Origin of the sequence: Pedobacter cryoconitis, assembly GCF_003259615.1 — a bacterium.
Classification (GTDB): domain Bacteria; phylum Bacteroidota; class Bacteroidia; order Sphingobacteriales; family Sphingobacteriaceae; genus Pedobacter; species Pedobacter cryoconitis.
The window spans coordinates 1-50,442 of the sequence record NZ_QLLR01000038.1 but is presented as its reverse complement, the minus strand read 5'-3'; the positions used below and the strand labels follow the sequence as shown (position 1 = coordinate 50,442).

The following is a 50,442-nucleotide window of genomic DNA, read 5'->3' as shown; positions in this document are numbered from 1 at the left end:
AATGTTTTGTCTAATCTTGCGGACCGGACGGGACTCGAACCCGCGACCTCCGCCGTGACAGGGCGGCATTCTAACCAGCTGAACTACCGGTCCGTCTTTCCCTTTCGGGATTGCAAATATAGGAACTATAATTACAATTCAAAATTAATATTTCAATTATTTTTGAATAAAAACCTAACTCATTAAGCTACAGAGCCCTCTTTCATCTTTTCTGCATTCTCAGCGAACTGTAACGCATCAATAAGCTCTTGTACCCCGCCGTCCATCACACCGTTCAGGTTATATAACGTCAAACCAATACGGTGATCTGTTACTCTTCCCTGTGGATAATTGTACGTTCTGATCTTAGCTGAACGGTCACCAGTAGATACCATAGTCTTACGTCTTGAAGCAATATCACCATTACGTTTCTGCAATTCAATATCATATAGCTTACTACGTAACATTTCCATCGCGATCTCTCTGTTCCCTAACTGTGAACGTTCCTGCTGACAAACTACAACCATACCCGATGGTCTGTGCGTCAGCTGTACCTTAGTCTCTACCTTATTTACGTTCTGTCCACCTGCACCACCTGAGCGCGAAGTTTGCAGATCAATATCAGCAGGATTTAAATAGAAGTCGATTTCCTCAGCCTCAGGCAACACCGCTACCGAAGCAGCCGAAGTATGTACCCTACCCTGTGTTTCAGTGTCAGGCACACGCTGTACGCGGTGTACACCAGACTCATATTTCAATTGTCCGTATACATCTTCTCCGCTCACTTTCATGATCACCTCTTTGTATCCGCCGGCTGTACCTTCAGTAACATCCACAACTTCAACTTTCCAGCGTTTCTGCTCGAAGAAACGGGTATACATACGGAATAAATCACCAGCAAATAAAGCTGCTTCATCACCACCAGTACCACCTCTGATCTCGAATACTGCATTTTTAGAATCCTCAGGATCTACAGGGATCAGCATCAGGCGAACCTTTTCCTCAATCTCTTCCTGTTGTTTCAACAGTAAATCCAGTTCCTCTTTAGCCATTTCACGCATTTCTGCATCCTTCTCAGTAAGCAGGATCTCTTTGTTTGCGTCAATGTTGCTCATTACATTTTTGTAAATCAGATATTCATTTACAATCTTGCTTAAATCTTTATATTCTTTATTTAACTGGGCAAAACGTTTCATATCCTGCATAGTATCAGGATTCGTCAATTGCTCTTCTACATCTTCCCAGCGAATTTTTATAGCTTCTAATTTCTCTAACATAATCTTTTTATTCAGCAAATAAATAGCTGCCCAGTCCTTTTCAACAATGTTTAAACCGTTAATCTCCAACTCATCCTGCTGGAAATTACCGGATCAGAAAGGTATACTGAAGCACTTGGTATTTATAGGATTACAAAAATAAGGAATTTCGGTGAAATATATTATTGTTTTTCAAGGACGATCAGGCTGCGCAACTAATAATTGATCAGCGTATTAGTATAGATTTTACTCCCCTGCCTTCTCAAAATACTTTAAACTCAACTCTTCGCCGTCAAAAACAGCATAAGAATTAAATCCGAACCACTCCCCGATATTGTAATATTTACTTCCTTTACCCAGGTCCACGATCATCGGTAAATGGCGGTGCCCGTAAATGAAATAATCATAATGTTGTTTTTCCAGTACTTCTCTCGAATATACAGCAAGCCACTCTTTATCCTCCCCCAGAAAAACTTCTTCTGTAGCCGTATTCACAATCCGGCTGTGACCAGACCAGCCCGTAGCGATCCCTAAACCAATTCTCGGTGGAAGGACAGAAAACAGCCACCTGCAAACCGGATTCCGGAAAAACTTCCGCAGCACCCGGTAACCCGCATCCCCAGGTCCCAGACCATCCCCGTGATGCAGGTAAAAACTCTTTCCTCCGCGATGGATAACCAGCTCATCACTAACGATCTGTATACCCATTTCTTTGGTAAAATAATCATCCACCCACATGTCATGGTTTCCTTTAAAAAAGTAGATTTTAACACCGGCATCAGACATCGAGGCCAGCTTTCCGAGTAAACGGATATATCCTTTAGGTACAACGGTTTTATACTCAAACCAAAAATCAAAAATATCTCCCATCAGAAATAACTCCGCACAAGTCGGTTCAATGGAATTAAGCCAGCGTACAATACGGTCTTCGCGAACGCGGCTTGCAGTATGATTTGGTGACCCTAAATGAAAATCAGAGGCAAAATATATGTTCTTTTTCATCAATATTCAAAGATAGTCAACCATTTTATCAATCATGTTCAAAAATAATTTTTACAGACAATCGCCCTTAACTCTATGATTAAATGAATACTTAACCCATTAGATCAGTCAACTTTGTCAAATCAGCCTCAATTTTGAATCAAATGCAGACAATCGAGAATCATTACAAACAAATTTCGTAAATTCGCAACAAATTTAAATACATGATTTCTACAGATATAGCCATCATTGGCGCCGGACCCGTAGGTTTGTTTGCTATTTTCGAAGCAGGTTTGCTTAAAATGCGTTGTCATTTAATTGATTACTTACCTCAGGTTGGAGGTCAGCTTTCCGAAATTTATCCTAAAAAACCTATATATGACATCCCTGGTTATCCGAGCGTATTAGCTCAGGAACTAGTTGATAACCTGGTAGAACAAGCTAAACCATTTCATCCTGGTTATACTTTGGGCGAACGTATCGAAGGCCTGGAGAAACGTGGTGAAGGTGATTTCGTCCTGACAACCAACATGGGTACGATCATAGAAGCTAAAGTTGTAGTTATTGCTGGCGGATTAGGTTGTTTTGAACCTCGTAAACCTGTAGTATCCGGACTGGAGCAGTTTGAAAACGGACGTGGCGTAAATTACATGATCCTTGATCCTGAGCAGTACCGCGGACAGAAAATGGTTATTGCGGGTGGTGGTGATTCTGCACTGGACTGGACTATATTCCTGGCTGATATTGTAGAAGAATTAACACTTGTACACCGCAGCGAAAGCTTCCGTGGCGCACCAGACTCTGTAGCTAAAGTAATGCAGCTGGCAGAAAGCGGGAAAATAAATCTTGTACTCAACAGTAACCTGGGTGCCGTAACAGGAACAGGCAAACTGGAAAATGTAGAGATTGTACATAACAAAACGCTTGAAAAAACAATCATTGATGCTGACCATTTAATTCCTCTTTTCGGATTAAGCCCTAAATTAGGCCCGATTGAGCAATGGAACCTGAATATTCATAAAAGTGCAATCGAAGTTAACACTGATGATTACTCAACAAATATCCCGGGTATTTATGCAATCGGTGACATCAATACTTATACAAACAAGTTAAAACTAATCCTTTGCGGATTCCACGAAGCTGCATTAATGAGTCACAGTGCTTACCAGTACATGAACCCTGGTGTTAAATACACTATGAAATATACTACAGTTAACGGAGTAGCAGAATTTTAAATAATGGAAGAAAATAATATTACCGTACACGTTCAAAACCCTGATGGCACTTTAACTTCACTGGAAGCTCCTGTTGACATGGGATTAAGCTTAATGGAATACCTTAAAGCTTGTGAATATGATATTTTAGCTACCTGCGGTGGTATGGCTTTATGCGCAACCTGCTGTGTGGATGTTTTGGAAGGTGAAGACAAGTTAAAGGAAATGACAGATGACGAATATGCCATGCTGGATACTTTACCCGATCTTTTACCAAATTCAAGATTAGCCTGTCAGCTGCAGTTAAGCCATGAAATGGACGGATTGGTTGTGAAACTACACGGGACTGATTAATTACTATCTGCAGGAGCTGCAATCACTTTTGCAGGATCACCTATAGTTTTATAAGTACCCTCACCTTTTAATATTGCAAGCATTTTAGTGGAATTGCCGAGCACTGATTTTGCGGCTTCCAGTTCCTTATCATACTGGAATGCTTGCACTATTTTACCTTTCTCAAAATAATACCTGCTTACAATCTGTGTTTCAAGTATTCTTTTGATTTCCGCTTTATGCGTGAATACCTCTGTTTTCTTAGCCACCAGCATCTTATCCTTCAGGTCTTCCAGATCTTTCTTAACCAATCCCAGCTTTTGTTCTTTCTCTGCTTCAGTTTTCAACTCTGAGAGCAATCTTTCCGTTGTAGAAGTATAAGCATAGTCTTTACCATCCAAAGAACTGGCAAAAGCAGCATAATCCTCATCTGACAGCTGAAACTCTGTAGCCGGGCTGATCGTTGCATGGCTCTTTTTATAGCTGTTAGCAAAATCAAAGAACATGCTCTTACTAATTAAAGAGATCGTTATAGGACTCAATTTGATAGTTCCGACTTCTACATCCGGGTAAACACCGCTGCCGTTATAAACAATCCGCCCTGTTTTAGTATTGTATTTCGCAATCAGGGAGTCTGCAAACTTTATATTCTTCCCGTCTTTATTTTTATGCGCATAATCTACGGCCTGGATACATCTTCCCGAAGGCGTAAAATATTTCGCTACCGTAACCTTAACCAAGCTGTTATAAGGCAGGTTGAAAGTTTGCTGAACCAGGCCCTTACCGTAGCTTCTTTGTCCGATAACTACACCTCTGTCCAGATCCTGCAACGCTCCCGCAACTATTTCTGAAGCCGAGGCAGAAGAGCCATTGATTAATACCACCAACGGAAGATCTGGCAACAACGGCAGGTTACTTGTTTTATAATTGATTGTTTTTTCAGGATTGCGCCCTTTTTGAGTCACCACAACCAGGTCTTTATTGACAAATAGATTGACAATTTTTACAGCTTCCTGCAAAATCCCTCCTCCATTATATCTTAAATCCAGGATCATCCCTTTTGGATGCTGTTTATTTAACTCAATTGCAGCATCCTGTACTTCCTGCGCAGAATTCTCCAGAAACTTATCCAGCCTGATATAAGCAAGGTCGCCGATCATTCCTGAATAGGAAACATTAAGTTGCTTGATTTCGTCTCTGACTAACTGTTTTTGAATCACTGTTCCCTCTCTGATCAGGAGCAGATCTACAGCAGAACCACGCGGACCACGAAGTAAACGGCTAACTTCAGCACGTTCCTTTCCTTTGACTTCAATGCCATTGATCTTTACGATCTGGTCGCCCGGCTGAATGCCTAGCTTAAATGCAGGATAACCTGCGCTCACTTCATTTACAAAAAGCTTTCCTTCGATAAAAACAGTACTCGCACCGATTCCGCCAAACTGTGTGCTCACATATTTCAGCTTATAATCTTCTACTTCAGACTCAGGAATATAGGTAGTATAGGGGTCCAGCGTATCCAGCATCGCATCGATTCCACTTTTCATTAAATCTCCGGCATTGGTTTCATCAACATAATTGATGTTGATCTCCTTGTATAAGGAAGCGAAAATGTCCAGATTTTTAGATACCAGGAATAAATCCTCTTTAAAAGACCAGGTAAAAGACGCAAATGCAATAAGAGCAAATAGAAGTGCAAACTTGTTTCTTTTCATGGGCATGCGAATGAGTTAAACAGGGGGCTTACCTATTGCTTATAACCTGTTTCCATTAGGATCGGCAAGCGCTTTATTGATGGTAAATTCAACATATCTGACATCCCTTTTCAATAAAGCAGTCAATTGATTAACCAGCTGATCTTCCTGACCAGGCGCAAATATTAAATTCTCTTTAGCCAAATCTCTGTATTTTCTAAGGACTTTGATTTTAACTCTTTCTGCGGATTCAGGAGTGAACGTAAAGCTTGCCATAATATATTCTTTCCCGCAAAAATATGAAAAAAAAACAGCAATAACTCAACAAAGCACCTTCTATATAGCAGATCTCGTGGTGACTTGCTTTCGAGCGAAATTCTGGTGTACGATGGATTTAATTTTTATATATATTTACGATTATGTACGCAACATTTTTAGCACATCAGTGGATGGGTTTTTGGAGATCCAAAGGCAAGGGCGGTACAATTGCAACCCAGCTGATTATGGGTTTCATTGTGCTTTACCTGGCGGCCGTTTCCATTTTCATTGGATATAATATGGAGCATATTATTATGGAAATGCTACCCGGCAAAGACGTGATACTGGTTTTCAACGGCATGATCCTTTACTATTTCACGATAGAGTTCCTGATGCGTTTACAGCTGCAAGAACTGCCTGCAATGGCCGTACAACCTTACCTGCATCTGAATATCCCTAAAAAGAAACTCGTCTCTTTCTTAAATATCACCGCACTTTTTTCAGTTTTCAACCTGCTGCCGCTCCTGCTCTTTTTTCCCTTTGCTATTTTAAAGATCAATAGTGATTTCGGCCCGTTCGCCTGTACTATGTATTTACTGGCCATTATCTCTTTAATGGTTTTCAATAATTATGCTGCCCTTTATTTCAAGAGGCTGACGATAGGGAATCTTAAAGCAGGAATTCTGGGTTCCATCTTTTTAGTGGCTGTTGGTCTGCTGGAATATTTCAAAATCTTTTCTATCGCATCGCTTTCAAACCTCGTTTTCCATACCATAACCATTACACCGCTCCTTGCATTAATCTTTCCTGTTGCAGCTGTTGTTATGCTCACGATCAACACCCGTTTTTTAAGAAGCAATCTTTATCTCGAAGAATTACAGTCCGCAAAACAGAAAAAATCAAGTACAGATTACCCCATTCTCGATCGGTTTGGCGAAGTGGGGGTCTACCTTGCGCTGGAGATCAAATTAATCCTGCGTAACAAGAGGTCGCGTTCCACACTGACTAAGGGGCTGCTTTTCATCTTCTATGGTCTTCTTTTCTATAAACAGGACAAGTTAGCTGCCGACAAGTTCTGGACACTGATTTTCCCCGCAGCTTTTATGACCGGGAACATGATTATGCTTTACGGGCAATTTATGTTTGGCTGGCAAAGCGCAGAATTTGACGGGCTTCTAACCAGCAAACTGAATATGCGCACTTTTTTTAAAGCAAAGTTCCTCCTGTTCACCATCGGATCAACACTGCTGACTGCCGCAGTAAGCCTTTACGGATTAATCAGCTGGAAAATCCTGATCCTGCAATTTGCTGTCTATTTCTATAATATCGGGGTCACATCCGTGATCACCTTATACTTTGCGACTAAAAACTACAAAGCACTCGACTTAAGTAAAGGATCTTCCATGAACTGGCAGGGAATTACCGCCTCTACGATGTTGCAAACCATTCCCCTGATGCTGAGCCCCTATTTAATTTATTTACCCATATCCCTGATCTTAAATCCCTACTGGGGAATTGCAGCAATAGCGATCACGGGCCTTGCAGGTTTATCGACCAGGAACTTCTGGATAAACTTTCTTACCAAAGAGTTTCAAAAAAGAAAATACAAAATTGCAGAAGGCTTTAGACAAAAATAAGATGCTGGAAATTAAAGAATTAAAGAAAGAATACGCTGGTACTACCGTTGTAGATATTGATCACCTCATTATTAATGCCGGGGAAACTGTTGGAATTGTTGGTAATAACGGTGCTGGCAAAACAACCCTGTTCAGGATGCTCCTGGATCTGATCCGTCCGTTTTCCGGAGAGATACTTTCCAAAGGAAAAAATGTAGCCCACAACGACCAATGGAAAAACTATACCGCGTCCTTTCTTGACGAAGGCTTTCTGATCAATTACCTCACCCCAGAAGAATATTTCCTTTTTGTCGGTTCCCTGCAACAGTACAGCCCTTCGGAAGTCATGAACTACTTAACTCCCTATACAGAACTCTTCAACGGAGAAATTATGAACAGCGGCAAATACATCCGCGACTTCTCCATGGGTAATCAAAACAAGATAGGTATCGTGGCAGCACTGCTTCAAAACCCCGAACTGCTGATTCTTGACGAACCCTTTGCTAACCTCGATCCCACCACACAAATCAGGCTTAAAGACCATTTAAAAACTTTAAAAGCAAAACAACTCACTACACTGATTTCCAGTCACGACCTTAACCACGTTACAGATGTCTGTGAACGTATTATCCTATTTGAAAAAGGTAAAATCATCAAAGATATGTACACCGATGAAAATACGCTGAAAGAGCTCGAAGCCTATTTCTCCTTAAGGACTTTTTAATTGAATCCCTTTTTATCAAGCTCTTTCCAATCCGATTTTTCTAATCAAATTCTTTGTAATTGAGTTCTTTCTAATCAGGTTCTTTACAATTAAGGTCTTTGTAATCGGATTCTTTGTGATTGGGTTTTTCTAATCCGGTTTTTTACAATTAAGGTCTTTGTAATCGGGTTCTTTGTGATTGGGTTTTTCTAATTCGGTTCTTTATAATTAAGGTCTTTGTAATCAGGTTCTTTGTGATTGGGTTTTTTCTAATTCGGTTCTTTACAATTAAGTCTTTTTTAAGCTTCCCAACTATCCTTCTGCAAATTAAACCCTTTCAAATCCCCCCACCCCAACCCACCCATAAGCTGAGATAAAAAAGGGGTATAGTATTTTTTTGACATGCAGTCATTCTTCATGAGTGCCGAAAAAAAACACTATACCCCTTTTTTATCGAAGACTCAAAAACTTTTTTATATTTACGTCTTCCTTAAATCCTCAAAACACCATAATTACAATGGCAAGATTAAATCTTTTGGAAGAAACACGTTTCGAAAAACTCCCTGTTTCAGTATTTGATAACCCAGCAGCAGCATCCATTAACGTTGCCCAGCGTATCGCTAACCTCATCAGAGACAAACAAGAAAAGAAGCAAAAGGCAGTTCTAGGCCTTGCAACCGGGGTTACACCAGTTGCAGTATACGCAGAGCTTGTACGTTTACACAAAGAGGAGAATCTTAGCTTTAGTAACGTCATCACCTTCAACCTGGACGAGTACTACCCGATGCAGCCCAACGCTGCCCAGAGTTATGTGACCTTTATGAATGAGAATTTATTCGATCACATTGATATTCCTAAAGAAAATATCAATATTCCTGACGGTACGCTCGAACTCGAAGCCATTCCTGCATTCTGTCTGGATTACGAACGCAAAATCGGAGAATTGGGTGGTCTGGACATTCAAATCCTTGGAATTGGGCGTACAGGGCACATTGGATTTAACGAACCGGGTTCTGCTCCCAATTCAGGAACCCGCCTGGTTACTCTGGATGACCTGACCAGAAGAGATGCAGCAAGAGACTTCGGAGGAAAATCCTTCGTCCCTTCCAAAGCAATCACGATGGGGATCGGAACTATTTTCAAAGCCCGTGAAATCATTCTGATGGCATGGAACCAGAAAAAAGCTTCCATTATAAAAAAAGCAGTAGAAGGAGAAATTTCGAGTGAAGTGCCCGCTACTTACCTGCAACTATCTGACCATGTCGAATTTATACTCGATAAAGACGCAGCTACCCTATTAACCCGATTTGACACCCCATGGCTTGTTAAAGACTGTGTATGGGAAGATAAATTAATCAGAAAAGCAGTAATCTGGTTAGCAAACACTCTGAAAAAGCCAATTTTGAAACTTACCGAGGATGATTTCAACAATCATGGTATGGCACAATTAGCCATCGAAAGAGGCCCCGTTTACAACATTAACATTCATATTTTTAATAAATTACAACATACCATCACCGGATGGCCGGGAGGAAAACCGAATGCGGACGACTCTCAGCGTCCTGAAAGAGCAGCGCCAGCTAAAAAAAGAGTTGTGATCTTCTCTCCGCATCCGGACGACGATGTAATCTCTATGGGTGGTACTTTTATCCGTCTCGTAGATCAGCAGCACGATGTCCATGTCGCATACCAGACTTCAGGAAATACAGCAGTATGGGATGATGATGCCCTGAGATTTGTAGAATTCAGCATTGACTTCGCAGAAAAAATGGGACTGGATCAAAAAGAACTGAAAGGCATTTATGACAACATGCGCACTTTTATCGCAGATAAAAAACCTAACCAGGTAGATACACCAGAAATTCAATCCGTAAAAGGACTGATCAGAAAAGGAGAAGCGATAGCAGGAGCACGTTACTGCGGACTGGAAGATGACCGTATCCATTTTATGGCCCTTCCTTTTTATGAAAGCGGGAAAAACAAGAAAAACCCGGTCACCAATCTGGATGTGGAACTGACCATAGAACTGCTTCAGAAAGTTAAACCTGAGCAGATTTTTGCTGCAGGTGACTTTGAAGATCCGCACGGCACACACCTGGTTTGCTTTAATATCATTATTGAAGCTATGAACCGCCTTCGCAAAACAGAAGCATGGGCAAAAGATTGCTGGCTATGGATGTACCGTGGCGCATGGCAGGAATTTGATACCCATGAAATTGAAATGGCAGTTCCATTAAGCCCTCAGGAACTGCTGAAAAAGAAATATGCAATTTTCAAACACCAGTCACAAAAAGACAGAGCAGTATTTCCTGGTGATGACTCCAGAGAATTCTGGGAGCGTGCCGAAGACAGAAACAGAGATACGGCAAGAGCTTATGATGACTTAGGCTTAGCGGAATACGAAGCTATGGAAGCTTTCGTCCGCTGGAAATTCTAAGCACTATTCCAGTAAAATCTTAGCGCCTGTTTAAGAAGTCGTCCAAAACTATATCAAAACAGAGTTTTAGACCGTTTCTTAAACAGGCGCTTAAATTAAACCCATATGTATAAAAAGATATTCCCGATTATCGGATTAGCTGTGCTTGCAGCAATTAATAATCCCGTATCAGGACAACAAAAGACTACAAAACATCAGCCAGCTGCTCAGCATACCACACGCACTGGAAAATTAATCCCCAATGATCCTGCCGTTAAAATCGGCAGATTGCCCAATGGCCTGACCTATTATATCCGTAAAAATGTGGAGCCCAAAAACAGGGCAGAACTTTACCTGGCCAACCGCATCGGCTCTTTAATGGAAAATGACGATCAGCTGGGCCTTGCACATTTTACCGAACACATGGCTTTTAACGGCACAAAAGATTTCCCTAAAAATGAGATCATCAATTATCTGCAAAAAGCAGGTGTACGGTTTGGTGCTGATCTAAATGCTTACACCTCATTTGATCAGACTGTTTATCAATTGCCGATTCCAACTGATAGTACTGAGCTCTTCCATACTGGTTTTAAGATTCTGGCCAACTGGGCAGGAAAAATCTCTATGGATGGAGACGAAATAGATAGAGAAAGGGGTGTCATCATTGAAGAGGACCGCCAAAGCGGAAAAAACTCCGGAGAACGGATCAGAAAACAACTGCTGCCGGTCATGCTGAAAGACTCCCGCTATGAAAACAGGCTTCCTATCGGAAAAATCGACCTGTTAAAAACTTTCACACACGATAAGATCAGAAATTTTTATGCAGATTGGTACAGACCAGATCTGCAAGCAGTGATTGCTGTCGGAGATTTTGATGTCAATGAAGTGGAAAAGCTGATTATTGCCAACTTCTCCGGTTTAAAAAATCCTGCTAAAGAAAAGGAAAGATTAAGTTATGACCTTCCGGATAATAAAGCACCGCTGGTTAAAATTATCACGGATGCAGAACAACAATACAATGTGGCTTCAGTAACCTGGAAACAACGTGGAAATATCACAAAAACAATCGCAGATCAAAGAAAAAACACTGTTTATGGGATGATTAACTCGATGTTGTCTGCACGTTATCAGGAAATCCTGGAAAAAGACAATGCGCCATACCTATTTGCACAAGGCTCTTTTGGCGGTTACCAGGGAGGATTAGTTCCCGGGATCAATGCTTTCCAAACTTCTGCAGGGGCAAAGTCGGGCAAGGACCTCCTATCTGCTTTTTCCGCAGCAGTTGCTGAAAGTGAAAGAGCCGTCAAATTTGGCTTCCTGCAATCGGAACTTGATGTGGTTAAAAAGAATATTGAGGCCGGAAATGAGATCCTGCTGAAAGAGAAAGACAAAACTTCTTCCGCTGCTTTTGTAGGAGAATACCTGAGCCATTTCTTAACCGGATCTGCAATTGGGTCCATCGAATTCAATTATACAGACACGAAAGAAAACCTGAAAACGATTACCCTGGCCGAAGTCAATGCACTGGCAAAAACATTGACGACCAAAGAAAATCAAATTATTATTGTAACAGCTCCTGAAAAGGAAAAAGCGAATCTTCCAACCGCAGCCCAGTTGCTTGCTGCCTTAGCCAATGCAGGAAAAAACCTGAAACCTTATGTGGATAACGCTGTTAACAAACCTCTTTTAGCCCAAAAACCAATAGCCGGGAAAGTTATTTCAGAAAAGAAATTTGAAGACATCGGCGTTACACAGTGGACACTGAGCAATGGGATTAAGGTTTTCTTGAAACCAACGGACTTCAAAAATGATCAGATTCTTTTCAGCTCCTTTTCTAAAGGAGGGACTTCATTAGCAGACGCAAATGATTATCAATCTGCCGATAACGCAGGCATCATTTCTCAAAGTGGTTTAGGAGACTTTAATCCTTCACAACTGAACAGGCTTTTAGCCGGAAATACAGGTAGCGCAGGAGCTTATGTAAGCGAATTGTACCAGGGCTTTAGCGGAAGTGCTGCGCCTAAGGATCTGGAAAATGCACTGCAGATGGTTACTGCTTCTGCATTGACACCGCGTAAAGACATAGAAATTTTCAACAAGTCCATCAGCGATGCTAAAGTGAGTTTGGAGAATAAGGATGCAGACCCTGAAAGCGTTTTTGCAGACACTGTGCAGGCTGTTCTCTCCTCTTACAATAAAAGGAATATGCCTTATACACTGGCAGACATTGATAAGATCTCGCTGGACAAGGCTTTCTCTTTCTATAAGGAGCGTTTTGCAGACCTTGGAGAACAAAGCTTTGTGTTTGTGGGTAACTTTGACCTGAATACAATTAAGCCGCTTATAGAGACTTATATTGCCAGTTTACCAACTTTACATCAAAAGACCAATTATGCAGACCTTGGCTCACGTACACCAAATGGGGTTGTCAGCAAAACAGTTTATAAAGGTCTGGAAGAAAAAGCCAGCGTTCAGCTTTATATTCACGGTGACTATGACTATACCACGGCGAATAATGTACAGCTTGATGCTTTAAGCAGTGCTTTGGAAATTAAAATCCTGGAAAGGCTGCGTGAAAAAGAAAGTGGTGTTTATTCTCCGAACGTTTCACTCAGCGTGAATAAATACCCAAAAGCGCATTACTATTTCACGATCTCTTTCAGCTGCGCACCAGCGAATGTAGAAAAGTTAATTGCTGCCGCACTGGACGAAGTAAAAACGATAAGAACCAATGGAGCAACCGCTCAGGATCTGGCGAAATTCAAATCTGAGGTACAGCGTCAGCAGGAATTAAACCTGCGCAACAACGGATACTGGCTTGGTTATCTGACCACCAGGCTTAAATATGAAGATGACCTGAATCAATTACTGACTGCAAAAGAAAGACTTAACGAAGTGACTACGGAGTCTTCCAAAACAAATGCACAGAAGTATTTAAAACAGGATAATTATATCCGGCTGGTCTTAATGCCGCAGCAATAACAAATAAGGCTTAAAGCAAAAAGCTTACATGAATCAAATCTGATGTGACCCCAAAAGTTTTTGTCCAACTTTTGGGGTTCACTTCATTCATGTCCGCTTTTTTTTATTTAGCCTCGACCCCTACCGGGCCGCTGGCATCGCTCTCATTCTTTAGCCTGTCGAGCGCAGTAACGAGATAAGTATATCTTTTTCCTTTAATAGTATTGGTATCTAAAAAGGATGGAGTATCATTAAAACTGATTTTGATAATATTTTTAGGATTGACCACACTAATCCTTTCTCCTTCATCAAAACGGTAAATCACATATCCGGAAGCCGTTTCTCCGTCTTCTGCTTTTAAAGGTGCTGACCATTTAAGTTGTACGCCTACGCCTACAGCCTCAGCACTTAAACCTTGCGGCATGTTTGGTACAATCTCATCCAGCCATGGCATTTGCGGAGGAAGTGCCGGGTATTTATATAAATCATTCCTCAGAGAATCTGCCGTTGCTCTTGCCACAGTAGAAAATGACTTGGAACTAAAAAATACACTTCCCTGCACGCGGTTATTCTCGCGCATATACCTGATCTGATCTGGAATCTGATTTGGGTCCCGCCATGCAGCTTCCATACGCTGATTCATTAAATAAGCAGCTTGCCCGATATAAAGATGTCTGCCATAAGTATTGTTACTCCACCAGTCTACTAAAGTATCAAATGGGGCGGCCTTCCTGGTAAAACTGAAATAGACCTGCGGATTGATATAATCCACCCAGCCTTCTTTAATCCATTTCCTGGAATCGGCGTACAATTCTGTAAAGTTAGAAAGACCGTTTGTCTCAGACCCCTGTGGATCTTCTTTTCTGTTTTTCCAGATCCCAAAAGGGCTGATCCCGAATTTCACGTATTTTTTATAATGGTGAATACTGTCATCCAGCTGCTTAATCAACAGGTCAACATTGTTTCTTCTCCAATCGTTCAGATTCGTAAACCCATTGGAGTATTTGCTAAAAGTAGCGCCGTCATTGATGCGCTGTCCTGCAATAGGATAAGGATAGAAGTAATCATCAAAGTGAATCCCATCTACATCGTAACCTTTCACTACGTCCAGAATAACCTGTACAATATATTCTCTGACCTCAGGTAATCCCGGATCAAATTGTTTCTTTCCACCGTAGGTAAAAAACATATCCGGCCTTTTTTTGGTCATATGGTCTTCGCTGAAGACTGTATTTGCGCTCATACTTGCCCGATATGGGTTAAACCAGGCATGTAATTCCATACCACGCGAGTGCGCTTCTGTAATCGCAAACTCTAAAGGATCATATCCCGGACTTGGCGCAACACCTTGTCTCCCCATCAGCCACTGGCTCCAGGGCTCTCTTGATTTACGGTAAAAAGCATCAGCTGCCGGCCTTACCTGCAGCATAATAGCATTCATTCCATTTCTTTTATGCTGATCAAGCAGTGCAATCAGCTCCTGCTTTTGTTCATCTACACTCAGGCCTGGTCTGGAAGGCCAGTCAATATTCGTAACAGTTGCAACCCAAACCCCTCTGAACTCCCTTTTTGGAGCAATTTTTGCTGCTGTTTGTGCATAGATAAAAATTGGGGTAATTAAAGTTGTTAGAATTGCAAAAACAATCTTTTTCAGCATTATTGGTTCTTTTGGTAGTTTAAATTTAAAATAAATGTGGGGATGTAATACTCAAATTTGAGCCCCAACGTTAGCAATTAAACGATTTTTTTTTAGCTCTCATACAATTTGAGTCATTTTTTTTACCACAAATTATATTATTTATCCTATGTTCGTTTTTTTTATCAATAAGTACTGTAAACAATTCGACAACGAAACTTCAATTTTTGATTTCAAATGTTAGACCGTAAAGATCCCGTAAATAAAGGAGACCGTAATAAAATATATTTTCTAATTGTAGTAATAGTGGCCTTGTTAGGTACAAATGCCTTTTTATATTTCAAGGATAAATATGAAAAAGAACGCTTTGTTACTACCAATACCGAGAAAGAAAGACTAAAACTGGAAGTAGAAAAGATAGAGGTTGAATTTGACAAGGTGAATACCATGAATGTTGCCCTGACTGAAAAACTTCAGAATGAGCAGAAACTGGCCAGGGTAAAAATTTCGGCACTTAAACAATCCTTACAGAAAGGGCAGGTCACCCAGGCAGAACTATCCGCAGCTCAGACTGAACTTAAAAAATTAAGAACATTTTTAACAGAATATAAAGACGAGTTTTCCCGCCTGGAGAAAGAGAATTCATTTCTTAAAGCTGAGAGAGATAGCTTAGTTAAGTCTGTAACTACGGTATCTGCCAAAGCAAATGCACTGGAAAAGAAAAATACAGAACTCAATGCCAAGGTAAAAAGCGGAGCAGCCTTAAAAGCTTTCAATGTAGCTCTTGCAGCATTTAAAGTAAAAAATAGTGGTAAAAATGTAGAAGTGACCAAAGCATCCACCGCTAAAAAACTGATTACTTACTTTAATATCATTCCTAATCAACTGGCAACAAAAGACTATCATAAAATCTATATCCGCGTTTTTGACCCTTCAGGAAACCTGATTGCCGATGAGCAGAACATGTTTGAAGCAGAAGGCCAGGAAATGCAGTATAGTGATATGATTACTATTTCTTATAACAATGATGAAACGGCTTATACTATTGAATGGGTAAATCCAAGACCTTTTGTCAAAGGGACTTATGCGATTCTGCTTTATGCAAATGGCTTTACCATGGGGAAAGCAGCGATTACGTTAAAATAATTGAAACCTGTTTCCTGATCAAACTTAAGCCTGCCCCTGAACAAGCGGGAAGCTCAGGTAAAAGGTAGTTCCGGTATCGGCTACCGATTTGAAGTCTATAGTACCGCCTGCATTTTCTACGGCCTGTTTCACAAAGGCTAAACCCAAACCTGTTCCAGAAGATTTAGTGGTAAAATTAGGGACAAATATTTTCGGCTGAAGGTCAAGGTCGATCCCTTTTCCATTATCTTCTACCTCTACCCATACATAGTGCTGATCATTGGTAATCTTGATAAAGATCATGCACTTATCCTTCATGTTTGCAGCTTCTATCGCATTCTTCATCAGGTTATTGAACGAACGCAGCATCTGGTCTTTGTCACCTTGTATCAGCACCTCTTTATTGGTCAGGTTAGAAATATAGATCTCTACATTTTTAGTGTTTACAAAAACATCCCTTGTTTGTTCAATAATAGGAATAAGCCTCAAACTTTCCAGTTTGGTATCCGGCATTTTGGCAAAATTGGAGAACTCTGAGGCAATAGTTGCCAGGCTATCAATCTGCTCTACAAAAGAGGTATAAAAACGCTCAAATTTCTTTTCAAAATTAGGATCTTTCTCTTTCCATGATTTCTCCAGTAATTGTACCCCCAGTTTTAAAGGAGTCAGCGGATTTTTGATCTCATGGGCAACCTGTTTGGCCATTTCACGCCATGCACTCTCCCTTTCAGATTTGGCCAGTTTAACCGCACTTTCTTCCAGCGCAGCAATCATTTTATTATATTCTTTAATCAATGACCCGATCTCATCATGACGTGACCAGATAATGGGTTGATTTTTCTGTCCGAGTTTAGTCTTTTTGATACTTTCCTGGATAAAAGTTAACGGACTCGTAATCTGGTTGGCCAGGAATACCGCCAAAATACCGATGGCCACAAAAACGAGTGCGTAAATATTAATCAGCGTATTGATGAACAATCCAATTTTTGCCTGGTAGTCGGCTTCATTCCCATAATAGGGCAGACCAATATAAGCGACAGTCTGATTTTGTGCATTCCTGATCGGCGCATAAGCAGAAGAATATTTGAACTCTCCGATAGTTTCCTGTGGATTGGAATATTCCGACCTTTGAACCTGCTTCAGATAGATATAAGCTTTAGGCTCCATCTTAGTCCCTATAATCCCGTAATCATACATCTTGGGCAGCGAAGTGAACAACAGGTTCCCATCAGTATCAAACAGATTTAAATAGGCAGAATTAATATCAGCAAACTGGTTGAAATTGATCACAGCCATATCGGTAGCTTCCGGTATGCCGGTGCTGAATATTTGCTTCTCATAAGACAGCTGCACTTTCCGGATCTTTTCCCTGATAAAGTCTTCTTGTTGTTTCCTGTACTCATCACGTATATAAAAGAAAGTAGACCAGCCAACAATCAACAAAGTGGCTACCACTGAAAGTACAATGGAAAGCTGTATCCGGGTCTTGTATAAAATCTTATTCGCATTGATCATTAAAGAGCGGTTGATATTAAACCACCCTCCCCAGCTCTTATCAATATTCTTCAACAGCCAGATGAGCATATACAAAGCCGCAGAAAAGATAATAAACATCAAAAAGAAGAATGATAATGCCGCAAGGCGGACAATATAGTTTACCTTCTCTTTACTGATCACAATAATTTTGGAGTTACTGGCAGAATAAATTAAGTGGCTATATCCCAGCTTAGACTCATTCACAATTACAGGCTCCCCGTAAACACCTTTAAACTCTGTATTGGCTATTTTATAAGTATATTTTCCGGCCTGTTTAATCAGCTTGTTGTTGTTATAAAAAGCAAAAGAATAGTTACTGTAATCTTCATCATTTTTCAATTTACCATCAATCAGGATCTCAGGAAACTGGCTGTTATAGTTATATTGTTGTGACTTCAATTCAATGACCAGCGTACCCAGAATATGGTTATCGTCAAAGATTGGAATGATACCGAAGTAGTTTTGATAACCGAAAGTATCATTAAGGCGATAAAAGAAGTTCGAAATCTTTACAGAACCTGATTTGACCAGGTTTTGATAGTGTTGCAACGACCGGTCCTCTCTTACAGCCAATGTCGAATCGGTTGCATTAAACTCATAAAAGTTATGTTCAAATGGGGACAGATACCCATCTAAGAAGGTTTTGATGATATAATTTTGCAGCGCAAGATGCCGGTTTGATCCCGGGCTTTTAAAATAATCCGTAATGAATAAATCATTGGAGATTCCATTTCCAAGGCTTTCAATAGAATTGATGACTTTAGGATCATCTGATGACTGCAGCTTTTGTGCGATTACATACCGGTTGCTCCGCTCCTTAATATCATTGAATTTCAAATACTTAATAGAAGAAATAAAAGCAAGACAGAAAAAGACAGCCGCAAAAGTACCTATGGAAAACTTATTCTTCTGAATATAGCCATTGTAGGAAATGATAAACAGGAATAAGGCGTATGCGATGAAGAAGGCTGTAAAGTCTATGCAAAGCATATAAATGAAATACAAAACAAACAGCGTCAGGAACAAAATTAACCGCTCTTTATTGCTCACATTTAACTGCCTGGTTAGTTCTATACAGATATTGGCCAGCAGATAAATATTAAACCAGACCAGACAAAGAATGATAATACAAACCCAGCTTAACCAGCTCAGATTGATAATATTGGTAATATCAAAGTTGATCTTGGAGTTATAAATAAGACCAAAAAATACCTCATTCATTAAAAAAGCAATACCAGAAAATAGCAATAACAGGAATAAATGGAAGAACAGACCTGCCACTTTACCCTTGACTATCCATTTCGGAAGCCGGTAATGATCTTTATAGGTGAACATGAAAAGTACAACCCAGGTAATGGAGAGCACATTGAGCAGGAAGTCTCCCAGAGAAGGCAAGAAGAAACTTTCCGCGTAAATAGCAGGACTGAAAATCTCCAGACTGAACTGATGGTTATACCATCCGTACTCCAGATCGGTAACCCTTACCCCTAAAAAGAAGCCAATAAGCAGCAAGGTTGCCGGGATCAGGTAGCCTCTTTTGGCCAGCCTGGCGCAAAATGAGTTGACAAAAAGGGCAAAGCTGAATAAACCGATTATCCAGAGCCATATTTGTATCGCAGAGTAAACACTCTCTGTATAATTGGGTTTGAGTTTCACCTCAAACAGCAATTTGCCATCGAGGTTCATAATGCCGTTTACCTGTTCATCCATAAAGGAAGCCAGGGCCAGGGAGTTAGAGGAAGATAAATCCTTTACTATCCCATTTTTAAGATACCTGTTCTGGATACTGAACTGATCTTTAACATCAATCAGGAAGATCAAAGTATAACTTCCTTCTGTTTTTTTAATTGCTTCATACCATCCGTTGGAAAGTTGCAAAAAGGAAGATCCTTCTTTTACCTTATCCAGGTTTGGTGGTATCGCTTTATAAGAACTCCAGAATTTAAGGACGGAATGGTCGTAGGTTAAAATATTAATTCCTTTGACACCAAAGGAATTAATATAATTCAAAGCAAATGTTTCATTCAGGTGAAATTGCTTGGCTCTTTCAAGCTGCTGCGCATCTGCTAAGAAATCATATACAGTTTGTTCATTTAAGGCAAGGTTCTCCTGAAGTTTACTTGCCTCGTGTTGCAGGAGGTCTTTTTCTGTTATAGAGTGTTTTAACGATAATGCAGTAACAATACAGCATATCCCCAGAATCAATAAAAGAAATCTTATTTTACCCCCTATATTCACGCCGGATCTTTTAATTTATAAATACCGATTAAACAGGGACAGCAGCCGAACTGGTCTGCGCTTCTCTGCTTACTTTTTTAACCAGGCCTTGTAAAACTTTACCAGGTCCTACTTCTATAAATTCATCGGCTCCGTCTGCCAGCATACGTTCTACTGTTTGTGTCCATCTTACTGCACCTGTTAATTGTGTGATTAAATTAAATTTAATCTTTTCAGGATCTGTTTGTGGTCTTGGATCAACATTCTGGTAAATCGGACATACCGGAGGCAGAATTGTAGTGTTTTCTATCGCTTCTTTCAGCTCGATCCTTGCTGGTTCCATTAGCGGAGAGTGAAATGCACCACCTACATTTAATTTCAAGGCCCGCTTTGCACCTGCTTCTGTTAATTTAGCACAAGCAATATCTATTCCTTCTATACTGCCGGAAATAACCAATTGGCCCGGGCAGTTATAATTTGCAGCTACAACTACTTCGTCAATCTCTGCACAGATTTTCTCCACTACATCATCCGCTAAACCTAAAATTGCAGCCATAGTTGAAGGTTGTAATTCGCAGGCTTTCTGCATGGCATTTGCACGGGCAATCACTAGTTTTAATCCATCTTCAAAAGAAATTGCTGAAGCAGCAACCAATGCTGAAAACTCTCCTAAGGAGTGTCCGGCAACCATATCAGGTTTAAAATCGTCTCCTAAAGATTTGGCAAGGATCACCGAATGCAGGAATATGGCAGGTTGAGTAACGTTAGTTTGTTTCAACTCTTCTTCAGTACCCGAGAACATGATGTCGCTGATGCGGAAGCCAATAATATTATTTGCTTTTTCAAATAATTCTCTGGCCATTTCATTTTCGTATAGTTCCTTACCCATACCTGAAAATTGCGCGCCTTGCCCTGGAAATAAATATGCTTTCATTTATATTATTCTTGTTTTCTAATGTAACCGTGCTGTTATTAACCTCAAAAACTCTGCCCTCGTTTTATCTTTGGCAAATTCTCCTGTAAAAGCTGAGGTCGTTGTCACTGAATTTTGTTTTTGTATCCCTCTCATTGCCATACATAAATGCTGACATTCAATCACTACTGCTACTCCTGCAGGGTTTAAAGTTTCCTGGATACAATCTCTGATTTCATTTGTTAATCTCTCCTGTACCTGTAATCTTCTTGCAAAAGCATCCACTACACGTGGGATCTTGCTTAAACCAACAATATGTCCGTTGGGAATATAGGCTACATGCGCTTTTCCAAAGAAAGGCAGCATATGGTGTTCACACATAGAATAAACTTCTATGTCTTTTACCACAACCATCTGGCTGTAATCTTCTTTAAACATGGCTGAACGTAAAATCTCAGCTGGTTTAATATCATAACCATGGGTCAGATATTGTAGTGATTTAGCCACACGTTCAGGTGTTTTTAATAAGCCCTCCCGCTGAGGATCTTCTCCCAGCTGAGTCAATATATCCGTATAATGACTGGAAATAGAAACTGTTTTTGCTGTATTGTAACGATCTATTTTAACATACCCTTCGTTTTCTTCATCGAAGGCATCTAGTGTATTATTTTCCATGTATATCGTGTGATTAACCGAAGTACTCTACAAAGTTGTTTTCAGTTTCGTAAATTTTAACGCAATGCAGTATTGCACCACCTTGTTGAATATGGGGCAGTAATTGATCCCAAACTGCAATCACCAGGTTTTCTGTTGAAGCCAGTTTGTCTTTCATGAAATCTACATCAAGATTGAGATTTCTATGGTCAAGTTTGTCAATGACGTGTTCATTGATAATTTCTTTCATCCATTTAAGGTCAACCAGAAAGCCTGTTTCAGGGTTTATTTCTCCCTTTACAGTAACAAAAAGCTGATAATTATGACCATGCCAGTTAGGATTGGCACATTTGCCAAAAACTTCCAGGTTATGATCATCAGACCAGTCTGGTCTTGCTAATTTATGTGCGGCGTTGAAAGATTCTTTGCGGGTTATATAAATCATATTTCAGTAATTGACCGCAAATATACGAAGACTATCTAAAAACAAGCAAGGTATGTTCTGGCTCAGCTGTTTTACATTATTTTGTAACTTCGTTAAATGAAGATACTGGTAGTTGCAGCGACAAGAGCAGAATTAGCCGGATGCTGTACAGCTTTTGGCCTGGCCGAAGGAAATTTTATAGAAACCCCTCGTTTTGACCTTTTAATTACGGGTGTGGGAATGACAGCTACTGCATTTGCACTCGGGCAGCATTTATCCGCAGCCGCGCAGTATAAACTGGTTATTAATTTAGGAATTGCAGGCTGCTTTGACCGGAAAATTCCTTTAGGCAGCCTGATTAATATTGTTCGTGATGAGTTTTCAGAATTAGGGGCGGAGAATAAAGAAGGATTTCTGACGATTGAAGACCTGGGTTTTGGAAAAAGCAACTACACAGCTATTCCTTCAGCAGATAATTTACCCGGGCTGCAAACTGGTTTACCGGAAGTAAACGGGATTACGGTCAACAAAGTACATGGCAATAAAGAAAGTATCCGGGCGATCACCAGCCGCCTTAACCCGGTTATTGAAAGTATGGAAGGGGCAGCAGTCTTCTATTGCTGTACGCAGCTGAATATTCCCTGTATTCAGGTCCGCAGTATTTCTAATTACGTGGAAGAAAGAAACAGGGACAGCTGGAAGATAGGGCTTGCTATTAAAAACCTGAACGATTGGACAATTGAATTTTTGACAAACAGTTAACCAAGCAGCTACAGGAACTCCTTACATTTACCACATGAAACTTTCACTCGGCTTTTCTCCTTGTCCAAACGATACTTTTATTTTTGACGCATTAATTCATCATAAAATTGATACCGAGGGCCTGGAGTTCGAAGTATTCTTTGATGATGTGGAAACCTTAAATCAAAAGGCGTTACGTTCAGAACTGGATATTACCAAGCTGAGTTTTCATGCTTTCGCCCATGTGGTGGAAAAATACGCGCTGCTGGATTCAGGAAGTGCATTAGGCTTCGGAGTTGGCCCTTTATTAATTTGCGAGAATGAAGATTTAATTGGCAGTGCGCGCTTAACTCAAAAAGATTCTACTTTGAGTGTGGCTATTCCTGGCGAACTCACCACTGCGAATTTCCTGTTGGGTATTGCTTTTCCCAATTTGCTCAATAAACAGGTAATGGTTTTCTCAGAGATCCAGGATGCCTTATTAAATCATAGTATCGATCTTGGCCTGATTATTCATGAGAACCGTTTCACTTATACAGACAAAGGGTTACATAAGATAGTTGACCTGGGCAGCTATTGGGAAGAATTGACAGGCTGTGCAATCCCATTGGGAGGCATTGTAATTAACCGTAAGCTGGATCATGAAATACAACTGAAGGTAAACCGCCTGATCCGCAAGTCTGTAGAGTTCGCTTTCCAGAATCCAAAATCAGGAATTGACTTTATTGCAGCCCATGCGCAGGAAATGGAAGAAGCAGTCATGTATAAACACATCGATTTATATGTCAACAAATACTCTGTTGACTTAGGTACTGAAGGCAGAAAAGCAATAGATATTCTGTTTAAAATGGCTCAGGAAAAAGGGATTATCCCGGAAATCACTCAGAACCTTTACGTAACCAACTCATAACTACCCTGCTATTGATTGCAGGGGCCATCAGGAATTTCACGCGTAATTTTGATCAGTTTAGTCACGACTAAAGTAGAATCAAAATCTGCCGATACCACCAGGCTATCTGATTTAATGACATGACATTCTGCTTCAATATAAACAGGTTCGTAAGGTTTTTCAAAATTGAATTTACTATAACCCAGCTCCAATGTTTTAGAGCTATCCGCAACCCAGTATTCCCTGCCCTCTTCACAATCTGTAAAAGACTTGATTTCCGGCCCGTAGCTATACAATCCTTTGATTATTCTGGTTTTACTTTTTTGAGTCTCATTACCGGTATGGTTACAAGCTGTAAAAGCAATAGAAAGGACGAATAATAATAAAAATGTATGTTTTAAGGAATTCATGTTAGAGATCTTGATTTAAGTGATTAATGTTCTTCACGCTCAAATTAGATGACAAAGCTGATGCCATAAACGAGAAAATACTCACTGTGATGAATACTAATAAAAAATCTTTCCATTTAAGGCCAATCGGATAAGCATTACTCATCAGCAGGTTCTCCTGTGACATTTTAACGAATCCAAACTTCTGCTGCAATAAACAGAAAACAAGGCCAACAAAAAGACCAAAAACACAGCCTGCTAAGGTGATCATCATTCCTTCGAAAAGGAATATCTTTCTAATGAGGCCTTTCCCAGCCCCCAGACTGCTTAATATGGCAATATCTTTCAGCTTATCAATAACCAGCATGGTCAGTGAGCCTATGATATTAAAAATGGCAATGATCAGGATAAACGTTAAAATGATATATACTGCCCACTTTTCGGTACTTAAAATATTATATAATGCTTTATTCTGCTCCACCCTATCTTTAACAACGTAGTTCTTGCCCAGCTGTTGTGCAATCTTAGCTTTAAAAACATCAGGGTCTACCCCTTTTTGCAAATTGAGCTCTATTGAAGAGACTTTTATTTCTTCGTTTAATAATTTCCTGGCGAAGCTTAGCGGTACAATCGCAATGTTATCAAAATCCTGCTGCACTTCGAAAATACCTGACACCGGAATATACAAATCCATAAAGTCATCTGCTGGATTAACAGAACTTGTTTTCAGCCCTTTTTTGGGAGAAAAGACCTGCAACTGTGTAAATGGGTCATTGGTATTCACCATTAAATAGTTTTGCAGCGCAGAGCCAATTACCGCATTAGGCCCGGCTTCGGTTTGCAGTACAAATTTCCCCTGTACGGTAATGCTATCCAGGCTTTTATTTTTAAGGTAAGAGGTACTTACTCCTTTCACCATTCCAACAGACTGCTTGTCACGGTACCGCAGCAAAGCATTTTCAGAAAGTACTTCGGTAAAAGAATAGACTTCTTTTGCAGACTTAAGTTCCGTAAAAAAAACGCTGTGCGGGTTAAAAGTCTTTCCTTCTGCAGGTGCAATGACCAGTTGCGGGGTAATGGTATTGAACATCTTCAGCACCACATCCTCAAATCCATTGAATACTGATAAAACAATAATCAAGGCCGCACTGCCTACAAAAACCCCCAGCACAGAAATGGTAGAGATAATATTTATAGCATTGGTAGACTTTTTAGCAAAGAGATACCTGCGGGCAATATAAAGGGCTGTGTTCAAATGATGGTGGTTTGGTCAAATATACAGGTACTTATTTTAAAAAAGGATTGTTTCGCTTCTCATAGCCGATTGTAGTCAGATGACCATGTCCCGGAAATACCTCTACTTTATCTGGCAGCACAAAAAGCTTCTCCCTGATATTATCTATCAGCTGCTGATGATTTCCACCAGGCAGGTCTGTACGGCCAATCGAAGTATAGAATAAAACATCACCGCCAACAATAAATCCATCCTCCTTTGCATAAAAACACAAGTGTGCCGGAGAATGACCGGGAGCAAAAATCAATTCTAATTCACTGTCCCCAAAAGTTACCGTTCCCGTTTCTTCCAGGAAAACCTCTGGCTCTGGCGAAAGCTCATAGTTTAAGCCCATTTGTGGCGCATATCCCGGAACCGCCTGAAGAATATATAATTCTCCTTTATGAAATTGTGGTTTTAAACCCCACGTATCGAAAACAAACTTATTGCCAAAAACATGATCCAGATGACAATGTGTATTTAACAGCAATACTGGTTTCAGCTTGGTTTCTTTAATCCAGCTGGCCAGGATATTTTGCTCACTACCATCATACATGCCCGGGTCAATAATTACGCATTCCCCTGTTTCATCATATAAAACATAGGTATTTTCCTGGTATGGGTTGAATGTAAATTGCTTAAGAGTAATCATCGGAGTTTAAATTAGTTTTTCCATCTGAAGGTATCGATCATGCGGTCAATATCTTTCTTTATAAAAGTCACAACGGGTGCAACAGAGTCATATTGCGGACGCTCATTAAAATACAAAGCTCCTCTGAAATAATGTATGGCACTGTCTGTCAGAAAAAATTGCACAGAAGAAGCTGTATTTCCTTCAATTGCATAGTAAATACCATAAACTTTCCGGTCTGGAAAGTTGATCAGTTTCTGATCTATGGCATTCGCCTTAACAGTATGTTTAAAGGCCAGTGTACGTGCATCCTCTACCAACCCTTCGTATTCCTTTTGAGAGGAAACACCATAATAAGTAAGGTGAAGACGGGCATTAAACTGCGTAAAGTGAAGATTACTCCAGCAATTGCCTGCACCACGCTCTTTATCGGCTTCTATTTTTGTATATTTTGGATAATCAAAAGTGAACGGGCAACCATCATTATAGCTCAGGTATTCTTTTTTAGGGAATTTAATCTGAAAATACCCTCTTGGCTTGGGCGTATAAGTTTCGTTACTGGTACAAGCCGCACTCAGGCACAAAATAAAAAAGACACTGTACAGTAAATATGGTTTCATGCGCATTTAGCCTAAGGGTTCCAGATAAACCAGGACCGTTCTGCCTGAAGCTGCAACATTTCAAATCCGTTTTTAATTGCCGCGCCCTTTGCTTTAGCCCGTTTCAGGAACTCAGTCTCCTGTGGGTTATAAACTAAATCATAAGCCAGATGCTGGTCGGTAATCCATTGATAAGGAATAGCAGGAGCAGCGTCAATATTCGGGAAAGTGCCCAGTGGCGTGGTATTGATAATAACCTGGTGCTTTTGCAGCAGCTCTTGCGTTAAATCACTATACAAAATGGTATTTGGAGCTGCCGTACGCACTACAGAAAGATAAGAAATCTGCAATTGATCCAATACATATTTCACCGCTTTAGCGGCCCCACCATCACCAAGGATCAGCGCATGGGTATGGTTCTTTTTCAAATACGGCCTGAGCGACTCCTGAAAACCGTATGCGTCTGTATTATATCCTTTAAGCCAGGCTTGCCCGTCTTTATGGTGGATAGAAATACAATTTACCGCGCCTATAGTTTCCGCTGCAGCGTCCAGCTCATTCAGGTAAGTCATTACGCCTACTTTGTGCGGAATAGTAACATTCAGCCCTGCAAGAGAATCATCTGCTGCAATCAAAGAGACTACAGCAGCTATATTTTCTATAGGAAACAGTTCATATTGATGCTCAGCAATTCCTTCCTCCGCAAATTTCTCTGTAAAGAACTTCTTTGAAAATGAATGTGCGAGCGGATAGCCAATTAGTCCGAATGTTCTCATATATGCAGCAGCAGCAAACCGGATAACCGGTTATTTCGCTAAATTAAGGAAGTAATCAAATGTATCTCCTCTTAATCCCAAACGAATAGTTTCCAATGGAATAACTTCTGCAGGAGCAATATTACCTAAGTTCACATTGGTACCAATTAATTTGATAAACCAAACCTGCTGCTCTTTTTGCGGAGCTTCCCAGATAATAGTTTCAGCTGGTATCTGTGTTAATATTTCATCTACTAATCCTTCACGCACTTCGCCCGATCCTCTGTAGATGCCTACATTTCCACCTTCTCTGGCTTCAGCAATAACTTTCCATGAACCTGCTTCAATTTCAGCATTCATCAGTTTGATCCATTTATAAGGTGCAAATATTTTTGTAGCGTCCTTAGATCCAACTTCTGAAATTACAGTCACATGTTTAGCTAATTTATGGATGTACTCGCATTTAAGATCATGTTCAATTTCGATAGAACCGTCAGAAACTTCTGCGTATTCCATACCAAATTGCTCCAGTACGCGGATATAATCTTCAAATTGATTACGGATAATAAACGCTTCGAACAAAGTACCGCCGAAATATGTCGGGATACCTGCACTGCGATATATATCTAGTTTTTCTTTTAATTTGGGGGTAACAAAAGATGTAGCCCAACCTAATTTTACGATGTCGGAATGGACACCTGCGACATCAATAAAATCTTCTGTCTGTCTCAAACTGAGGCCCTTGTCCATCACCATAGTTATGCCGCTCTGGCGTGGTTTTACTGGACGTTCGGGAATATTATTTAATGGGTAATTCATATCTGCTGTAAAGGTGAAAAAAATAAGGCTTATTTCATCACTATAAATTTGTTTTTCACTCAAAAAAGCTTATACCATTATCTGATATAAGCTTTTTTGAGGTCATTAATTGCTTAACGTAAAATTGCATCCTGTATGATGAGGTATCAACACTGCAGCTATTTAATATATCTGTTAATCACTTCAATAATTGCATTGTTGTCCTGTAACTGCGGCAAGTATTCAAACAGGATATAATGTTTATCCGGATCAGTCACTAAAGCTGTTTCCAGGTAAACCAGTGCCTCTTTATGCTGTCCGAGCGCAAATAAATAAGCGACCTGCCTGTAATAAAGTTCTGCAGCATCCGGGTTATTCTTGATCCCGTCAGAAATAGTTTCTGAGGCTTCCAGCAGTCTCCCCTGTTCATAAAGAACGGTTGAAAAATCAAGCCAGGCTTCAATATCAAGCGGGTTATATTCCAGTACTTTATAATAAGCTTCGACAGATTGCTCTATTTGTCCGAGTTTATAATAAGCATCAGCCATAGCGAACCAGAAATCAGGGTTTTCGTCATCCAGCTCTATTGCTTTCTTATAAAAGTGCAGCGATTCGAAATAGCGTTCCTCAAAATTCAGCGTTACCCCTATTCCAAACCAGGCATCAGCCAGCTTATTATCCATCTTTACAGACTTTTTATAATAAGCGCGTGCTTCATCCATACGTTCCAGCTTTTCATAACATTCCCCAATTGCACAATAGGTATCTGCATTCGGCTGCTCGTATTCCCAGGTTTGTTTATAGACTTCTATAGCCTCAGCATAGCGGTCAAGCTGTACCAGCGCATTTCCTTTGTTATAATAAGCAGAAGCAAAATTATCTTTAATCAGGATTGCATAATCGTAAGCATCGATCGCTTTTTCAAACAAATCAAGTTTATGATAAGAATTTGCCAGGTTATACCATGCCGCATACGAATAAGGATCGTTGTCGATATATTCCATATAAAACTGGATACTCTCTTCCTGCTTATCCAAAATATCATAACAGAAAGCCAGCTCATATAAACCGTCCTTGTTCTCCATATTTTGTTCCAGACTCTGCTTGATATACTTGATGGCACTTTCGTAATCCAGCATATTCTGATAAACGTAAGCGATCTGAAGCAGGATCTCATCTGTAGTTTCCGCGAAAGTCAGGGCGATTTGAAAGTTATCCAATGCTTCGGTATAACGTTCCAGACTGTTGTATATATTTCCGCGAAGTACGTAGATCTCTGATTCGGACGCTTCGAGCATTTCTGCTTTTTGCAAAGAGAAAAATGCCTTGTCTATCTGATCAGTAACGAAATAAAGCTGTGCTTGCTTAATTAAAAAAACTGCGGCGTACGGATGCTGGTTTAGGGCATACTCTATCACCTGAAGTGCCTTTACGGGGTCACTCTTTTCTATATAGTAGTCAATGATGTTCTCAAAAGCCTGGGCATCAAAAAAGTACTGATCCTGGTTCCTTATCATCTCTTCGTAACGCTCTACCGAACGCTGCGCATCATCACTAAAATCAAAGTAAAATTCCTCTTCCATTGTATTGAATAATTAAAGAACAGCTCCCTTTTTTCCTAAAATACAGTATAAGTTTACAGTATTATATAGCATGCAACCGAAATAATTATCAACATCCAAACAACTGACATCGTAATTCGTTGATAGTATTAAATTTAGCGGTAAATAAGCCATCTGGCCTGGGTCAGCATTATTCATACGATTTACAGTGTTAGCTGTAATGAAACTTGCTTAAGCATGTCCATGTCAGGAGTTAAAAACTCATGCAGGTTTATATTGCTATCTGGGGTTTTTCCTGAATTATTACAAAGTAACGCAACTTAATTTTAATCTGCGTAAAATTCAAGTCAAGAAATTAACAGGATTTTTTTTGTTGATTTGTATAAATCAATATCCAATAAACTATGCAAACCAATATCAATTCAGTATTAAAAAATTTAGGTATTCTGGAATCAAACCCGGCTTATAGTACCGGAAGCGTATGGGGCGGGAAAGCAAGCACTGGAACTATCGATAGTTATTCGCCGGTAGACGGCAAAAAGATCGCTACAGTACAACTTGCTGATCAAAAGGATTACGAGACTGTATTAACGCAGGCGCAGACCGCTTCCATTTACTGGCGCAGTTTGCCGGCTCCTAAACGTGGTGATATTGTGCGCCAGCTTGGTGATGCTTTACGTACACACAAAGAAGATTTGGGTACCCTGGTTTCTTATGAAATGGGGAAAAGTTTACAGGAAGGATTTGGAGAAGTACAGGAAATGATTGACATCTGTGATTTTGCAGTAGGACTTTCCCGTCAATTATATGGCTTAACCATGCACTCTGAGCGGCCAAATCACCGCATGTATGAGCAGTGGCACCCGCTTGGGATTGTAGGGATAATTTCTGCTTTTAACTTCCCTGTGGCTGTTTGGAGCTGGAATACAGCACTGGCTTTAGTATGTGGCAATGTTTGTGTGTGGAAACCTTCTTCTAAAACTCCTCTATGCGCAATTGCTTGTCAGCATATCCTGGCTAAAGTGCTTCAGGATAATGAAATGCCCGAAGGGATCAGTTCTCTGCTTATCGGTAATGCCGTTGGTGATCTGATTAACAATGATAAACGAATTCCACTGGTTTCCTTTACTGGTTCTACCCGTATTGGAAGAAAAGTTTCTGCTGCAGTAGCCACAAGGTTTGGCAAGAGCATTTTAGAACTTGGTGGTAACAATGCAATTATAATTTCGAAGGATGCAGACCTGGATATGTCTATTATCGGCGCAGTATTCGGCGCAGTGGGTACTGCTGGTCAGCGTTGTACATCAACCAGACGTTTGATCATCCATGAAGATATTTATGAAACTTTTAAAAACAAACTGGTCAAAGCCTATGGTCAGCTTAGAATCGGAGATCCTTTAGATCAGCATAACCATGTTGGGCCACTGATTGATAAAGATGCCGTTGATCAATATAATAAGGCTATTGAAAAAGGGAAAACCGAAGGTGCGCAGTTTGTTGTAGAAGGCGGTACACTGACAGGTGAAGCTTACCACTCCGGCTGTTACGTTAAACCTTGTGTGGCTGAAGTAGAAAATCACTATGAGATTGTACAGGAAGAAACTTTTGCACCAATCTTATACCTGATTAAATATAAAACGCTGGACCAGGCTATTGCACTTCAAAATGGTGTTCCCCAGGGGTTATCTTCTGCAATTATGACTTTGAACCTGAGAGAAGCCGAAATGTTCCTTTCCAGTTCCGGCTCGGATTGTGGTATTGCCAACGTAAACATTGGTACTTCGGGTGCTGAAATTGGTGGTGCTTTTGGTGGAGAGAAAGAAACCGGAGGTGGCAGAGAAAGCGGATCTGATGCCTGGAAGGGATATATGCGCAGACAAACGAATACGATAAATTACGCGGATACCCTGCCGCTTGCGCAAGGCATCAAGTTTGACTTATAAATAAAAAAGGCAGGTCTTTCTCCATAAAAGGCCTGCCTCAATTAAGCTGACAACGGACGGATTATCTTTTTGAAACTCCCTCGTTTGCTCTTTTAGTGCTATCATGCGTATCATTCATCGCCAGTCTTGTTCCCACTGGCAGGTTTTTGGTTTTAACAGCAGCCAGTTTTTCTGTTTTCAGATTTCCAATACTTGCATTTTTTATAGTATGGCTATCTGTTGCACCTAACAACTCCAGACTTGCATCACCAGCCAGATCAGTATATAAGCTTTCAGTTTTAGCTTTGATATGTGCTTTAGCGTGATCTCTCATAATCACTTGCAGGTAAGGTAAATCAACAGTTCCAACAGTCCTTACATCCGCAGCATCTGCAGCAGAGATCCTGTAAAGATCTTTCACATAAACAGTCACAACTACTGGTGTTTCTTCTGATGAGTTAATGCTCAGTGTATTTCCAATTTGTTTAATGGTTACCTTATCCTGGTTATCATCCCCTATCGATACCCAATCACGATTACTTTGTACAATGAATACCTTGGTGTTTCCATTGACTACTAATTTTTTAATATCCATGTTCTCCGCTACTTTTTCCTTTGCTGTTACTTTTTCTGCAGCGAAAGCGGTAACTACTGTAGTTGATAAAACGATGGCAGTCATTGCCGATGCTACTAATGTTTTGATTGAAGTTTTCATATCTTTATTTTTAAGGTTTTCTAATGATCTGTTTCTAAACAGTTTGTAAATAAGACGCAGACACCCACCATACGTTGCAAAGTTTTTTGTCTTTTATACCACAGCCCTGTCAAACCCGACGAACGCCCTTAATTTTCCGACCAACACAACGTGCTCATCAGCTCCCCTGACTCAAATTATTCTCCCTAAAGTCACTTATGTTTAGTTTTTTTTGAATAATCCCCCGAAAAATCAATTTTCTATTTGATCACGATTCAAAATTGATGTATGTTTAAAGCTTTACTAGCTTAAAGACTCCTCTTTTTTTAATCATTTACCTCATGTTACGCGTAGATAGTTCTAAACCCTGCAAAATCGTATATTCACTGTGCAAGCATGAGTATTTAGGCTATTTAATTGAACCACATATTGTTCAGCTTAATCCACAGGGAGATTTTTCTTTAACTTATCAGCGGCTGTTCAGCCATACGGCTAAAGAATTTGCCAGACATCTTACAGAATCTGATCTTAAAATCATTAAAATGCTCGATGAAACAGAGCAGGACCATGTCATTAAGAAGTATCATAAGAAAGCGATCAGACCCTTTGAATTTTTCAGTAAGTTCTATGATGATAAATTCTATGAAAACGCGAGGCCCAAAATCGAGAAGAAACTAGCTGAAGTCCTGGAAATCCTTAAAATTAAAGATGAGTTATACCTCATGGATAAAGACGGATGGCCGGCAGAGCGTAAAATTGAGCTGGCCACTGAGCCTGCTACGATCTTATTTCACTTCAGAAGGAGTGATGTAGAAACCCGCTACTTCCCAACAATCAAATATCAGTCGTTGCGCATAGATTTTATGTTTAAAGAAGCGCAGATTGTTAGTAATCAGCCTGCATGGCTCTTATTAAATGATGTACTTTATTTCTTTGAGCAGGATATTGAAGGTAAAAAGCTGTTCCCTTTTCTGAATAAGCGTTACATCACGATCCCTACTGCCAAAGAAGAGACTTATTTTGAGAAATTCGTAGCTCCTTTAATAGAGAAATATCACGTTTATGCAGAAGGGTTTGATATTCAGACAGAGAAACATGAACCTACTGCAATTCTAAAAGTAATTTATATTGAGGGTGGTATTTCCCAGCTCCAGCTTTATTTCAAATACGGTGAACATGTTTTTGCCTTGGGGAATGAAAAGAAAGTAACCGTCCATGTTGAAAAACAGGAGAACAACTATGTGTTTACCCGTGTCAAAAGAGATACAGTATGGGAAAAGCATAAATATACCGAGTTGACAAAACTGGGGCTTAAAAAAACAAGTGCACTCTTTTATAACCTGGAACTTGCGGCTGCTGATACCGAAGATAAAGCTTATGGCATTCTGAACTGGGTCAACGAACATATTGAACAGTTAGCAGCTAATGGCTACAGTATTGAGCAATCAACTGGTCAGAAAAAGTTCCTGTTTGCATCGAATAAAATCGACTTTGAAATCAAAGAAGATAACGATTGGTTTGACATTAACGCGATTGTATATTTCGGGATACACCCTGTTCCTTTTATAGCGCTTAAACAACATATCTTACATAAAAAGAGAGAATTCCCACTTCCTGACGGCACTATAGCTATCATACCGGAAAAGTGGTTCTCTCAATACGGAAGTTTATTCAGCCTCTCTGACGGAGGAAAAATGCTTAAACTTAAGAAACATCATATTGGCCTGATCAATGACCTGGCAGGTGATGGTATTGCCAATGTAACCTTACAGCGCAAACTTCAGAAGCTGAACGACTTTGAGAACATTGAAGATATTCAGATGCCCGTTCATTTTAAAGGTGAACTGAGAAGTTATCAGAAAGCAGGTTATAACTGGTTCAGCTTTTTAAGAGAATATAATTTTGGTGGTTGTTTAGCAGATGACATGGGCCTGGGTAAAACCATTCAGACACTCGCGATGCTGCAAAAGCTGAAGGAAGAAGACGAGCTGAACAATACCCACAGCACTTCTTTAATCATTATGCCCACCTCATTAATTTACAACTGGCTGGCTGAAGCAAAGAAGTTCACACCAAAGCTGAAAATTCTTGCACATACCGGCAGTACGCGTAATAAAGATGTGAGCCATTTTATAAAATACGATATTGTGATTACCACTTATGGAATCACCAGGGTTGATGCCAATGAAATACAAGATTTTTATTTCAATTATATTATTCTTGATGAGAGTCAGAATATCAAAAACCCTTCTTCCAAGTCATTCAAATCCGTCAGACAGTTAAAATCAAGACACCGCTTGATCCTGAGCGGTACTCCTGTAGAAAATTCAGTGGGAGATCTGTGGACGCAGCTTACTTTTCTTAATCCCGGATTACTGGGTACACAAGCCTTTTTCAATGACGAATATGTACAAGCCATTGAGAAGAGAAAAGACGAGGATAAGGCAAAGAAATTACAGGCGATCATCAAACCATTTGTACTCAGACGTACCAAAGAACAGGTTGCAGAAGAGTTACCAGCAAAAACTGAACAGATTATTTATTGTGATATGAGCGAAGATCAAGCCTCTTATTACGAAAAAACAAAATCTGCTTACCGGAACGACTTGCTGAGTAGTATGGACGATGGTACTTACGCTAAAAAACAAGTACAACTCTTGCAAGGGCTAACCGCTTTACGACAGCTCGCTAATCATCCACGCATGATTGACGATGAATATTTATCAGACTCTGGTAAATTTGAGAACGTAATTCATACGCTGGACAACGTACTTAAAGGCGGACATAAGGTATTAATATTCTCACAATTCGTTAAACACCTTACTATTTTCAAGCATCACTTTGAGAAAGAGCTAATTCCATTTGCCTACCTGGATGGCTCTACAAAAAATCGTGGAGAGATTGTTTCTGAATTCCAGGAGAACAAAGATCTTAAGGTCTTTTTGATTTCAATCAAAGCTGGCGGAGTAGGTTTAAACCTTACCCAGGCAGATTATGTCTTTATTTTAGATCCCTGGTGGAACCCTGCAGTCGAACAACAGGCCATTGACAGATCACACCGTATCGGACAGGAAAAGAAGGTATTTATCTATAAATTTATTGCGAAGGATACCGTTGAAGAAAAAATCCTGGCCTTACAGAACCGCAAGAAGCGCCTGGCAAGTTCATTGATTACCACAGAGGAAAGTTTCTTCAAATCTTTGAGCAAAGAGGACATCAGGGAGATTTTAAAATAGATTTACAAGTCAGAGTTCTGCGTAAGACTAAAGATCTGCGTGTAAAATTTCTGTATAAGCTTCCCGGGTAATCATTTCAGCGCCTAAACTCATCAAATGATCATTGGGCACCTGGCAATCAATCAGTCTGTAATTCCCTTGCTGACAAAGCCAGATCAGGGCAGTTTTAGAAGCGTTGCTTTTTAAGCTGAACATGCTTTCTCCAATAAATACACCATTTACAGTTACCCCATATAAGCCTCCGGCCAGCTCCCCCTCATACCAGACTTCCACACTGTGCGCCCAGCCATACTGGTGTAAATTGATATAAGCCTGCTGCATCGCATTGGTAATCCAGGTACCATCCTGATCTTTTCTTGGTGATTTTGCACAGCAAAGAATCACATCGGCAAAAACCCGGTCCATCGTCACCGTAAAAATACCATCTGCAATTACCTTTCGCATACTTTTACTCACCTTGACTTTTTCAGGCAGGATTACACAGCGCTCAGGCGGAGCAAACCAGCAGATCGGATCTCCTTCGCTAAACCACGGAAAGATGCCATTCTGGTAAGCCAGCACCAGTCTGTCTTTGCTTAAATCTCCTCCAATAGCCAGCAATCCATCTTCCTCTGCTAAGCAGGGATCAGGAAAGACCAATTCTTCTTCAGGTAACTGAAATATCATAGAGACAAAAATATAAAATTTTAAACCTAAACGTTTTATAACTGTCATAACCCACAGAAAATAGCCTGATACCATGGATAGAAAAGACAATTTCTCTAACATCAAGCACCTTTACAACAGAGCCGGTTTCGGGATAGCTTACCCCGATTTGCTACAGCTAAGCAAAAGAAAATTAAATAAGGCAGTAAACGGTTTGTTTGTTAGTCCGGCTCCTGGAACTGACCTGACCACGGTTAAGCCTGATGAATTTAAACAGCAACAGTTGCTGCTTTCCAGCTTAAATGGCAAAAAAGAACTAACCCCGGAAGAGAAACAACAGCGCGAAGATATTACCAAAGGAAGGAATGAAAAAAGCCGCGACCTGAATCTGAACTGGGTACAAAGGATGATCTCCACACCAAACCCACTTTTAGAGAAGATGACCTTGTTTTGGCATGGCCATTTTGCCTGCAGGGCTAATAACCCATTCTATGCACAACAACTCAATAACATACAGCGGAACAATGCTTTAGGCAGCTTTAAAACCCTGCTCATGGAGGTTTCCAAATCTCCGGCCATGCTCGATTATCTGAATAATCAGCAGAACAAAAAGGGGCATCCCAATGAAAATTTCTCCAGAGAATTAATGGAGTTATTTACCTTGGGCAGAGGAAATTACACAGAAACTGACATCAAAGAAGCTGCCCGCTCGTTTACCGGATGGGCCTATAACAAAACCGGAGAATTCGAATTCAATCCGAAGACACACGATGCACTGCAAAAAACATTTTTCGGAAAGACGGGAAATTTTGATGGAGAAGCGATCATTGATCAAATACTTGCCAAACCAGAAACTTCGGTTTTCATCTGTCGTAAACTTTATACTTTTTTTGTTAACGACACCCCCAATGAAACACATGTAAAAGAACTGGCTACCCATTTCTATGCCCAGCAATATGACATCACTGCATTGATGAAACAATTATTTAATGCAGACTGGTTTTATAGCAAAGAAAATATGGGCAATAAAATAAAATCGCCGGTAGAGTTTCTGGTCAATTTGAGCAGAGAATTTTATGTGACCTATAATAAACCGCAGATCTTAATTCAATTACAGAGCAGCCTGGGTCAATACCTCTTCAATCCCCCTAATGTGGCGGGATGGCCCGGAGGTAAAAACTGGATAGACAGTTCCTCTTTAATGCTTCGGCTAAAGATACCTTCACTGGTTTTAAATGATGGAATTCTTGATTTTGACGGGAAGGCAGATCCAGAAGAAGAAGCTGTAATTGCCCTGAATAAAAAACAAAAACCAAGACCCGTAAAGTCTTATGTCAATGCGCAGGCAGACTGGCCTAAATTTCTATCCTGTTTTCCAAAGGATATGAAGCAAACAGAAATGGCTGCTTTCTTATTGGAACCCACAGTAGGAAAAAAGATCAGTGAACTGGTTTCCAGTAATGTCAATCTAAAAAACACCGTCATTGCGGTAACCAGTATGCCTGAGTATCAATTATGCTAACCTGAATAACATGGAAAGAAGAGATTTTTTAAGAAAGGCAGCTTTTGCAGCAGCAGGTACAATGGTTGTTCCGGCTTTCATGAAACCATTTGAGGCCTTAGCATTAGATGAACTGAGTTTATACAAAAACCTGGTCGTTGTGCAGCTATCCGGAGGCAATGATGGCTTAAATACGGTAGTGCCTTTCGGAAATGATATTTATTATCAAATGAGAAATGGGATAGCCATTAAACCGGATGACGTTATCAAATTAAATGATATGCAGGGATTAAACCCCAACCTAAGCTGTTTAAAAGAACTTTATGACCAGGGCTGGATGTCAATTATTAATGATGTCGGCTATCCCAATCCTGACCGGTCACATTTCCGCTCTATGGACATCTGGCAAACTGCGAGTGATGCCAATCAATACCTTTCTACCGGCTGGATAGGCCGTTACCTGGACTCTAATTGTCAAACCTGCAAATTCCCCTATACTGCTATTGAAGTTGACGACAGCCTCTCTCTGGCGATGAAAGGGCTCAGTAAAAAAGGAATTGCACTGAAAGATCCGGCTGCGCTGTTCCGCAATACAAATGAACCTTTTTTCAGGGAAATGATTCAAAGCGACAAGGATCATCTGGATGAAGAAAACTTAGGCTATCTGTATAAAACGATGATCGAAACTTCTTCCTCCGCTAATTATATCCAGAATACCTCTAAAATTTATAAACCCAATTATACCTATCCGAATTCGGCCTTCGCCAATCAGCTGAAAACCGTCTCTAAATTCATCTGTTCTGGCTTAAAAACCAGGGTTTACTACGTTTCTTTAAGCGGATTTGACACCCATGTTAACCAGCTTAATCAGCAAGGCAGGTTACTACAGCAATATGCGGAAGGGATGAATGCTTTTGTAAAAGATCTGCATCAGAATAATAAACTGGAAGATACACTGGTGATTACCTTTTCTGAATTTGGGAGACGCGTTGCTCAAAATGCAAGCAACGGGACTGATCATGGTACAGCGAATAACATGTTTTTATTCGGCGGCAGATTGAAAAAGCAAGGCATCTATAATGCTGCACCTGATTTAGCAAACCTGGACAATGGAGATTTAAAATACCAGGTAGACTTCAGGGAAGTATATGGCACTATCCTGGACAAATGGCTGGATGTCAACAACTCGCAGGTACTGAACAAGCGATTTAACACGCTCGGATTTATTTAAACCTTAATCAGCCCGATTTGAGCAGCATGTAACATCGCTTCCTTACTCTCAGTAAAAAGGCAGGTATGGATATGCTGCGCTGCTACTTTTTCAAGCACCTCAAGGGTCATAGCTTGTTTCTCTTTCCTGATGTTCCTGATATAGATAGCTTCTATATGGTTTGGATACTTTATAGCAATTGACGAATAAATCTCAGGATCTTGCTGAGAATTATCCCCGAAGAGTATAAACTTCTGATTCGGAAACGCATCTATAATTCTCATGACCCGTATTAATTTACCTTCATGCCCTGTTTTTCCTGTTTTCAACAAATCCTTCCACCGTTTAATCTGGTTCAGCAGGAAAGTCCCTTCCGGCAAATTATTGAACCTGAAAGTGCTGACTAAATAGTCATACAAATTCCATTCACTGCTGGAAACGTAGAAAAAGGGATTGGGATGTTCAGCATCAGTATGTGATAATGCCAGTAAATTATATTGAGAACTCACACCCGGGAAAGTTTTCCTGGTATGTGGATTTTTAATAAAAAGCTCTCTCAATCTCCGGCCTATTGTCGCAGAATGGGAAATCATAATTGTATCGTCAATATCAGATATAAACGCATACTGCGTAACGTGAGGCACATAAACATCACCCACACTCTCTGCCAATACCTCCCCATCATCACCTAATGCTTCTACCTTTACCTGGTGCCAGCCCGCACTTACATTTTCTTCCGCACTCCATTCAAACTTGAAAAAACCGTCGTACTCAGTCGTTTGAGTTACCGTTTGTGTATAAAAGCTAAGTCTTACTTTAACCCACGGATAGGGCTTTAAAATAAACATCCTGATCAGGTAGATGATATTTACAAAGAAATTATTGCTGTAGTTCTGCGTGTTCCTCGCCTTAAATTTAAAGACATGCCCGTACACCACAAGATTGTGTGTATGACCATAGCCGTGATATATTTTTACAGTAACAGAATTATTCATTATAAATCAAACAGAGCAGACGCAGAGTAGTTTGTGCTATTGAATATTACTATATATTAATTTACCGCTATGAAACTACTATTTATTGTCAACCCAGGCTCGGGAAGTGATGATACAGATTTCAAAACGGTGATCGCAGACTTTTTTAAAGCGCTCGAGCATAAGTTTGAAATCTATGAACTGACTAAAGACTGCAGTAATGACCAGCTCAAAGCAGCTATTGACCAGGCCAAAGCTACCCGTGTAATTGCGGTGGGCGGAGACGGAACTTTGAAACTGGTCTGCGAACTGTTAAAAGGGACAAAAACTCCGATAGGAATTATTCCTGCGGGTTCGGCAAATGGTATGGCCAAAGAATTAGGAGTGCCCTTAGACATCAATGAAGCACTGGATTTAGCCATTCATGGGGAAACTAAAGAAATTCATGCCGTGGTCGTCAATGGAGAACTTTGTATCCATTTATCAGACATCGGTTTTAATGCTTATATCGTTAAAAAGTTTGATGACCTCCCGCAAAGGGGAATGTGGGGATATACCAAAGCTTTATGGAAAGCATTGTGGAGTCATCATAAAATGGAAGTAGAATTTCAGATCGGGGAAGAAACAATTCGTTCAGAGGCTGCAATGGTGGTTATTGCCAATGCAACTATGTATGGTACGGGTGTGAAAATTAATCCGGACGGAAAACTGGATGACGATGTTTTTGAGGTTATCCTGGTCAAAAAATACTCCTTAATGGAAATCATTAAAATACGGTTTACCGATTTACCTTTTAACCCGGAAAAGATTGAGTCATTTCAGACGAAAGGTTTGCGTATTCATACTAAACATAGTGCCCATTTTCAGGTAGACGGAGAATATATAGGTAAAGTCAATACTATAGAAGCAAAACTATTGCCTGCAGCTATAACAGTCGTTTTCAAGCAAGTTCCGGGCTAAAAAGCACAGGATCTTGCTTAGACCTTATTATCTAAAATACTTACGGTGTGCCTGCAGGGTATAATATCCTCTGAAAAACTCTGCAATAATACAAACCCGGAATAAAATGCCAAACCATTGCCCGCCCTGATGCAGCAATTCAGGTAAAAAAGTAATAAATCCTATAGAAAATACCCATAGTGCCAGCCGGAAAGGGAATTGAATATAATAAGTTATAATTCCGTATTTCTTAAACTGAAACAAGCCTGCTGCAGAAATGAATAGAGAACAGAGGATCAAGAGCGTAAAAACAACCCTCCCTATAGCAAACCTTTCCTGTGGGATCTCCTGATAATTAACCAGTACAGTCCAGATTTGAGGACTCAAAGAAACGATGCTGATCAGATCCAGCAACGCGAATAACTTGAATAAATGACGCATTTACTTACAATATTTTTCCAGTAGTTCATCAGCCAGCGCTGAACCCATATATTTGACAAACAGGAAGTCTTCACAGGCTCCTTGTTTATCATTTTGTTTTAATCTCTTTTGCCCTTCTTCTATTTTTTTCTTCAGATAAGCATCATCATAACCCAATTCATCTTTCAGTGCGATTATTCTGCCTTCATCAGCCTCATTAAACGTCCCAAGGGCTTTATTCCGGTAAAAGTTAGTAATGACCTCAGTCAGGCCTTCGTTCGCCTGATAAGCTGCGATAGCTTTATTCTTTTCGGTAATCCTTTTCGTTGCGCAATCCCCGCCGGCAATAGTAAAGTTGACCGGAGCAATAACCACATAAGCAGTATCATAACCCTCAGGCACCTGCCATTTTCCGCTGCTCAGCCTGATTAACCGTAAAGCTTCCTGATCAAGATCAATTCCCATTCCACTGCTCACCTTTGAAGTATAAACTTCTCCCGCCAGGTTAACCTTAAAACTCACATTAATCTTTCCCTGCAGACAATGCTGTAAAGAAAATTCCGGATAAATGATATTTGCCTGAATGAAAGCATCCAGACCGCCTTTAAGTACAGGTTGCGCCTGGACAGACCAACTAATGAAAAACAGGAATACAGTAAGAATCTTCTTCATTCCCTAATTTACGAAATTATCCGGCAGGAATAGTAAAGGTGTGTTTAAGGATCAGTCCCGGATCGGGGCAATTCTTTAAGTAAACAGCCCGGTTTGAGAACTGACAAACTCCGGGATAATCTCCTTGCTTGCCCTGTAAATCAAACATCAGCTGAAAGTGAAGATGCGAAGGCCAGTTTCCATTTTCCGCAGGAACCCCAAAAGAAGCGAATAAAGTTCCGCCAGAAATAAACTGACCTTCTTGAAGTCCTTCTAATGATTTCAGGCTCAAATGTCCGTAAAGCGCATATAAAGTCAGGTCATCCAACTGATATTTCAGGATGATCGTTGCCCCATAATCACCGAAATGATCATTATTTTTGAAACTGTGCACCTGTGCATCAAAGAAATTATACACGGGGGTTTCTGCGGGACCCCATATATCTACCCCCAAATGTAATCTCCGGGGCTCTTCTTCAGGCGTATCGAAATGAATGCTTCTGGCATAGATAGTCCTGTGCTCATTGTACCCCCCAATACCATAACGGGAATGGGTATCATCGAGTTTTTTTGTTACCCACGAAGAAAAAACCGACGTATCTGCAAGGATTTCGTCAGTAAGTTCCACATTGGCCGCTGTAAAATCAAAAGGGTATAACCGATCAGCAGAAGGGTTGAAATCTACCACACTGCTGATCTGATTTTCAGGGTTTGCTAACCACCCTTCAAGTTTCTCCAGAGACTCCATCAGCATTTAATCTGCTGTAGTTTCTTCTTCTTCGCCACCTTGTTCTTTACGTTCTTTAGAGATCTTATCGAAGATCTTATCCATATGCTCTACATAGGTATTGGTATCATCCAGAAAGAAAGTCAAACTTGGTACAACTCTCGCCTGATGACGGATACGCGCACCCAGTTTATACCTGATTTCCCCGGCATGAGAATTTACGGTTGCAATTGATAGTCCTGTATTATTTGTGCTTAAAAAGCTCAGGTAAACCTTGGCTACCGCTAAATCCGGAGACACGCGGACTTTTGTAATCGTAACTAATGTATTGGGTAAGTACTCTGCCCCTTCTCTTTGAAATATTGTCGCTAATTCCTCTTGCAGTACACCAGCAAATTTCTGTTGACGTTTACTTTCCATGATTCTTGTAATCTTTTTATTTAGTATAATAATTTGTCATAAGGATACCTAACCGTATGAAGGGCAACAACCTTATCGTATAAAAGTTGTTTAAATTCTTCCAGGTTCTCCTTATGCAGGGCTGAGATAAATAGCGACGGCGTATTGTGCTGTGCCATCCAGCTCCTTTTGAAGTCTTCCAGTGTTAAAGTCACCTTCTCATCCTCGTTCATTTCGTCGGCTTCAGGATTCACGTAAGCATCAATTTTATTGAAGACTACGATCGTTTCTTTATCCCTTGCGCCCAGATCTTTCAGCGTTTCATTCACCACTCTGATCTGATCCTCAAAACTCGTATGAGACACATCTACCACGTGAATTAATATATCAGCTTCTCTGACTTCATCCAATGTTGATTTAAAACATTCCACCAGGTGATGGGGCAGTTTACGGATAAATCCAACCGTATCTGACAATAAGAAGGGCAGATTGTCAATCACAACTTTTCTTACCGTAGTATCTAAAGTTGCAAACAACTTGTTCTCTGCAAACACTTCTGATTTTGAAATCATGTTCATGATTGTAGACTTACCTACGTTGGTATAGCCTACTAAAGCGACCCTGATTAATTCAGTACGGTTTTTCCGCTGTGTTTCATTCTGTTTATCGATCAGTCTCAATCTTCCTTTTAACAGGGAGATTTTCTCCAGGATCATCCTTCTGTCACTCTCAATCTGAGTTTCACCTGGTCCGCGCATACCAATACCACCCTTCTGGCGCTCTAAGTGAGTCCATAAACGTGTTAAACGTGGTAATAAATATTGCAGCTGCGCTAATTCAACCTGAGTTTTAGCCTGTGAGGTTTGCGCTCTTCCGGCAAAAATATCAAGGATAAGATTACTCCTGTCCAAAACTTTTACTTCCAGTTCACGCTCTATATTCCGCAATTGCGAAGGAGATAGCTCATCGTCAAAAACGACCATATCAATTTCCTCCGACTTCACGTAGGCTCTTATTTCTTCTAATTTTCCCGTTCCAACAAAGGTACCTCTATCGGGCTTCAGCATTTTTTGTGTGAAGATGTTATCCACTACTCCACCTGCTGTATCTACCAAAAATGTTAGTTCGTCTAAATATTCTTTTGTTTCTTCCGGTTTTTCTCCCGGTCTGATCACACCTACCAGGACTGCCCGTTCCTGCTTAACCGCGGTATCATAAGTTTTCTCTTTTCCCATGTAAAGTACAAAGATACAAAAGTTATACCGAGATCAACTCCCCTACGAACTGATCCATTGCAGCTCCCGGGTCAGAAGTCTTCATAAAGTTTTCACCAATCAGAAAACCGTTAAATCCAGCTGTTTTCAGCTGCTTAATTGTCTGTGGATCACTGATCGCACTCTCAGATATTTTCAGAAATTCTTTTGGGATTTCCTCCACCAGATCAAACGATGTCTGAATATTGACAGAAAAGTCTGCCAGATTACGATTATTCACGCCTATTGCATCAATATGAGGATTAATACTGCGTTGTAATTCTTCCAGGTTATGCACTTCAAGCAGGACATTCAAACCTAAACTTTTGGCCAGCCTGCTGAAAGCATCGATCTGTGCAGGGGTAAGAATTGCCGCAATCAGTAAAATAATATCGGCACCTAAACCTTTTGCTTCCACAATCTGATATTCATCGATCATGAAATCTTTACGCAAAAGCGGGATAGCGTTAGCCGCCCTTGCTTCCAGTAAATCATTCGGATGACCGCCAAAGAAATCGATGTCCGTCAGTACAGAAATAGCCGAAGCTCCTGCAGCTGCATACCCACTAGTCACTTCTACCACTGTAGAGTGGTCATTGATAATTCCTTTTGATGGAGAACGGCGTTTAAATTCCGCGATGATCCCTGTACGTTCAGGGCTCAGCATGAATTCTTTCAAAGAATAAGGAGTTCTGTTAAAATAAACACCCTGTTCCAGTTCTTTGATAGTAACCAGCTTTCTTGCCTGTTCAACTTCTTCTTTCTTTCTGAGTACGATTTTATCTAAAATATTCATGCTGTCTATTTTAATTATCCAACCAATTTTTCATCATTTCTTTTCCATATTCTGTCAATACGCTTTCAGGATGGAACTGTACACCACGCACATCATAAGTTTGATGTCTGAGTGCCATGATCTCCTCACCCGCATCTGTAGCGGTTATGGTCAGTTCAGCAGGAAAACCCTCTCTGCTCACTACCCACGAATGATAACGGCCAACCTTAATCACATCCGGACAGTCATTGAATAGAAATTCTTCCTTATCAATTACGTTTATAGGAGTAGCTATTCCGTGCATCGGTCTGCCTAAGTTTAACAACTGACCGCCAAATGCTTCGGCTATAGCCTGCTGCCCGAGGCAAATCCCCAGAATGCTTTTCTCAGCAGCATAAGTTTTGATCACTTCTAAAAGCAACCCTGCTTCTGACGGTATACCAGGACCAGGAGATAATAAAATCTTATCAAATTGAGCGACATCAGCCAGAACAAACTTATCATTTCTCCACACTTCTGCTTCTCTACCCAATTCATTAATTAAATGCACTAAATTATAGGTAAAGGAGTCATAATTATCTATGACTAATATTTTCTTTCGCATGTCTTTAATTTAAATTTTATTAATCCCTTTGGCCATTTCTACCGCTTTGCGCAAGGCAGCAATCTTATTGTTTACCTCATTCAGTTCATTAATGGCGATAGAATCTGCCACAATACCAGCACCAGCCCTATAATGCAACTGGTTATTCTTGCTCATAAACGTACGGATCATAATGGCATGATTAAATGAACTGCCAAAATCCATATACCCAATTGCGCCCGCATAAAAGTTACGTGCCAAGCCTTCGTATTCATCGATCAGCTGCATCGCCTTATATTTTGGCGCACCACTTAAAGTACCTGCCGGATAAGTATCGGCAACTACTTTAAAAGCTGAAACATCTGGCTGTATATTCCCGCTCACTTTTGAAACCAGGTGGATTAAATGAGAATAATACTGAACTTCTTTAAACGATTTAACTTCAACACCCCTGCAATGTCTGCTCAGATCGTTTCTAGCCAAATCTACCAGCATCACATGCTCTGCACTTTCTTTAGGGTCTTGTTCCAGCTTTCTCGCTAATTCCGCATCTTCTTCATCATTACCGGTCCGTTTAAAAGTCCCTGCTATTGGAAAGATATTAGCCGCTCCATTTTTAATCGTGATCTGTGCTTCCGGCGATGAGCCGAAAAGCTTAAAACTTCCGTAATCAAAATAGAACAGATAAGGGGAAGGGTTAATAGAGCGCAAACAGCGGTAAACATTAAATTCATCACCCGAGAATTTCTGGTTATAAGCTCTGGATGGAACGATCTGAAATACATCCCCACGCAGGATATGTTTCTTCATTTTCTCCACGATGTCCATAAAGCCTTCATTCGTCAGGTTGGACTGCTCTTCACCTATCGTGTCAAAACTATATTCCGGAAAGTTTTTATTCTGAATCAGGTATTCGATTTTTTCTAAATCTTCATCTTCTTCTTCATTGAAGTTATTTTTAAAGAGCGTAACCTCATTCTTAAAGTGATCAATAGCAATAATATACCGGTAAACATGATATTGCATCATTGGGATCTCTTCTCCTTTTGGAGATTGGGCCGTAAATTTAATATCCTCAAAATACTGTACCGTGTTCCAGGTAAAATAACCAAACATTCCTGTAGAGATACGGCCCTGGGCTTCCACAGCTTGCGGATCAAATCGTGCTTTAAAGGCTTCGATTTCCTCAGTCAGTACAAATTCTTCTTTTACTACCTTTTCTCCGTTGGGAAAATAAGAAGACAGCTTTCCGTTTTCCAGCATAATTCCTGCCACAGGATCTGCACAAACGTAACTTACCGAGTTCTCCCGGCTATGGTAATCCGAGCTTTCCAGTAATAGGGAGTTCGGAAAAACATCCCTCAACCGCAGATAAATACTTACCGGGGTAATGGTATCTGCTAATCTTTTTTTAAAAACGGTATTGATCTTTATCTTCTCCATCTGAAATTATTAAAACAAAAAAAACCCGACGTGTTGTACGTCGGGTTAGTATGTGTGGTTTGGTTTAGGTTGATAAACTATAAGGTACACGAGACTACGACGAAACTCTTTTCAGAATTACCGCGCCATTGCCAAGTAGTATGTTTATTGTTAATCATTGAGTAGCAAAAATAGAAATAAATCTTACAAACCAAAATTAAATCGTAAAATAATTATCACATTCCGAACAGCTGTCTGCTTGGATCTAGCTTAACCATTGTAAAAATTGCCATTGTGATTAGTAAAAGCGCCAATCCAAAATAGATAAATATAGTTTTGTGTTTAGCTAATGCAGTAGCACCTTTCTTAGAACGGGCATTACCTATTGTGATCAAGACAATTGCAAGTAACATCATGGATAAATGTTCCATTTTCCAGTAACGCTGTATAGCAACGGAACTATCACCTTTGTACCAATCGTGCATAAAATAGATCACTAAACCTAAAACAAGTTGAATATGCGCACTGATCAAAGTGAACACATTTAACTTACGGTTCCCTTCGGTATATGGTTTCTTACCCACATATCCCATTAATGCGTTAATAAAAGCAACCAGCAATAAGATGATTACTAAATAACGCCATCCAGAGTGCGCACTCTTCAAGATTTCATAAATACCCATAACAAGTTTTTTCTTCAAAAATAAGAAATTAATGCTTGCTTATATGAACAGCGGCCTTTTATTAGTATTTAGAATCATTATAAGGTTGAACTAAAGTTTGTCTTTACAATTCCCCTTGCTAAATCGGACGTAACAAAATCCATAGGGATTACGCCATACCTACCACTGATGTTGCCATTAAAATAAGCCGCAATCTTTGGGTTAACGGCATTGTGTACCGCATTAATATCAGGAATACCAAAAATAAGTGATTTGTAACCGCTGCTATAGTTTAAGTACAGCCTGTTGGAATTGTCAGCATGCGCTGCGTCCAATTGTGTTTTTACCCTGGTCCACTTGGTATCTGTGTTAGAAACTTTATATTCATCCTGTACTTTCAGGTTGGCAGCCGGATTATTAATATCAAAAGTAGTATTATCTCCCCACTGGGTAGCATCTATTCCTTTTGCATTTCCTGAACCAAATCTTCTCAGCAATTTAATTTTACCACGGATAGCTGAAAGCTTTGAAATCCCGGTACCCAGATCCCATTTAGCTGCATTTTCCTGAACGTAACTATCAAAAGTCTGCTCAAAGCTACGTGTATTGTCAGCAGCTGTGTGTTCTTCCTTTACGCTCATGATAATGGTTTCTGAAGGATTTGCATTCAGGAAGTCAATACATGCCTTTAAAACGTCGCTATAGTTCAAATTCTGATAGATAGCCCCGTGATGAATAGCAAAGCTATTGTTAATGTGTCTGCATCTGACATCCAGGTATCTCACACCAGCATTTAACTGTTCTGCTATACTCAGCGTCTGACATTTTGCAGTACCAGCTATAGGTTCAGTCCGCGCCCCTGAATCGTGTGTTCCAGGAATGGAGATTTGCGCAATGTTCATGGTGTCTGGTAAGAAACTCATCCAGTTATTGAGCGAGTAATCCGGCAAAGCATTTTGTTTAGTCATTGCGCTTTCGTTTCTCGTTGCAGGAGCATTGTCCTGAATTCCTTGTTTCTTACAAGAGGTAATAGCGAGTACACCAATTACCATTAAGAAAAGCTGTAGTTTTCCGTTGTTGTTCATAAATTGTTTTTCGGTTAGATTGTTCTGAAAATACGATTTTTCTATCATTATTTCATAACACGAAGCTACCCTGGAATTGTTAATTTACTACGCACAGTGGATTAAGTTTAAAACTAAAAAGGGTGATCCGCCTCCGGATCACCCTAATTAACTAACTTATTAAAATAAAAAAACTGGCTGTTGGGGAAGGAGTCGAACCTTCAAGGGGAAGTTAGCCGCAGTTCAAAAAATTAATTTGTGGTCAACCCATAAACTGTGTTTATCCCATGATCCCCACCACCGAGACAAGAAGGTGTGTCTGCCAATTTCACCACCCAACATTAAATAAAGAACAATCATTCTTTGGCTGTAGGGGAAGGAGTCGAACCTTCAAGGAGTGGTTAGCCTTTACAGGTTTTCCATATTCTCCACCACCGAGACAAGGAGGTGCGTCTGCCAGTTCCACCACCCTACAGAGTATAAGCAATTATTAAAATGAACGTTTTTTTCTTACTTGCTTGATACAAATGTAATGATAGACTACATACGTTGCAAATATTTTAATGATTTAATTTCATTATTACGACTATTGTAATTATATTAGATCATCATTATAATTAATTGAAATCATGCTCAAAAAAGAAAGCCAAAATTTAGAAATTGATAACCTCGATATTGACATTTTAAAGCAACTGATGCAGGATGCCACTAAACCCTACACAGAAATAGCTAAAGATTTGATCGTTTCGGGAGGAACAATTCACGTTCGAATGAAAAAACTGCAGGAAATGGGGATTATAAAAGGTTCACATTTAATCATCGATCCACAAAAAGCAGGATACGACATCTGTGCTTTTCTTGGTATATACCTGGAAAAAGGGATTCAATATAAAGATGCGGTAGAACAGCTCAGCAGAATTAAAGAAGTTGTGGAGCTGCATTATACAACTGGTGCGTATAGCATGTTCGCTAAAATCATATGCAGAGATACCAATCATTTACGTCATGTGCTGAATGAAGAGATCCAGGCAGTAGCAGGTATACAGCGAACGGAGACGTTGATCTCACTGGAAGAAAGTATCAGAAGACAAATAGAGTTAGGATAGAATATTTACCTGCGCTCAGATCGAATAATACATATTGAGTGATATGAACGAGTCAATTATATAGATAGTGTCTTACAGGGCTTATAATGGGAGATTTCGTTTCGGATTCTCCCTTCATTGATTTCAGACTGTTTATAACCGTTTATCTTAATCAAAAGGGTATATCAACAGGAAGGTGATCAACAGATTTGAGCAGGGATGCTGCTTTGTCAAAAAGATTGTAAACTAAATGATGCTGCCTTATCATCGTGATGCTGCCTCATCAAAAAGGTGTACCCATATTAAAAAGGTATACCCATCATCAAAAAGGTTTATAAACAAGCGGTATCAATCAGAAATGTCTTATAAAAATGCCTGTAAACAAGAAAAGCCTGTAGTTTCCTACAGGCTTTCTTTAAGATTTGGCACCGACCTACTCTCCCACGTGTTACCGCAGTACCATCGGCTCTGGTGGGCTTAACTTCTCTGTTCGGAATGGGAAGAGGTGGACACCACCGATATAGGCACCTAAATGTCTTTATCCAGCTTTTGTTATTCGCTTTTGACAGCGTTTGCTCGATTGATATTGTAATTGTTTGTATCCCTGCTCTTTTACTGTCAGCATTGCTGCCTGTCCAGTGGAACACAGTTCATCAAACGATGACATATTATTGAAAGAAGTTAGTTATGAAGAACAAACAACAGTTTATTGCTCTTGAAAGCTTCG

The 50,442-nt window shown here is 40.1% G+C and carries 44 protein-coding genes, 3 tRNA genes and 1 rRNA gene; 15 read left to right on the top strand and 33 right to left on the bottom strand.

Features of this window, described 5'->3' with window-relative positions; translation table 11 throughout:
* Nucleotides 1-19 precede the first annotated feature (19 nt).
* The 3 genes from LY11_RS23920 to LY11_RS23910 all read right to left on the bottom strand — a co-directional run bounded on the left by LY11_RS23920 (nt 20) and on the right by LY11_RS23910 (nt 2,237).
* Nucleotides 20-93: transfer RNA gene (locus tag LY11_RS23920), tRNA-Asp, on the bottom strand.
* Nucleotides 94-182: 89 nt separating this feature from the next.
* The gene (prfA, locus tag LY11_RS23915; RefSeq protein WP_068405058.1) at nt 183-1,256 is read right to left on the bottom strand and encodes a peptide chain release factor 1; all 1,074 of its coding nucleotides are present in this window, start codon (nt 1,254-1,256) and stop codon (nt 183-185) included.
* Between the two features lie 225 nt (nt 1,257-1,481).
* Complete coding sequence (locus LY11_RS23910) at nt 1,482-2,237, bottom strand: UDP-2,3-diacylglucosamine diphosphatase (protein WP_111636127.1); 756 nt, start codon at nt 2,235-2,237, stop codon at nt 1,482-1,484.
* Between the two features lie 203 nt (nt 2,238-2,440).
* Between LY11_RS23910 and LY11_RS23905 the strand changes: the two genes are divergently transcribed.
* Nucleotides 2,441-3,451: an NAD(P)/FAD-dependent oxidoreductase gene (locus tag LY11_RS23905; RefSeq protein ID WP_111636126.1), complete on the top strand. Its 1,011-nt coding sequence runs from the start codon at nt 2,441-2,443 to the stop codon at nt 3,449-3,451.
* A gap of 3 nt (nt 3,452-3,454) precedes the next feature.
* Nucleotides 3,455-3,784 (top strand): 2Fe-2S iron-sulfur cluster-binding protein, encoded by a 330-nt coding sequence (locus tag LY11_RS23900; RefSeq protein WP_068405051.1) that lies wholly within the window; start codon nt 3,455-3,457, stop codon nt 3,782-3,784.
* Here LY11_RS23900 and LY11_RS23895 read toward each other — a convergent pair.
* Together LY11_RS23895 and LY11_RS23890 are read right to left on the bottom strand one after the other, a co-directional pair.
* Complete coding sequence (locus tag LY11_RS23895) at nt 3,781-5,478, bottom strand: S41 family peptidase (RefSeq protein ID WP_111636125.1); 1,698 nt, start codon at nt 5,476-5,478, stop codon at nt 3,781-3,783. The two genes, LY11_RS23900 and LY11_RS23895, sit on opposite strands and share 4 nt — an antisense overlap.
* 39 nt (nt 5,479-5,517) lie before the next feature.
* Nucleotides 5,518-5,733 (bottom strand): hypothetical protein, encoded by a 216-nt coding sequence (locus LY11_RS23890; protein WP_111636124.1) that lies wholly within the window; start codon nt 5,731-5,733, stop codon nt 5,518-5,520.
* Between the two features lie 143 nt (nt 5,734-5,876).
* On the opposite strand from LY11_RS23890, the gene LY11_RS23885 reads away from it, so the two are divergent.
* The 4 genes from LY11_RS23885 (at nt 5,877) to LY11_RS23870 (ending at nt 13,432) form a co-directional block, all read left to right on the top strand.
* Nucleotides 5,877-7,352: a DUF5687 family protein gene (locus tag LY11_RS23885; RefSeq protein WP_111636123.1), complete on the top strand. Its 1,476-nt coding sequence runs from the start codon at nt 5,877-5,879 to the stop codon at nt 7,350-7,352.
* A gap of 1 nt (nt 7,353) precedes the next feature.
* Nucleotides 7,354-8,055, top strand: coding sequence for an ABC transporter ATP-binding protein (locus LY11_RS23880; RefSeq protein WP_111636122.1), 702 nt, complete (start codon nt 7,354-7,356; stop codon nt 8,053-8,055).
* Between the two features lie 490 nt (nt 8,056-8,545).
* A complete protein-coding gene (gene nagB, locus LY11_RS23875; RefSeq protein WP_111636132.1) occupies nt 8,546-10,471 on the top strand; it encodes a glucosamine-6-phosphate deaminase in 1,926 nt (641 codons plus the stop codon).
* Nucleotides 10,472-10,576: 105 nt separating this feature from the next.
* The gene (locus tag LY11_RS23870) at nt 10,577-13,432 is read left to right on the top strand and encodes a M16 family metallopeptidase (protein WP_111636121.1); all 2,856 of its coding nucleotides are present in this window, start codon (nt 10,577-10,579) and stop codon (nt 13,430-13,432) included.
* A gap of 103 nt (nt 13,433-13,535) precedes the next feature.
* Here the strand turns inward: LY11_RS23870 and LY11_RS23865 are convergent, their stop codons facing one another.
* A complete protein-coding gene (locus LY11_RS23865; RefSeq protein WP_111636120.1) occupies nt 13,536-15,068 on the bottom strand; it encodes a glycoside hydrolase family 10 protein in 1,533 nt (510 codons plus the stop codon).
* A 216-nt stretch (nt 15,069-15,284) separates the two neighbouring features.
* Here LY11_RS23865 and LY11_RS23860 point away from each other — a divergent pair, with 216 nt between their 5' ends.
* On the top strand, nt 15,285-16,193 hold the full coding sequence (locus LY11_RS23860) for a hypothetical protein (protein ID WP_111636119.1): 909 nt from the start codon (nt 15,285-15,287) through the stop codon (nt 16,191-16,193).
* A gap of 24 nt (nt 16,194-16,217) precedes the next feature.
* Here the strand turns inward: LY11_RS23860 and LY11_RS23855 are convergent, their stop codons facing one another.
* Genes LY11_RS23855 through LY11_RS23840 form a run of 4 tightly spaced genes read right to left on the bottom strand, consistent with a single transcriptional unit; the run spans nt 16,218 to nt 21,937 of the window.
* Nucleotides 16,218-19,946: a sensor histidine kinase gene (locus LY11_RS23855; RefSeq protein WP_245952877.1), complete on the bottom strand. Its 3,729-nt coding sequence runs from the start codon at nt 19,944-19,946 to the stop codon at nt 16,218-16,220.
* Between the two features lie 28 nt (nt 19,947-19,974).
* Entirely contained in the window at nt 19,975-20,859 is an 885-nt protein-coding gene (gene fabD, locus LY11_RS23850) for an ACP S-malonyltransferase (RefSeq protein WP_111636118.1), read from the bottom strand.
* 18 nt (nt 20,860-20,877) lie between these two features.
* Nucleotides 20,878-21,513: a GTP cyclohydrolase I FolE gene (folE, locus tag LY11_RS23845; RefSeq protein ID WP_111636117.1), complete on the bottom strand. Its 636-nt coding sequence runs from the start codon at nt 21,511-21,513 to the stop codon at nt 20,878-20,880.
* A 13-nt stretch (nt 21,514-21,526) separates the two neighbouring features.
* On the bottom strand, nt 21,527-21,937 hold the full coding sequence (locus LY11_RS23840) for a 6-pyruvoyl trahydropterin synthase family protein (protein WP_111636116.1): 411 nt from the start codon (nt 21,935-21,937) through the stop codon (nt 21,527-21,529).
* A gap of 96 nt (nt 21,938-22,033) precedes the next feature.
* Here LY11_RS23840 and mqnB point away from each other — a divergent pair, with 96 nt between their 5' ends.
* Together mqnB and LY11_RS23830 are read left to right on the top strand one after the other, a co-directional pair.
* Nucleotides 22,034-22,678 (top strand): futalosine hydrolase, encoded by a 645-nt coding sequence (gene mqnB, locus LY11_RS23835; protein WP_111636115.1) that lies wholly within the window; start codon nt 22,034-22,036, stop codon nt 22,676-22,678.
* A 34-nt stretch (nt 22,679-22,712) separates the two neighbouring features.
* A complete protein-coding gene (locus tag LY11_RS23830; protein ID WP_111636114.1) occupies nt 22,713-23,567 on the top strand; it encodes a menaquinone biosynthesis family protein in 855 nt (284 codons plus the stop codon).
* Nucleotides 23,568-23,575: 8 nt separating this feature from the next.
* Here the strand turns inward: LY11_RS23830 and LY11_RS23825 are convergent, their stop codons facing one another.
* From LY11_RS23825 to LY11_RS23795, 7 genes are all read right to left on the bottom strand, one after another.
* Nucleotides 23,576-23,956 (bottom strand): hypothetical protein, encoded by a 381-nt coding sequence (locus LY11_RS23825; RefSeq protein WP_111636113.1) that lies wholly within the window; start codon nt 23,954-23,956, stop codon nt 23,576-23,578.
* 1 nt (nt 23,957) lies between these two features.
* Nucleotides 23,958-25,190, bottom strand: coding sequence for an ABC transporter permease (locus tag LY11_RS23820; RefSeq protein WP_111636112.1), 1,233 nt, complete (start codon nt 25,188-25,190; stop codon nt 23,958-23,960).
* Between the two features lie 31 nt (nt 25,191-25,221).
* Nucleotides 25,222-25,860 (bottom strand): MBL fold metallo-hydrolase, encoded by a 639-nt coding sequence (locus tag LY11_RS23815; protein ID WP_111636111.1) that lies wholly within the window; start codon nt 25,858-25,860, stop codon nt 25,222-25,224.
* Between the two features lie 11 nt (nt 25,861-25,871).
* Nucleotides 25,872-26,459, bottom strand: a complete 588-nt coding sequence (gene gldD / locus LY11_RS23810; RefSeq protein ID WP_111636110.1) for a gliding motility lipoprotein GldD — start codon at nt 26,457-26,459, stop codon at nt 25,872-25,874.
* An 11-nt stretch (nt 26,460-26,470) separates the two neighbouring features.
* Complete coding sequence (locus LY11_RS23805; RefSeq protein ID WP_111636109.1) at nt 26,471-27,214, bottom strand: shikimate dehydrogenase family protein; 744 nt, start codon at nt 27,212-27,214, stop codon at nt 26,471-26,473.
* A gap of 30 nt (nt 27,215-27,244) precedes the next feature.
* Nucleotides 27,245-28,012 carry a phosphosulfolactate synthase gene (locus tag LY11_RS23800; protein ID WP_111636130.1) on the bottom strand — a complete coding sequence of 256 codons (768 nt, stop codon included), beginning with the start codon at nt 28,010-28,012 and terminating at the stop codon, nt 27,245-27,247.
* Between the two features lie 158 nt (nt 28,013-28,170).
* Nucleotides 28,171-29,574: a tetratricopeptide repeat protein gene (locus LY11_RS23795; RefSeq protein WP_111636108.1), complete on the bottom strand. Its 1,404-nt coding sequence runs from the start codon at nt 29,572-29,574 to the stop codon at nt 28,171-28,173.
* A gap of 383 nt (nt 29,575-29,957) precedes the next feature.
* Between LY11_RS23795 and amaB the strand changes: the two genes are divergently transcribed.
* Nucleotides 29,958-31,496 (top strand): L-piperidine-6-carboxylate dehydrogenase, encoded by a 1,539-nt coding sequence (gene amaB / locus LY11_RS23790; RefSeq protein ID WP_111636107.1) that lies wholly within the window; start codon nt 29,958-29,960, stop codon nt 31,494-31,496.
* A 61-nt stretch (nt 31,497-31,557) separates the two neighbouring features.
* Here the strand turns inward: amaB and LY11_RS23785 are convergent, their stop codons facing one another.
* Nucleotides 31,558-32,190, bottom strand: coding sequence for a GIN domain-containing protein (locus LY11_RS23785; RefSeq protein WP_111636106.1), 633 nt, complete (start codon nt 32,188-32,190; stop codon nt 31,558-31,560).
* A gap of 320 nt (nt 32,191-32,510) precedes the next feature.
* Between LY11_RS23785 and LY11_RS23780 the strand changes: the two genes are divergently transcribed.
* A complete protein-coding gene (locus LY11_RS23780; protein ID WP_111636105.1) occupies nt 32,511-35,405 on the top strand; it encodes a DEAD/DEAH box helicase in 2,895 nt (964 codons plus the stop codon).
* A 27-nt stretch (nt 35,406-35,432) separates the two neighbouring features.
* Here LY11_RS23780 and aat read toward each other — a convergent pair whose 3' ends face one another.
* Nucleotides 35,433-36,071 carry a leucyl/phenylalanyl-tRNA--protein transferase gene (gene aat / locus LY11_RS23775; protein WP_111636129.1) on the bottom strand — a complete coding sequence of 213 codons (639 nt, stop codon included), beginning with the start codon at nt 36,069-36,071 and terminating at the stop codon, nt 35,433-35,435.
* Between the two features lie 73 nt (nt 36,072-36,144).
* On the opposite strand from aat, the gene LY11_RS23770 reads away from it, so the two are divergent.
* Nucleotides 36,145-37,572 (top strand): DUF1800 domain-containing protein, encoded by a 1,428-nt coding sequence (locus tag LY11_RS23770; protein ID WP_111636104.1) that lies wholly within the window; start codon nt 36,145-36,147, stop codon nt 37,570-37,572.
* Between the two features lie 10 nt (nt 37,573-37,582).
* Complete coding sequence (locus LY11_RS23765) at nt 37,583-38,782, top strand: DUF1501 domain-containing protein (RefSeq protein WP_111636103.1); 1,200 nt, start codon at nt 37,583-37,585, stop codon at nt 38,780-38,782.
* Here the strand turns inward: LY11_RS23765 and LY11_RS23760 are convergent.
* The gene (locus LY11_RS23760) at nt 38,779-39,756 is read right to left on the bottom strand and encodes an App1 family protein (protein ID WP_111636102.1); all 978 of its coding nucleotides are present in this window, start codon (nt 39,754-39,756) and stop codon (nt 38,779-38,781) included. The genes LY11_RS23765 and LY11_RS23760 overlap by 4 nt on opposite strands.
* A 69-nt stretch (nt 39,757-39,825) precedes the next feature.
* On the opposite strand from LY11_RS23760, the gene LY11_RS23755 reads away from it, so the two are divergent.
* The gene (locus tag LY11_RS23755) at nt 39,826-40,695 is read left to right on the top strand and encodes a diacylglycerol/lipid kinase family protein (protein ID WP_111636101.1); all 870 of its coding nucleotides are present in this window, start codon (nt 39,826-39,828) and stop codon (nt 40,693-40,695) included.
* 27 nt (nt 40,696-40,722) lie between these two features.
* Here the strand turns inward: LY11_RS23755 and LY11_RS23750 are convergent, their stop codons facing one another.
* From LY11_RS23750 to LY11_RS26795, 12 genes are all read right to left on the bottom strand, one after another.
* Complete coding sequence (locus tag LY11_RS23750) at nt 40,723-41,115, bottom strand: hypothetical protein (RefSeq protein ID WP_111636100.1); 393 nt, start codon at nt 41,113-41,115, stop codon at nt 40,723-40,725.
* Entirely contained in the window at nt 41,116-41,766 is a 651-nt protein-coding gene (locus LY11_RS23745; protein WP_111636099.1) for an energy transducer TonB family protein, read from the bottom strand.
* Between the two features lie 16 nt (nt 41,767-41,782).
* On the bottom strand, nt 41,783-42,499 hold the full coding sequence (locus LY11_RS23740; RefSeq protein ID WP_245952876.1) for a peptidoglycan DD-metalloendopeptidase family protein: 717 nt from the start codon (nt 42,497-42,499) through the stop codon (nt 41,783-41,785).
* On the bottom strand, nt 42,500-42,892 hold the full coding sequence (gene rbfA, locus LY11_RS23735; RefSeq protein WP_111636097.1) for a 30S ribosome-binding factor RbfA: 393 nt from the start codon (nt 42,890-42,892) through the stop codon (nt 42,500-42,502).
* A 20-nt stretch (nt 42,893-42,912) separates the two neighbouring features.
* Entirely contained in the window at nt 42,913-44,106 is a 1,194-nt protein-coding gene (hflX, locus tag LY11_RS23730; protein WP_111636096.1) for a GTPase HflX, read from the bottom strand.
* Between the two features lie 22 nt (nt 44,107-44,128).
* Nucleotides 44,129-44,920, bottom strand: coding sequence for an indole-3-glycerol phosphate synthase TrpC (gene trpC, locus LY11_RS23725; protein ID WP_111636095.1), 792 nt, complete (start codon nt 44,918-44,920; stop codon nt 44,129-44,131).
* 10 nt (nt 44,921-44,930) lie between these two features.
* The gene (locus LY11_RS23720) at nt 44,931-45,503 is read right to left on the bottom strand and encodes an anthranilate synthase component II (RefSeq protein ID WP_111636094.1); all 573 of its coding nucleotides are present in this window, start codon (nt 45,501-45,503) and stop codon (nt 44,931-44,933) included.
* 9 nt (nt 45,504-45,512) lie between these two features.
* On the bottom strand, nt 45,513-46,925 hold the full coding sequence (locus LY11_RS23715) for an anthranilate synthase component I family protein (RefSeq protein WP_111636093.1): 1,413 nt from the start codon (nt 46,923-46,925) through the stop codon (nt 45,513-45,515).
* Between the two features lie 215 nt (nt 46,926-47,140).
* The gene (locus LY11_RS23710) at nt 47,141-47,605 is read right to left on the bottom strand and encodes a cytochrome B (RefSeq protein WP_317048014.1); all 465 of its coding nucleotides are present in this window, start codon (nt 47,603-47,605) and stop codon (nt 47,141-47,143) included.
* A gap of 59 nt (nt 47,606-47,664) precedes the next feature.
* Nucleotides 47,665-48,651, bottom strand: a complete 987-nt coding sequence (locus tag LY11_RS23705; RefSeq protein WP_111636092.1) for a phosphatidylinositol-specific phospholipase C — start codon at nt 48,649-48,651, stop codon at nt 47,665-47,667.
* Between the two features lie 174 nt (nt 48,652-48,825).
* A tRNA-Asp gene (locus tag LY11_RS26800) sits at nt 48,826-48,971 on the bottom strand.
* A 23-nt stretch (nt 48,972-48,994) separates the two neighbouring features.
* Nucleotides 48,995-49,105: transfer RNA gene (locus LY11_RS26795), tRNA-Asp, on the bottom strand.
* A 154-nt stretch (nt 49,106-49,259) separates the two neighbouring features.
* Between LY11_RS26795 and LY11_RS23700 the strand changes: the two genes are divergently transcribed.
* Entirely contained in the window at nt 49,260-49,736 is a 477-nt protein-coding gene (locus LY11_RS23700; RefSeq protein WP_041883359.1) for an Lrp/AsnC ligand binding domain-containing protein, read from the top strand.
* Nucleotides 49,737-50,135: 399 nt separating this feature from the next.
* Here LY11_RS23700 and rrf read toward each other — a convergent pair.
* Nucleotides 50,136-50,247, bottom strand: a 5S ribosomal RNA gene (gene rrf, locus LY11_RS23695).
* Nucleotides 50,248-50,442 lie beyond the last annotated feature (195 nt).

Bases quoted from the DNA above. Each gene is read 5' to 3' on its own strand.
- prfA (WP_068405058.1), bottom strand. From the start codon at position 1,256: ATGTTAGAGAAATTAGAAGCTATAAAAATTCGCTGGGAAGATGTAGAA.
- LY11_RS23910 (WP_111636127.1), bottom strand. From the start codon at position 2,237: ATGAAAAAGAACATATATTTTGCCTCTGATTTTCATTTAGGGTCACCA.
- LY11_RS23905 (WP_111636126.1), top strand. From the start codon at position 2,441: ATGATTTCTACAGATATAGCCATCATTGGCGCCGGACCCGTAGGTTTG.
- LY11_RS23900 (WP_068405051.1), top strand. From the start codon at position 3,455: ATGGAAGAAAATAATATTACCGTACACGTTCAAAACCCTGATGGCACT.
- LY11_RS23895 (WP_111636125.1), bottom strand. From the start codon at position 5,478: ATGAAAAGAAACAAGTTTGCACTTCTATTTGCTCTTATTGCATTTGCG.
- LY11_RS23890 (WP_111636124.1), bottom strand. From the start codon at position 5,733: ATGGCAAGCTTTACGTTCACTCCTGAATCCGCAGAAAGAGTTAAAATC.
- LY11_RS23885 (WP_111636123.1), top strand. From the start codon at position 5,877: ATGTACGCAACATTTTTAGCACATCAGTGGATGGGTTTTTGGAGATCC.
- LY11_RS23880 (WP_111636122.1), top strand. From the start codon at position 7,354: ATGCTGGAAATTAAAGAATTAAAGAAAGAATACGCTGGTACTACCGTT.
- LY11_RS23870 (WP_111636121.1), top strand. From the start codon at position 10,577: ATGTATAAAAAGATATTCCCGATTATCGGATTAGCTGTGCTTGCAGCA.
- LY11_RS23865 (WP_111636120.1), bottom strand. From the start codon at position 15,068: ATGCTGAAAAAGATTGTTTTTGCAATTCTAACAACTTTAATTACCCCA.
- LY11_RS23860 (WP_111636119.1), top strand. From the start codon at position 15,285: ATGTTAGACCGTAAAGATCCCGTAAATAAAGGAGACCGTAATAAAATA.
- fabD (WP_111636118.1), bottom strand. From the start codon at position 20,859: ATGAAAGCATATTTATTTCCAGGGCAAGGCGCGCAATTTTCAGGTATG.
- folE (WP_111636117.1), bottom strand. From the start codon at position 21,513: ATGGAAAATAATACACTAGATGCCTTCGATGAAGAAAACGAAGGGTAT.
- LY11_RS23840 (WP_111636116.1), bottom strand. From the start codon at position 21,937: ATGATTTATATAACCCGCAAAGAATCTTTCAACGCCGCACATAAATTA.
- mqnB (WP_111636115.1), top strand. From the start codon at position 22,034: ATGAAGATACTGGTAGTTGCAGCGACAAGAGCAGAATTAGCCGGATGC.
- LY11_RS23830 (WP_111636114.1), top strand. From the start codon at position 22,713: ATGAAACTTTCACTCGGCTTTTCTCCTTGTCCAAACGATACTTTTATT.
- LY11_RS23825 (WP_111636113.1), bottom strand. From the start codon at position 23,956: ATGAATTCCTTAAAACATACATTTTTATTATTATTCGTCCTTTCTATT.
- LY11_RS23815 (WP_111636111.1), bottom strand. From the start codon at position 25,860: ATGATTACTCTTAAGCAATTTACATTCAACCCATACCAGGAAAATACC.
- gldD (WP_111636110.1), bottom strand. From the start codon at position 26,459: ATGAAACCATATTTACTGTACAGTGTCTTTTTTATTTTGTGCCTGAGT.
- LY11_RS23805 (WP_111636109.1), bottom strand. From the start codon at position 27,214: ATGAGAACATTCGGACTAATTGGCTATCCGCTCGCACATTCATTTTCA.
- LY11_RS23800 (WP_111636130.1), bottom strand. From the start codon at position 28,012: ATGAATTACCCATTAAATAATATTCCCGAACGTCCAGTAAAACCACGC.
- LY11_RS23795 (WP_111636108.1), bottom strand. From the start codon at position 29,574: ATGGAAGAGGAATTTTACTTTGATTTTAGTGATGATGCGCAGCGTTCG.
- amaB (WP_111636107.1), top strand. From the start codon at position 29,958: ATGCAAACCAATATCAATTCAGTATTAAAAAATTTAGGTATTCTGGAA.
- LY11_RS23785 (WP_111636106.1), bottom strand. From the start codon at position 32,190: ATGAAAACTTCAATCAAAACATTAGTAGCATCGGCAATGACTGCCATC.
- LY11_RS23780 (WP_111636105.1), top strand. From the start codon at position 32,511: ATGTTACGCGTAGATAGTTCTAAACCCTGCAAAATCGTATATTCACTG.
- aat (WP_111636129.1), bottom strand. From the start codon at position 36,071: ATGATATTTCAGTTACCTGAAGAAGAATTGGTCTTTCCTGATCCCTGC.
- LY11_RS23770 (WP_111636104.1), top strand. From the start codon at position 36,145: ATGGATAGAAAAGACAATTTCTCTAACATCAAGCACCTTTACAACAGA.
- LY11_RS23765 (WP_111636103.1), top strand. From the start codon at position 37,583: ATGGAAAGAAGAGATTTTTTAAGAAAGGCAGCTTTTGCAGCAGCAGGT.
- LY11_RS23760 (WP_111636102.1), bottom strand. From the start codon at position 39,756: ATGAATAATTCTGTTACTGTAAAAATATATCACGGCTATGGTCATACA.
- LY11_RS23755 (WP_111636101.1), top strand. From the start codon at position 39,826: ATGAAACTACTATTTATTGTCAACCCAGGCTCGGGAAGTGATGATACA.
- LY11_RS23750 (WP_111636100.1), bottom strand. From the start codon at position 41,115: ATGCGTCATTTATTCAAGTTATTCGCGTTGCTGGATCTGATCAGCATC.
- LY11_RS23745 (WP_111636099.1), bottom strand. From the start codon at position 41,766: ATGAAGAAGATTCTTACTGTATTCCTGTTTTTCATTAGTTGGTCTGTC.
- LY11_RS23740 (WP_245952876.1), bottom strand. From the start codon at position 42,499: ATGCTGATGGAGTCTCTGGAGAAACTTGAAGGGTGGTTAGCAAACCCT.
- rbfA (WP_111636097.1), bottom strand. From the start codon at position 42,892: ATGGAAAGTAAACGTCAACAGAAATTTGCTGGTGTACTGCAAGAGGAA.
- hflX (WP_111636096.1), bottom strand. From the start codon at position 44,106: ATGGGAAAAGAGAAAACTTATGATACCGCGGTTAAGCAGGAACGGGCA.
- trpC (WP_111636095.1), bottom strand. From the start codon at position 44,920: ATGAATATTTTAGATAAAATCGTACTCAGAAAGAAAGAAGAAGTTGAA.
- LY11_RS23720 (WP_111636094.1), bottom strand. From the start codon at position 45,503: ATGCGAAAGAAAATATTAGTCATAGATAATTATGACTCCTTTACCTAT.
- LY11_RS23715 (WP_111636093.1), bottom strand. From the start codon at position 46,925: ATGGAGAAGATAAAGATCAATACCGTTTTTAAAAAAAGATTAGCAGAT.
- LY11_RS23705 (WP_111636092.1), bottom strand. From the start codon at position 48,651: ATGAACAACAACGGAAAACTACAGCTTTTCTTAATGGTAATTGGTGTA.
- LY11_RS23700 (WP_041883359.1), top strand. From the start codon at position 49,260: ATGCTCAAAAAAGAAAGCCAAAATTTAGAAATTGATAACCTCGATATT.